Genomic DNA, 55,163 nt, shown 5'->3' with positions numbered 1-55,163 from the left:
CTGGTTCATCCGCTCTGCGGCCAGAGATACCCGGCCTGGGTGAAGGTTTTAATGCCCATTTCCAACAACTGCAACTTAAGTTCTGGCGATGGCAAACTTGCATCGCTAATTTTCCGCTGTGCTGCGAAGCGCGCCGGTAAATGAGCGTAACTGAATAGAGAAATACGATCTGGGTTGAGCGCTACCACTTTATCTAGCGAGCGCTGAAAGCTTTCTGGATGCTGATGCGGCAAACCATAAATAAGATCTAGGTTAATCGATTCGAAGCCATATTCACGCGATTTCTGCACTAAGGTTTCGATCATCGCGTCTTCTTGCACACGGTTGATGGCAATTTGTACTTTGCTATCGAAATCCTGCACACCATAACTTACGCGGTTAAAACCAAGTGCTCGCAAATGCTTAAGTTTGGCCAAAGAACAGCTGCGCGGATCGATTTCGATGCTGATTTCATGCTTCCCGTTGGCTACTAAACCAAGGTGCTCTTCAAGCATCTGCATTAATCGGCTAAGTTGCACTTCAGTAAGAAACGTAGGGGTACCACCACCTAAATGGAGAGGGCCTAATTCACGCTTCGCCAGTAAGGGTTTGTACAAGCGCATTTCCTGCTCTAAGGCATCTAAATACTGATCTGCTTTGTGCTGATGGCGGGTAATTACCTTATTACAACCGCAATAGAAGCAGAGCTTGTGGCAAAATGGTAAGTGAATATACAGGCTTAATGTATCGCCGCTACCCTCTAGTGCGTTGATTACTCGTGATTCCGCAAACGGCGAGGTAAGTGCCAACGCCGTAGGGTAAGATGTATACCGCGGCCCATTAATGTTGTAACGAGCAATAAGTTCTGGATCCCAACGAATATCGGTCATTTCGAAACCTGCCTCTTTCTCTGATGGCACGAAGTATAGTATTGTTCATTCGCGGTAACATTGATCTGCCACAACGTTCTACTACAACAATGTGCTAAAACTTCTGCATTTAAAGTGTAAGTGCACACGCAACTAAAAAGAGACAACACGATGGAAATGTACGTACCGATTAAAATGATCCACATGCTTGCGGCTTATATCACCGGCATCTTGTTGTTGGTGCGCTTAGGATTAGATGCAAGTGGCAGGCCAACTTGGCGAAATACTCCATTACGTTGGATACCGCATGTTAACGATACAATTTTACTGATTATGGCCGTGAGTTTGTTGGGCCTCATGCGGTTTAATATTTTCGAGCATTCGTGGCTAACCTTAAAAATTGTATTTTTATTCGGTTATATTGCAGCCGGTGTTTTTGCTATTAAGCCGAAGTATTCTACCCGAACTCGCATTGTGGCGGCGGTGTTAGCATTTGCGCAGTTGCTGTTTATTTTCCACTTAGCAATTGCGAAACCTTATTTTTGGTAGGATAAACATATTATTGGTGCGCTAAATATTCCCTTCGAGTAGGCTTTGGTGAATGTTTAGGGCACCTAATGTTATTGGGGTTGTGGAAATCCAATAAATCAGAAATTTTCATTTCTTTTCAGTACCTGCAACTACTCTATTGCGGCCGCTATCTTTTGCCTCGTACATGGCTCGATCGGCTCGCTCAATGAGCTCATCCCAACGCTGATCATTGATATACTCTGCCACGCCAACGCTAATGGTAATTTGTGGTAGCCCGGCTTGGTTCAGCTCAGCAACTGCTTTACGCACCCGCTCAGCTACTTGCATCAGCTCTGGCATGCCCGTTGCTGGTGCGATAACTAAAAACTCTTCACCACCCCAGCGGCCGAACATATCTGTGTCGCGCAGCGCTTCTTTTACTACTACACTTAACTGCTGCAGAATTTGATCGCCAACATTATGCCCATGCTCGTCATTAATCCGTTTAAAGTGGTCGATATCAAACAGTAATATGCCGAAGCGTTTTTTATAGCGCTGAGCTTCTTTTAGTTCGCTGTATAACCGTTCTTCCAATCGGCGGCGGTTCCAAATACCGGTAAGATCATCAAAGCTAGCGAGTTTTTCCAGTTGCTGGTTAACTGCTTCGAGCTTGTCATTGAGGATATTCAATTGCATGGTGTCGGCTACAATCAACAGGTCTCGTGCTACATCACGTGCAGCATAAAGCTGAGCGGGTCGCCATGGGCGGCTTTTGCCGCGCACTTCCTCTTGCCATAATGCAAATGATTTACGTGGGCCTAACATCGTGCCTGTTGCTGTTTCTACTTGGAGTTTTTCAGGCACGCCAGCCCAACTTCGCAGCTCGGCTTGTTCCAAGCGAAATAATAAAAAATATGAGAATACATCAGCGTTATTTTTCAGCGGGATGGCCAGTAAACCAGCAAACAGCGAATGCAATGATAGTAAGCCCGGCACTTCATCTTTAAGATTATGGCTATGCCACGCAAATTCATCACGAGCGTGCTCTTCTAGCCACCGCACAATTTTTTGCAATTCTCTGCTACTTGGGTTTTGCCCCATAGTCGTCATTTTGTCACCGCGAACATAACAAATACCATGGCACTGGAAGAGGTCAAGCCAGCGCTCGGCATGCTCTTTTACCAGCTCATGTGGCGTTTCTGCGGTTTTTGCCGAGATAGCCAACTGTTCCCGCGCTTCTTGCATACGAATTACATAGCGCTCGATATTGCGAGCATGAATTAGCCACAAACGCTCGGCCGCGAACTCAACGATTCTTACTAATAAGCGCCTGCGCCTGCGATCTAATACCTGCGGTTCGGAATGGTGGCATGCTACCAACCCCCATAGCGCCTCCTCCTTAAAAATTGCAATCGAGGTAGACGCGCCAACACCTAAGTTCAGCAAATATTGCGAATGCAGTGGTGATACTGCGCGCAGTAAGCCGGTACTCAAATCGATAGGATTTGTTTCTGCTTCAGCGGCGGACCCATGGATTGCTGTAAGTGGAATGGGCGGTTGCTCGCAATCAGGAATTAGACGAATGGGATTCTTACTATACATGGCACGAGCTTGAGGCGGAATATCACTCGCTGGGAAATGATGGTGTAATAAGCTATTAAAGGGCTTGCGTACCGCTTCGGTAATTACTTTACCATGCCAATCATCATCAAATTGGAAAATCATAACTCGATTATAATCTGCGATGCCTTGCACTAAATCACACAGGTTTTGTAACAACTGCTGTTGGGTTGAGCTACTGCGTAGCAGCTGAAATGCCCTTTGAAATTGCACTTCAAACCAATTGCTTACGTGCGGGTAATTGGGCTCAGCTTCAATAATCCAATAGCTGTTGGTACGCCAAGCTAAATAACTGAGCGTGTTTGTTTCTACCCAAATCGCTTCATTGCGATCCGCATCACTGAGTTCTGCAAATAGAGATTCTGGGAAAAACTCTTGGGGGTTAATCTCCAGCCAATCGCTTTGTTGCATGATTTTTGCAGTTGCAGGGGCTTTCGAATCTTTATGTTGCGCATAAAATGCTGCAGCATTCGCGCTTGCGTAAAGCACCTGGGTCATATTGGGATTGGTAACAATTGTGGCACCAAAGCCCTGAATAGCATGCGGTATATGAATTGGCTCTTGTTCACAAGCGGCAATTAGTGGCTCGATCTGAGTATCACTGTCTGTGTTGTTTGTTTGCGGATATTCATGGTGCGACATTAATTATGTCTCCGTTGTGCTAAGGCGCATTCAATAGCAAAAAATGTACTGCGCGCCGCTTGTACGGCCTCGGCCTGCTGGCTGTGGCTTAGTGGAATCGCTGCAGCACAGCGTTGCCAATTACACCAAGAATCGGGGTTTGTTTGCCAGTAATTAAAATAGGTGGCTATCTTATCAGTATTGATAAATTGATGCGCTAATCGCTTAGTTATTATTCTGCCGCCTTGGCTTGCTCCTTCTATTACATAAAAGGCGCCAAGCTGTTGCGGCACAGTTGTTAACTTAGGAAGTGCGTGGGTAATCGCCAACGCATCTTCCGGGCTGTAACAGGGCTCTAACCAATGCGGTAGTGTGCTGGTGAGCTGCCGTAGATCATAATCCAGAAGTGGGATCCTGCTGCGATACTGATACTCGCTTAATTCTTGATGCACCCCGTACTCAGTAGCTAAGCGGGCTTCAAAATGCTGAAAAAAGCAACGAAAACCAAACAAAATATCCGCATACTCTGTTAACTCTAAATCAGCCGCAAGCAACCTTGCCAGCAAGGTATGTGCTTCAATCTGAGCATGAGCGCTTTGAGTGGCGCTACGCAGCAGTTGATGCGTTGATGTGCTAAACAGTGCTGGCGCTTTTATCTGCTGCATCGGCTCTCGATTTAATGGTTGGTTTAGTGTCCGTTTAAGAATTAACGAACTGTTCTGCTAGTTTAGCTGTGAATGCGTAAATTGATAGCTGAGGATTGGCACCAACACTGGTAGGAAAGATTGAACCATCAAGTACATACAGATTTTCTAGTTGATGATGTTTACCACTCAAATCAACCACACTTTGTTTAGCATCTGGCCCCATTGGGCAGCCACCCATAACATGTGCACTGGCAATTCGTAAATTGTGCGCTTGCCACACCAACCCGCGAGCTTGCGTGCGATAGGTAAGCATGTTGCCTACCTCAAGTGCATTGGTGTGGAGTGGCACAACCAGCTGCGCACCGGCGGCAAACTGAATTTCAGCCATATGTTCAAGCGCCATGGTAGCGGTGTTTAATAGGCGATTATTGATAGGGTAATCGAGTACTGCATCACCATTCTTACGAAGCTTTACAGAGCCTCCCGGGTCGTCGGCAAAAAAACCATCGCGCATTAAAGCGAGGAGTAGATTGCTATTGGCCAAATTGGCTACTCTGCGCCAATTATCCGCGCCAAAGCCACCCATAAGTGCCGAGGTAATACTCGGTTGCATTGGCGGTACTTCTAGTTTGAAACCCATACGTTCGGAATCGGCGCGCACTTCATTAAACTGATCGGAATATACCGATTGTGGGGCGCCATAAAAACCATTAATCGGTTGCTTAAAAGTAGCCAAACTCATAACTACCGGGTGCAAAAATGTGCGTTTACCAAGGTTTTTATGCGGATCCGGCGCGTGCGAGCGTAGTAGCAGCGCGGGGCTATTAATGGCACCACCGGCCACAATTACGCGCGGTGCGGATACGCTAAATTGCCTACCGCTGGCTTGGCTAAGTTGGGCGTCCATAGCGCGGCAATGCACTTTACTTACCCGTTCATCATTATGGGCAAGCCGTTGCACTCTTACGCTGTGAATCAACACAGCACCTTTTTCTAATGCCGCGGGAAGGCTGGTTACCAACATGGATTGTTTGGCATTGATAGGGCAACCGGTGCCACAATAACCTAAGTTCCAACATCCTTTTACATTGCGGGGAATGATATCCCAGCTATAACCGAGCGCTTCGCAACCTTTACGGATAACATCGTTATTAGCGTTTGGAGCCATTGCCCAGCGGCTTACATTTAAGCGCTGCTCTAAGCGTTGAAACCAAGGCGCCATCGTTGTAGAGTTCGCCCAATCGATACCATAGGCACTTTGCCAATGCTGCAATGTTGAATCGGGTGTGCGAAAACTGCTGGTCCAATTTACCGTGGTAGTGCCGCCCACGGTACGCCCTTGCAGAATACCAATGCCGCCGTCTGCACTGGCACGTAGCGCGCCCTCTTGATAGAGCTCGGCGTAGGCTTGTAATTCATCATTGTGAAAATCGCTGGATGTTTTTAGTGAACCTTCTTCTAAGATATACACCTGTAACCCAGCATTGGTGAGTATTTCAGCTGCCGTGGCTCCGCCAGCGCCTGAACCAATAATAATCACATCCGCCTGCGGCAGTGGGGGCAGGGGTTCGGCGCCGTTGAATACTCGCCAGCCTCGCTGCATACCTTCACGGAATAAATCAGGAACGGGCATCAAGAGGTCCTCTTAAAAATGGTGGAGGCCCCAGGTAACCAATCGCCAGCCACGTATCAGGCAAACCGTACCAAGCCATTTGTAGTAGCTGGCATAACCCAGCATATCCGAAGCGAAATAAACTTACTCGGCTATCCCGCCAGCGCGTTAGGAAGGCGCTAATTTGCGCTTCGCTGGCATTTTCCCAGCTTCCCCAGTAGCCAGTGACAGGCCCTTGAGTTGCGCGAATGGTGAGTAAATCAGCGAGATCGAAAATTTGTTTTTGCATGGCGGGGCTACTGGCTGCCAGCATTTTATCTAAGGCGTGCAACGCTTGTTGCAGCAACGCTTTGCGATTGGGTGCATGCGCAAGAGTGCCGGGGTGTGCGCCAACAATTACTGGCAATAGCGCAGAAAATAACAGTATGTCTTGTGCGCGCAAAACAAGCATGCCTTGAAAGCCAGGTTCACGTCGTTTCTGCCACCAGCGGTAACCACTTGCGCCACCCAGTGCCGCAACGGTACCCGCAACGGCAAGGCCAATAGCTGCGCCACGCGTAAGCTTTAAAAAGCCTCGGCGGCTCTGATCAATAGGCTCTGCTGGATCGTTACCCGAGTTGGCCATAGCACCTCAGCGAATAAAAAGTTTATAAATGGTATTCAATAACTTACCACCATATGGAGGATACACAAAGCGAGCGCTATTTAATTTGCCTTTGCGCAGTACTGCCCTTGCTTTGCTAAAGGTTAAAAAGCCCTCATGGCCATGATAGTGCCCCATTCCTGAAGCGCCTACGCCACCAAATGGTAAATCATCTTGCGCTACATGAAACACGGTATCATTAATGCAAACACCGCCAGAGTGCGTTGTTTTCAATACCGCATTCTGCTCAGTTTTGTTCGCGCCAAAGTAATACAGCGCCAGCGGCCTATCGCCGCTGCGCACGTAGGTAAGGGCCTCGCTAAACTCTCGATAGGTAACAATGGGTAAAATGGGCCCAAAAATCTCACTTTGTAGCACGTCCATATCTTCGGTGGCATCGGTGATCAGGGTAGGGGGAATGATACGTGTTCCGGTGAATGATTCATTCGCTGGGTTCACCGATATCACGTTTGCACCTTGGCTAATTGCGTTTTGTAGTACACCGTGTAAGCGATCAAACTGTTTGTTATTGATAATCCAGGTGTAATCTGGATTATTCAGCAACGTTGGATACATGCGGGTAAGGTGCACCTTTAGCTCGGCTACTAAGGCATCTTTTGCATGCTCCGGGCAAAGCACATAATCGGGGGCAACGCAGGTTTGCCCGGCGTTCAAGGCCTTACCAAAAGCAATTCGCTCTGCTGCCGTAGCAATATCAATGCTATTGCCATCAGTGCCATGGCCAATAATAGCGGGTGATTTGCCACCGAGTTCTAGTGTTACCGGGGTTAAGTTCTCTGCCGCGGCTCGCATTACGTGCCGGCCAATGCTAGTTCCGCCAGTGAATAATAAATGATCGAATGGAAGTTTGGAAAACTCGGCGGCTACCTCAGCCTCACCAGTAATAATAGCTACTTCACTCGCTGGAAATAGGTTACCAATAAGTTTCGCCAATGCCGCTGCAGTATTCGGGGTAAATTCGCTCATTTTAATCAGCGCGCGATTTCCGGCAGCAAGGGCTGCCACTAAAGGGCCGATGGCTAAATAGAGAGGATAATTCCAGGGTACAATGATACCCACAACACCAAGCGGTTGGTATTCAACCCTTGCTTTGGCAGGTTGAAAGGCTAAACCTACTTTACGCCGGGAAGGCCGCATCCATTTGCGGATACGTTTTTTTGCATACTTGATACCTTCTATCGAGGGTAATAATTCTGCTAACCGTGTTTCATCGGCAGAGCGGCGGCCAAAATCATCATTAATTGCCTGAATCAGCATTTCTTGCTCGGCTAATAATGCGGCCTGCAAGTGCTCTAACCGCTCAATTCGTTGATGTGCCTGCCAAAAAGGAGCGTTCGCAAAATCGTTTTGTTGATCAGAAAACAGCTGCTGCATGGCGGCGATAGTGGCGGTTTCCTGTGCTGATGTAAGCGTTGCTGTGGATACTGGGCTCATTTACGGCCTCCTGCTTTGGCGAATTGCTTTTGCATAAGCTTGGCGTATATTCCGCGCGGCAGCCAGCGTTTCAAACGCCACATGCGGCGTGCTTGGGCATGCGGCAGCACATAAAACCGCCGCTGTGATACCGCAGCTGCTACCTGAGCGGCAATATCATCGGCGTTCAAATCGCTCTTGCTCATTAGCTTATCGAGGGTTTTGTCCATATTGGGTACCGTACTACGCATGCTAGAACCCAAGTTAGTGCGGAAAAACGAAGGGCAAACTACGCTAACGCCAATATTGAATGGCGCAAGTTCATTCTCTAGAGTTTCCGAAAGCGCAACAACAGCGGCCTTGGTGGTGTTGTAGGCCGCCATATTCGGCAAATCGAGTAATCCAGCCATCGATGCTACGTTCACGATATGCCCAGATTTCTGCTGTTTGAGCAGAGGTGTAAATACACGGCAGCCGCGCACAACGCCGAGCAAGTTGATTTGGGTAATCCACTGCCAGTCTTGCATGCTTACATCCTCGATAGCACCAACTTGGGCCACACCCGCGTTATTCACTACTACATCTATGCCATGCCATTCTGTTGCCAGGGTATCAGCCACCTTTTGTAAATCGTTATCTTGGGTAACATCACAATGAAAATAACGAATTTCGCTAGTAAGTGTTTGTAGCTCGGTTATTGCCGCATTGGCCTGCTCTTCTTGCACGATATCGCCAATTGCTACACGCCAGCCTTGTTGCGCATAACAGCGCGCAATAGCCAAACCAAAGCCATTGGCGCCACCGGTAATAAAAATACGTTTCTGTTCGTTATTATTCATAAAGTACCCAATTAGAGTTATACCCCTGCCTCTTATACACCTCTGAGTTAACCCGAAATCCCCGTGTACAAATTGATTCTATTGGCCACATTAACAATAGGCTAATGCGAAGCCAAAGTTTTATTTGCTGAACTTCTTGGTGGTTTCGCTCCAGCCATTGTTTGCAATCACGATATCGCGGTTGATTTGCGCAATGGTAGTGCAGCCAGTAAGTGCTTGGGCAACATCAATTTCGGCTTTAAAAGTGGCCATAAGATTCGTTACACCTTGCTCACCTTGTGCAGCTAGGGCGTAGGCCCAAGCCCGGCCTAACAAGCAGCCATTAGCACCAAGAGCTAACGCTTTTACCACATCTAAACCACTGCGAATACCTCCATCAACTAACACTTCGCAGCGCCCAGCAACAGCATCTACAATAGCTGGCAGCGCATGAATTGTGGCGGGCACTGAATCTAGCTGGCGGCCACCATGATTGGATACCGCGATAGCCGAAAAGCCCATATCTGCGGCAATGCTCGCATCACTCGCGTCGAGAATGCCTTTTAGCATGATTTTTCCTGGCCAATGTTGGCGCACCCACTCTAAATCTTGCCAAGTAACAGAATCATCGAATTGCTGATCTACCCAATGCTTAAATGCGGGTAAGCTTTTTGCGTTCGGAACGGCGGCTTGTAAATTGCCAAATACGAGCGGTTTTCCCTTGATAGCAACGTTTACAAGCCAACGTGGATGGCTAAGTAGATCTCTGGCTCTTGCTAGCCCTGCACGAAAGCCTTGTGCGCCAGCAATGCCGTTGCGTGTATCGCGATAGCGCGCGCCTAAAACTGCAAGATCTACGGTGAACACTAATACTTCGATACCGCAAGTATGCGCCCGCTCCAGAAGCTCTTTCGCGTAGCCTCGATCTTTTAGCATATACAGTTGAAACCACAGTTCGCCTTTACTCGCTGCCGCTACTTCTTCAATACTACATAACGATACGGTAGATTCACAAAATGGAATGCCCGCAGCACTCGCAGCGCGGGCTGCTTGCACTTCCCCACGCCGAGCAAATAACCCGGCTAAACCAACCGGGCCCAACGCAATGGGCATTGCTACCGGTTTACCCAGTAACTGGTGAGCACTGGAACGCTTTGATACATCTTGCAGTACCCGCTGGCGCAACTGCACATTGTTAAACGCGGTGATATTCGCCTGTGCAGTGTGTTCATTGTAAGAACCACCCTCCAGGTAATCGAAGAACTGCTTCGGCAGGCGCTTCTTTGCGAGCTGCCGATAATCATCTGCGTTTGCAGGCACTAGCACGCTATTCTCCTAGCTGAGCGGTGATAGCCTCTCGGAAACTGCGAATACGAGCCGCATTTGCCCCCACATCACTTAGACCAATTCGTGATTTACTGCGTATATCAAGTAGCGTTTCGCTACCTTCGCTGTGAATACGAATTACCACATCGTCTTTAAAGCCAAACCAAGTGGTGGTTGCCGTGGCTTCGATGCGGCCTTCGTTTGCTGCAGCGGCAACAAGCTCCCAGCCAGAGCGATTTACCACAGTTAAAGCGGCTTCGAAAACGGTTTGCGGAGGGTGTGAAAACCGCAAAGTTTGAATATCAGGGTAGGCAGCCAATTGTTGCGCCGCAGTTTCAGGGCCAGCGTACTCTACCGGATTGCGGGCATCTGCGCGCAAAGGCGCTACTGCTACGAACTCTGGTGGATTTGTAGTATCGGTAGAAATATCATGGATACGCGGTACGCTTTGCGCGGTTTGCATTTGCTCATAAGGTAAGTAGAAGGCTACAAAACCAAAAATAAGCGATACCGCTAGCACGATACGGTGTTTATTCGCGGAGGGCCGCAGTACGATGAGCGCAATGATTACCAATACGATTGCTGCGATACCAATGTATGCTGCCCAACGCATGAATAAAAATGCCGTACTGAGTTCAAGAATTTCCACACGATACAGCGGCCCAGCAATAAATAATGTAAATAGCGCAGCAAAACCGCTTACACTGGCTATCCAACAAAGTAACTTTTTCATGGTGCTGTCCTTTTATCCGGTATGTTGTGATGTGGTATATGATGATAGTTAATGGTTTAGGGAAAGATTTCAATGGAAATTCTATTTACGTATGAAATTTGGTTAAGGCTCAGCGCGTTTTTGGGTTTATTGGCGATCTTTCTATCGTGGGAAGGTTTAGCTCCGAAACGCTCACGAGAGCGTTCGCGGGGAAGCCGCTGGCTGAGTAATAGCGGTATTATTATTATCGATTCCATTGCCTTGCGATTAGTATTTCCTACCGCAGCTATAGGCGCAGCGTTATGGGCGAGTGAAACACAATTCGGCGTGCTGCATTACCTTGGCGCAGCCTTCGGCATGCCACTTTGGTTGCAAATAGTTGTTGCTGTTTTGATTCTCGATTTCGCTATTTGGTTACAGCACCTTATCTTTCACCATGTGCCCATTTTATGGCGTTTACATCGTATGCACCACACCGATGTGGATGTAGATGTAACTACCGCAGTGCGCTTCCACCCGATTGAGATGCTTCTTTCCATGGCCATAAAAATCGGCGTGGTACTCTTGATTGGAGCCCCGGCTGCAGCGGTTCTGATATTTGAAGTGCTGCTAAATGGTACCGCAATGTTTAATCACAGCAACATTCGCATATCGAGAAAAGCCGATCAGATTCTGCGTTTGTTCGTGGTTACACCGGATATGCATCGGGTACACCACTCTTGGCACAAACACGAAACCAATAGTAACTTTGGCTTTAACCTACCTTGGTGGGATCGCCTCTTTGGCACCTACCGCCATCAACCTCAAGAAGGCCATCAGAACATGGTTACGGGCTTACATGAGTTTCGTGAAGCAGCAACGAATCGATTAACATCTTTACTGATACAACCCTTTATTAATGCCAACACGAGTAATCCAAAGCAGGATAAGCAGGCGAATTTACCTAGAGAGCAAGATTCTGCGAGCGAAGAGTAAGGTAAAAATAGCGGAAAGCCGCTCGTCGTGATTCCGTGATTCGTTAATATTAGCCGCGAAGAATTTACTGCAGTGTAGGGATAGGTTTAATAATGAAGGCATTCACATCTGTTATTGTGTTAACTGTCAGCATGATTTTAATTGGCTGTACAACAGCTCCTAGTAGTTCACCATCTGAATTAGTTGGCTATAAAGAACGTGGGCAGGCATCGTTCTACGCGATGAAGTATCAGTTTCGCCAAACAGCAAATGGTGAACGTTTTAATCAATACGCAAAAACGGCAGCTCACAAAACGCTTCCCTTTAATACTCGAGTGAGGGTAACGAATCTAAGTAATGGTAAAAGCGTTGTTGTTAGAATTAACGATCGCGGTCCGTTTATTGAAGGGCGCATTATTGATCTATCCCGATCTGCATTCAGCGCTATTGGCGATATAGATTCGGGCCTTGTAAATGTTGAAATAGAAGTAATTTAATTATCCCGCATTACGAGTTCACTGTTTTGTTTATTTAAAATAGGATAATGTTATACAACTACCATTAGTTTGCTAAAACAAGGCGAGTTTAATCACTCGATGAGCCAGCTTTTCGCTTTACTAAATGCGTTATCGCGGCTAAGCAATAGCGTTCATTCCTACCTATATAAAGCAGCTTTTAAAAGCCTAGAACATCTTCAATTTGATCACGTGTAAGCACATGGTAACTCGGTTTAGCTCGGGCATAGATTTCACGCGCTGTTGCTAAGCCCTCAGGTGTAGCGGCTAGCGCGGCATACACAGAGCGAATGTAAGCTAATCTGCCCATGCTCATCAGCATTTGCTCAACACGCGGCATAGCGGGTTCATATTGATGCTGTATAGCGATTACCAACCATGTTGAAAGCACCGAATTATTACCCGTGCTGGTTAAGTTAAACTCCTCATCTAAGCGCGCGAGCTGAGCTTGGCTTACATCACTAGGTAAGTTGGTTAAGAAATATAAGCGCTCATGGATGCTCCAACCGCTCATATCAATTGCTTCACCAGCAAACCAACGCTGCTGGTCTGCAAGTACTTGCTCAAATACATCTACTTGCGGCCGTGGTGCGGTATCAGGAAGCCCTGGAGCATATAACCATTGCATTATTTCTTCACGAGAAACGAGCCCAGGATTCGGTTGAATGAGTTGGCGCTCAAGGTACTCTTGGAATTGTTCAGTGGTAATACTTCGGAAGGCAAAATCAGCAAAGTATTGGCGCACAAATGCATCGAATGTTTCCCGGCCAAAGCGATCTTCCAAGAAGAATAAGAATTGCTGTGCTTTGGTGTAGGGAATAGCCGTAAAGCTGGTATCGGGATCGCGTTGCGCGAGCTCGATATGCAATACTTGCTGACGCTCACTTAACTGGGGGATTGCCGCATCAAGGGATTGTGCATCTAGCATCCGCTCCATTAACGCGCGCTCTTCACCAAATACCGCTTCCATAATGCGATTCTCAACGTACGAGGTAAACCCCTCGTTCAACCACAAATCTCGCCAAGTAGCATTAGTAACTAAGTTACCAGACCAAGAGTGGGCTAGTTCATGAGCAATTAAACTCACTAAGCTTTGATCACCTGCAATTACGGTTGGGGTTAAAAATGCCAGCTGTGGGTTTTCCATGCCACCAAATGGAAAGCTTGGCGGCAACACGAGCTGATCGTAGCGATCCCATGCGAAAGGACCAAATAATTCCTCGGTAACTGCCATCATATCTGTGGTGTAAGCGAATTCATTTACCGCAGACGCCAAAACTGACGGCTCAGCATAGATCGCCATGCGCTCATTCAGCGCATGAAAATCAAGGTCACCCACGGCAATGGCCATGAGGTAAGATGGTATTTTTTGTCGGCTCTCGAACCGATACACCCCAGTTCGCTCGGGGTTAGGTGGGTTGTTCGCGCCCATTAAGCCGAGTAATTCAGGTGGTGTGGTGAGCTCGCCAGTAAAGGTAAAACGTTGTAGCGGAGTATCTTGTATGGGAATCCACGTACGGGCGTAATGGGGTTGTGATTGGCTATATAAAAACGGATAAACACCACCTGCAGTTCCCTGCGGGGCAACCCAATCAAGCCCGGTAGCCTCGGGAGATGAGGCGTAATGAACGCGCACTTTTTCGGCACCATCGGGTAAGCGGATAACGAGCGGGGTTCCTAAAATAGGATCGCGATTACCGAGCTCATACTCAGTATTACTCCATTCACCACTGGTATAGGCTTCCGCCCGTGCGATGCTGAGCATTTCGGTATCTAATACAAGCGTATCCGCGTTTTCATCATGATACTCAAGATCGAACTCTACATAGCCAGAAAGCACATTGGCATCGAAATCCACGCGCAAATTTAAATGTAAGTTTGGCGTGCTTACTTGATTACTATTGGCGAAGCTATGTGCATCAATGGTAGGTGTTTCAACCCGCCAATGGTTATTTTCGCGGGCTCCTGAGCGGGCTATATCTTCACTAGCTGCCTCTAAGCTATCAGTAGGGCTTGAATCGCTTGCAGGCGAGCAAGCTGCTAGAGCAACCATGAAGGTTGCCGCAACAATTAGGTTCATCCAGCGGTTACGAGTAAGCACGGCCGCGTTAAAGCTTAATAATGCGCCAACACTTAGCGTTAGAGCTGTGGCTTTTTTCATAATGAATTCCTTGGTGCAAAGGCTCGGAGCGGCGTGATTAGGCTGCAGTATACAGCGCTTAACCCCAACGTTACATGTATCTATCATAATGCTTTTTTTGCACAATATCACAGCGATTCACCCGGGAATTGCTGGAAACAAGACGCATTAAGGTGAAATGGTTGATTAACTCGGTGTTTTGATACACGCATTGAAGTTACAGTGTGCGTACACTGGAGCCGTTCAATTAATCCTTAAGGAGTACGCAATGAAATTACTATCTTCTATCGCCATTGTATTGGCGTCATTTCTTTTACTTGCAACTGGTAACGCTAGCGAAAATACTGAGCTTGCGGAACGTAAGCAAGAGTTCACCGAAGCTGCTTTTAAGCAAGCACAAGCTGAAAATAAAGCAATTCTTATTGATGTATGGGCTGAGTGGTGCCCCACTTGTCGTCGCCAACAAGATCGCTTAAATGATTACTTTGTGGAAAATCCTGACAGTGAAATCGTAGTGTTTGTGGTGGATTATGATAGCCAAAAAGAGTGGGTAAGCTATTTTAAAGCCCCTCGCCAATCCACGTTAATTCTCTATCATGGTGAAGAGCAAATTTGGTTTAGTGTTGCTCAAACCAATAAAACCCCTATTTTTGCCGCTCTTGAGCTTGGTGATAGTAAAGTGAGTGGTGAGTAATTTATGGAGTTTTCAGCACTACCCTTAGCGTTCGCTGCGGGTATTCTGAGTTTGCTTTCGCCTTGTGTATTGCCCATGGTGCCAGCGGTAACCGCATCTGCTATGCGAGCATCGAAAGCCGGCTTATGGTTTCTGGCCGGTGGTATCGCCTTTACATTTGCACTCGGTGGCACAGTTCTTACTTATTTATTTATGAGTATGGGCTTACAACCCGATGTAATGCGTTCATTTGCCGCGGTTCTGATGTTAATCATCGGTATTGTGTTGGTGGTGCCATGGTTAAGTGATCAATTCAGCAATAAGCTTTCCGCGCTAGTAAGCCGATTACCAGGAACCAATGTACAAAGCGATGGTGTGGCCATGCAGTTTTTGGTGGGCGGATCTTTAGGCTTAGTGTGGCTACCATGCGTGGGGCCAACACTCGGTGCTGCAATTGCGCTGGCGTCTACTGGCCAAGATATGGGTATGTCATTCTTAGTTATGGTGATGTTTGGCTTAGGCACTGCACTGCCTTTAATTGGTATTGGCTATGCAGCAGGTTTGCAGCTCAACAAACTAAAAGCATCAGGCAAGATCGGTAAACTTATTCTTGGTTACTCCTTACTTGTGATCGCTTTAATGATTTTTACCGGTATTGATAAAGTATTAGAAATCTGGGCAATTGAGTTTTTGCCTGATTGGGTAACCCGCATATAGATAAGGATTAGATAATGAGTGAATATAAAATACACAGCATTGATTCAGCACCAGATGGCAGCAAACCTTTATTAGAAGGCTCGCAAAAGGCGTTCGGCATGATTCCGAACTTACATGGTGTAATGGCAGAGGCGCCCACCGTGTTGGAGGCTTACCAAAAGTTACATCAGCTCTTTACTGAAACCAGTTTAAGTAGCGATGAGCAAAATGTGGTGTGGCTCACGATTAATGTTGAGCACGAATGCCATTATTGTGTGCCAGCTCACACTGGAATTGCGAAAAGCATGCAGGTAAGTGAGCAAGTGATTACGGCTTTACGTGATCAAACACCACTAGAAGATAAAAAGCTAGAAGCTTTACGCACCTTCACATTGGCCGCTGTTCGTAAACGTGGGGCAGTAAACGAAAGCGATTTAGAAGCGTTTTATGATGCCGGATTTACTCAGCAGCAGGTTCTTGAGGTGCTACTCGGCGTTTCGCAAAAAGTGCTTAGCAATTATGTTAACCACATTGCAAAAACGCCGGTAGACGAAGCATTCAAGCAGTTTATCTAAATCGGCGAACCCGGCGGCATTGCAACTGGCTGGAATTGCTCTGGCCACTCGCCCTGTTCTAATGCTTGTGCAATCATACGCGCGAGATGGTTACGAAAATGCGCTGAGCGTTGCAGCTCTGCTTGTCGCCCCCGGCGATTTGAGCTTTGCTGCAAATCACTGCGTAATTCTAGTAATGCAGCGGCAAGTTGGCTGCGCACTTCCGGTGCGGTGCGGCTATCGAACATGGTATTCACTAACTGGTAAGTGGCCACGTACAGCACCCGCTGGCTGATGGGGTGATGCAGGGCATTGGTAACACTGGTTTGTTGCAGCAGCGCTTTACTTAACTGGTAAGGTGTTGGATGCTCGCCGCCATGGCGCTGCGCTTGCCAGTTTAGGCGATTCAACCGCACAGGGTTCAGCAGCATGGTTAAGGTACTGTTGGCACTGGCTTCGGCCATCGTTACTGGGTCTGCAAAGAAACCGTTGCGCGAGGTAAAATCTTCACGGCTAGCTTGCGAACCATAGGCTTTCGGCACTAATAGCGGTTCGATATGTTCCGGTAGTGCTAGAAAATCAGTATCAAGGGTGGCCAGTAACGCATTCAAAGCTCGCTTTTGCTCGGCGGCAGCGAGCGGTTGCTGCTCTACATTATCTTCCCCGTTTAAGGCATAGCGATAATGAACACCGGCAATGCTTTTTACCGCTGCTTCGGTTTGATAGCGGTGGAGCAGATACATTGGCACTAACACTTGCTCGAGTTCATCGAGTGGCCGGCCTTCGGCAAGATTCCCTAAACCAAAGTTCGCTAATACGGCGGCGCGTACATCAATTAAACGAAGTAACTCATCGGTGGCGTTCTCGCCGTTATTCCATAAATGGGCAGTAGGGTGGCCACCATGAATGGCACGCGCATCATTATCAGAAATAAAATGCATATCCTGCGCGTAGCTTTGGGCAATAAGCTGTTGTAACCCAGCTTGTTCCTCTTCGCGAGAGTTAAATTCTGCATAGCCGTAGGCCACTGTGAACATATCCCATGGGCCTAAACCAATACTGTAAGCATCATTCAAGCTAATTTCGCCATCTTCCGTAACTTTTATGAGCGGGTGGGGATAATCCATTACTGAAGCCCGATTCTGTGAATTTGCGGCGAAGTTGTGGGCAATACCAATCGTATGGCCAATTTCATGTGCGGAAAGCTGGCGGATACGGTTGAGAGCCATGGTTTCAATTTCATCCATGAGGTGCTCGCTATCTTTATCGGCAGCGAATGGCGCAAGTAAGCCTTGCGCGATCAACATATCTTGGCGTACGCGCAAAGAACCTAAACTCACATGGCCTTTTAATATTTCACCGGTGCGCGGATCCGCTACTGAGTAGCCATAAGACCAGCCTCGGGTTGCTCGATGCACCCACTGAATGATGTTGTAACGCACATCCATTGGATCTGCATTAGCGGGTAGTTCTTTTACGATGAACGCATCTTTAAAGCCAATCGCTTCAAAGCCTTCATTCCACCACCGGGCGCCATCAAGTAACGCTGTGCGAACCGGCTCTGGTGCGCCAGGATCTAGGTAATACACGATAGGTTCTACCGGTTCACTTACAGCTGCAGTTGGGTTTTTTTTCTCGAGCCGATGGCGACTAATAAAGCGGTGATCCATACTTTCTCGAAGTGGCGCTGCGTAATCTTGGAAACCACGCGCGTAATAGCCGCTGTTTGGGTGGAATGCGCGGGTTTGATAGCCATCATCAGGTAACTGAATAAAGGAATGATGCAAGTGCACCGTAATCGCTGTGGGCTCTGGAGTAACTGAACGCACATAACGGCCCGCGCCAGTGCCGGTAAAGGTAACTTTGGCTTCTAATTCGGTATTTTTGGGGAATGCTCGCATCCGATCGGGCCACAAAACTGAGCGGCTAGCATTTACCGAGAAGTTTCCTTCATTGATACGTTGCAACCGATCTTGGATACCATGAATATCGGTGTATAAAAAAGGTGTGTAATCAATAAGCACATGATTGTTGTTCGCTGCTACTATATCGAACCCCCACAAAACTGATTCTGCAAAGGCTTCCTGCACACTATCGCGCTCAGCGGTATTATCGGTAATCGCCCGATACATAGTGTTCTTTTCGGTGAGTAACACACGCTTTCCGTGCACAGAAAACTGCGCTAAGCGGGTGTTGCCAAGTTGGCCACGATCGAGGCCAATATCATTTGAGCCAATACCGCGAGGTAAGCTACTCTGGAAAATAAACTCTGGGCTTTGGCGAGGCACTTGCAGGTACACTTTGTCGGCTGTGGCATCATAGTAGAAACTAAAAAAGCCATCGTGGCGTTGCATCTCTTGGGTAAACTCAGGAATATCTTTTGCAGTAGCATTACCGGCTGTAAAAAAAAGAGCGATACAGGCTAGGAGAGCAAGATAAAAATGTTTAAACATGATGTGCATCCGATTTTGTTTTGAATTTGTTATTTACAGTGTAGATTTTGTATCACTTCCGGCGTTGGAAAGCGAGAATGTAGATAAAGAGTGTGGCAAAATGAATACCTGCCTCAATGCTATAACTCGTGCATTGTTGCCGATTTCAGTTTGCAAGCCGAAAGGACCATCATGCAAGTTATCGCCCTTAAGCACATCATCTTTATCTTCGTTGGCTTACTGTGCTTAACGCCATTGATTTCATCATCGTTGGCGTTGGTACTTGGATTAGCAATGGCATTGTTAAAGTGGGTGCCGCCCCAAATAAACCCAAGTAAATGGGTGAAAAAGCTACTTGCCATTTCGATTGTTGGTTTAGGCTTTGGTGTGAGCTTCGCGGCTGCAAAATCTGCAGCGCTCACAAGCCTGCCAATGATAGTGGTGTTTATTGTTCTCACTCTGCTACTCGCGATAGGCTTTGCTCGGGTGCTGCAAATGAACCAAAAAACCGCGGCGCTCATCGGTTCGGGTACGGCAATATGCGGTGGCAGTGCCATTGCGGCCGTAGCGCCGGCGATTCAAGCTAGGCCAGATCAAATAGCGGTGGCTTTGGGCTGTGTATTTGTATTGAATGCGGCCGCATTGTTAGTTTTCCCTTGGATCGGCCATTACTTGCAGTTAACTCCAGAGCAGTTTGGTATTTGGGCGGCAATAGCGATTCACGATACATCGTCGGTGGTAGGTGCGGCCGAGGTATTTAACGAAGCCTCGCTAGAAACGGCTACCTCAGTAAAATTACTGCGGGCACTAGCGATTGCTCCTGTAGCAGTGCTAGCCGCATATATATACCAGCGCTCAAGCACTCGAGCACTAATGCAAGCGCAAGCGATAAAGAGTAGTGAAACTTCAACTAATGCAGCAAAAGGCGCTGTGGCCAGCAGTACTGAATTGCCAGCAATTGTAACCGCACAGAAACCGCCGCTGATGCCTGCATTTATCATCCTCTACCTTCTGGCGATAGTGATTGCTAACTTACTTCCGCAGGGTGAGGCTATCTACAGTGAGATATTTGTTTGGGCGAAGCGGTTGCTGGTGGTGTGTTTGTATTTGGTAGGCGCATCGCTTTCACTAAGCACTATTCGGCAAGCGGGCTTTAAACCCATGCTGCTCGCAACCTTGCTGTGGGTGATTGTTTCGGTGGCTTCGTTAGGGTGGATCTTGGCCTAGGCTATGTAACAAGATGGTTAGGTTTATGAGGCAGAGCAAAAGCGCGCAACAGGCGATTTTTAATACAAGGTAAGCCATCATTCACGCTATTTATGCGTTTGCGGTATCTCGCCCGTGAATACTATCATGCCATGCCTGCAGATTTTTTTGCTCCGAGCTGATCCGCACCCCAATCACTTTGGCAAACTGTACGGTAGTATAGGCGTTGATATCAGCGGCGGTGAATCGTTGGCAACAGATGTAATCATTTTCCGCCAGATGCTTATCAAGGAAATCGAAAAAATCGATTACTTTTACATGGCAATCTTGCGCCCATTCCTTAATGCAATTCATGCGGTCGTTAAAGTAGCCACTGCCATGTTGGAAGCTCATGCCGGTGGGCAAGAACAGATAAAAATCAATCCAACGCAGCCATTGTTCAATCTGTGCTTTTTCAACCGCAGTGTCGCCTAATAACGATTGCGTTTCTGGGTGTGCCTCTTCGAAATAGCGGCAAATAGCCATGGTTTCGCTAATGCAGGTTCCATCATCAAGCTCTAGCATGGGTACCTTTTTCATTGGGTTTTTGGCAACAAAATCTGGCTTTAAGTTATCCCCTTTTTGCAGATCGAGTTCCACCCGCTGCACTTTATTGAGTAACCCTTTTTCTGCGAGAAACATCCGCACGCGCCGAGGGTTGGGTGCAATCGCCATTTCGTATAATTTCATTGCCGTTTTCCTTGTTGTTTAGTAGTGCAAATCACCTTAACGAAAACATACTCGCGTTGGCAACATGCGTGTGCTTTTTAAAGTATCACTTAACGCAGCACAAAAGCCCTAAAGCTGCGGCCTTTCAATTTGCTGTTATTAAAGATATGCAATGCCACGCGTTGCTTATCGTTGGCAACGGCCACATAACTCCAGCCAGCCAATACTTTAATTTTGCCGATACTGGTAAATGGCACTTGGTTATCTTTAGTAAGCGCACCCACGATGTCGCCTGGGCGCAGTTTATGTTTTTTCCCGCCCATAATTTGCACGGTAACCATACTGGCGGTAAGGGGTGGTTGGGTAAGTAGCTGCACCGGGGGAAGCGGTTGTAACTTTTCTGGTGCTTTTTCACCATTGCCCACAATTGTTACCGCTAGGCCCTCTGCACCCGCCCGGCCAGTGCGGCCAATTCGGTGGGTGTGAGTATCACTATCATGTGCTACTTCAGCATTGATTACTAAATCGAGTTCGGCAATATCAAGGCCGCGGGCGGCCACATCGGTAGCTACTAAAATACGGGCACTGCCATTATTGAACTGCACCAGCGCTTGATCGCGATCTTTTTGTTCTAAATCACCATGCAAAGCTAAGGCACTGTAGCCTTGCGCAATTAAGCTATCCGCTAATGCTTGGGTAACTCGTTTGGTGTTACAAAACACCACGCAGCGCTCGCTTTGATGATGTTGCACGATACGCTTAACGGCTTCATCTCGTTGTGCGGCACCCAGCTCATAATATACCTGAGTAATTTGTGGCTTTTGCACCTCTGCTTCATCACGCTGCTCTTGCACTTTAATGTGCTGCACATCATGCAATAACTTTGCGGCAAGTTGCTCAATTTGTTCAGGGTAGGTGGCACTTAGTAATAAGGTTTGCCGTTGCGCCGGCAACACCTTAGTAATGCTTTGTAGCTCGGTTTGGAAGCCCATTTCCAGCATGCGATCGGCTTCATCAAGCACAAGAGTGGTTAACTCAGAAAAATCGATACGCTGGTTTTGCAGGTGATCGAGTACCCGGCCTGGGGTGCCTACTAAAATATGGGCGCCATGCTCAAGGGAAATTATTTGTGCTCGTTGCGGCACACCACCACACAAGGTAAGCACTTTGATGTTATGAATGCCGCGGGCAAGTGTACGAATTTCCTCTGCAACTTGATCGGCTAGCTCACGAGTGGGGCATAGCACTAAGCTTTGCACACGGAAACGCTCCACCACCAGTTTTTGCAGTAAACCAAGCGCGAACGCTGCGGTTTTTCCAGAGCCTGTGCGAGCTTGAATAATGCAATCTTGGCCCGCCAAAATAGCTGGCAAAGATTGCTTTTGCACTGGAGTCATTTGCTGAAAATTACGTTCCGATAGGGTTTCTAATAACGCTGGATGCAACGTTAATGATGAGAAATTCGATTCACTAGACATACAAGTTCCTTGGCCGTGGTGCAAACGCCGAGATTAAAGAAAAATGGCCTTTGGACGATAATAATATTAAGCACATTATACGCACATCTCAGCGTTACTGCTTGCATTATCAATATAGGGAATATCATGAATTTATCTACCTTAATCGGTATGCTTGCCGGCATGGCAATCGTATTTTCGGCAATTTTCTTTACCTCCGAAGATGCTTGGAGCTTTGTTAACTTGCCAGGCTTAGCCGTAGTACTCGGCGGTACTTTTGCGGCAACGCTATTGGCGTATCCATTACGTGAAGTAGTGAATGTTTTTAAAGTGCTTTGGATAGTGCTAAAAAACGAAAAGCTATATGCGCAAGATGATCAGCAGGAGCTGGTGAATGTAGCGCGGCAGTTAGTGCAGGGTAACTTAATTAAGGTAGAAGACCAGCTAGAGCAAGTTAAAAACCCGTTTTTGCGCACCGGTTTAGAACTCTTAATTAATAATACGCCGCACCAAGATATGTCGGAATTGCTGGAATGGCGCATTATAAAAATGAAGATTCGAGAAAAGGCTGAAGCGCAAATTTATCGCACTATGGCCATGTTTGCACCGGCATTCGGGATGCTGGGAACTTTGGTAGGCCTCGTGAATATGTTGCAGGGTATGGGGGAAAGCAATATGGCTCAAATTGGCAGTGATATGGCTTTTGCTCTGCTTACAACATTATATGGAGTAGCGCTGGCGAATTTATTCTTCAAGCCCATCGCCATTAAGTTTGAGCGCAGAACGGAACGCCGAGTACAGCTTATGAATATGATTCGCGAAGGAGTGATGCTAATCGCAAAAGGGCGCAACCCGAGTTATATCCGTGAGTATTTATCCACATTCTTTGCCCATGTTGAAGATGAACTCAATATTGGTGGCAAAGGCCCGGGTAACGGCAACGGTAAGAAGAAATTTAAAGAGCAATTGGATACACCCAAAAAGAGCCCATTCGCATGAGATTTGGTAAACCTAGTTCATTAGCGGCGCAAAGCGAAGCGCTGCGGCAAGATCGCGAAGCTGCTGCGGAAACAATCCATAGGCAGAACTTTGCTGGTATTGACGATATACCTTCTCAGGAGGATGAAGAGTGGGTAACAACGTATATGGATATTATTACCTTGTTGCTGATTCTTTTTGTGGTTTTGCTCGCTAATGCTGATTTCAGTGGTTCACCAGCCGAGCGTGAGCAAGTGAACCGCGCCAATGCGCTAATGCGAGTACTAGGTATCGACCCGAATTCGGCAACGGAGCAAGAGCTAACATCGGTGGGTACATCGTTAACCAGTGAATTTTCAGAAGCAGGCTTGAGTGATATGGTTGCCATATCATCAAGCCCGGGTAGCTTGAATATTCGCTTAAATGATCAGATTCTATTTCGTAGGGGTGAGGCAGAGTTTATTGGCGAGAGTGCCGATAAAGTAATGCAGCCTATTATCGAGTTGCTAAATCGTAGCGCTTATAATATTAGTGTTGAAGGGCATACAGATAACGTACCCATTAGCACGGTTCGCTTCCCCAGTAATTGGGAACTATCAGCAGCAAGGGCAACTTATGTAGTGCGCTATTTAATTGCGCAAAACATTGCCGCAAATCGATTGCGCGCCATTGGTTATGCCGATAGTCTGCCAATTGCAGACAACGATAGCGCCGCCGGGCGCGGTGAAAACAGGCGCGTAACTCTAGTGCTAACTGTTCCAGATAAACCGTAAGTGTAAACACCGGTTTTGGAAAACAGTGACCCCGCGAAGCGGCGCCTTATCCGCAGTGCGGTTTGTGATTTACCTGATGATTATTTCAGCGATGCCAAGTAATCATCATAGCTACCGGCGAAATCACGTAAGCCATTCTCTGTGATTTCAATGATACGTGTAGCCAATGATGATACAAACTCTCTATCATGGCTTACAAAAATCAAGGTGCCCACGTACTTTTCCAAAGCCAAGTTCAACGATTCAATCGATTCCATATCAAGGTGGTTGGTAGGCTCATCCATCACCAAAATGTTTGGCCGCTGCAGAATCAGCTTGCCGAACACCATGCGGCCTTTTTCACCACCAGAAAGAATGCTTACCGGCTTGGCGATATCATCTTGTGAGAACAACATACGGCCAAGTACGCCGCGCACAGCTTGCTCATCATCGCTTGGCTTTTTCCATTGCATCATCCAATCGAGCACGGTTATCTTTTGCTTAAATAGATGCGCATGGTCTTGGGCGCAGTAGCCGATATTCGCATTTTCCGACCATTTCACCTTGCCCGATTCAGGTGTGTACTCACCCATAAGGCACTTCAGCAGGGTTGTTTTACCAATACCGTTAGCGCCAAGAATGGCTACTTTTTCGCCCACTTCAATGGTGCTGCTTAAGCCTTTTAATACGTGATTATCCGCAAAGCTTTTATGTACGTCGGTAATTTCTAGCGCTAATCGATATAGCTGCTTTTCTTGTTCGAAGCGAATATACGGGTTCACTCGGCTCGAGGCCTTTACTTCCGAAAGCTGAATTTTTTCAATTTGTTTTGCTCGCGAAGTTGCTTGCTTTGCTTTTGAAGCATTCGCCGAAAAGCGGCTTACAAAGCTTTGAAGCTCAGCAATTTTATCTTTTTTCTTGGCGTTGTCGGAAAGTAATTGTTCGCGCGCTTGGGTAGCGGCAAACATATATTGATCGTAGTTACCCGGGTAAACGCGTAGCTCGCAGTAATCAATATCAGCCATGTGCGAACACACACTATTTAAGAAGTGACGATCATGGGAAATAATAATCATAGTGCTGTTGCGCTGATTCAGTACATCTTCTAACCAACGAATCGTGTTGATATCGAGGTTGTTGGTAGGCTCATCGAGCAACATGATATCTGGATCAGAGAAGAGCACTTGCGTAAGCAATACCCGTAGCTTCAGGCCAGGCGCTATTTCTGCCATTTTGCCCCAATGGGCCTCTTCTGGAATTCCTACTCCTAGCAGCAGTTCACCTGCTCGAGATTCTGCAGTGTAGCCATCGAGTTCGGCGAAGCGAACTTCCAAATCGGCTACGCGCATACCATCTTCATCGCTCATTTCCGGATTGCTATAGATGCGATCGCGTTCTTCTTTTACCTGCCATAATTCTTCATGGCCCATGAGTACAGTATCGATTACCGAGTACTCCTCATAGGCAAACTGATCTTGGCGCAGTTTACCAACGCGCATATTTGGTTCAACCGAAATATTGCCGGCAGATGGCTCTTGCTCGCCACTTAAAATGCGCATAAAGGTTGATTTTCCGCAGCCATTGGCGCCGATTAAACCATAACGGTTACCTTGGCCAAACTTTACAGAAATGTTTTCGAATAGGGGTTTTGCACCAAATTGCATGGTGATATTTGCAGCAGAAATCACGTAACGGGTATCCAAACTAACAAGTGAAGCGAAATGCGGTGCCTTTGTACGCTCTTTAGCCGCTTTTTGCAAGGGGTTTACCCCAACGTGGCTAGTTAAGTAATTGAATTGCAGTGAATACTAATAGATTGTCGACAATATATCTTAATAGCGCCTTGATAGTGTCATAATTAAGCTTTAAAATGCTCTCATCATATAAGGGTGTCGACAATTATGGCCATTCAAAGCCCCATTTGGCGTTCCCCGGTTACTTCTTCAGATCGTGTGTTATTGGAAATTCAACGTGCGATTGTAGAAGGCGATATTCCGGCGGGCAGCAAAATTAGTGAACCAGAGCTGGCGCGCCGATTTAGTGTGAGCCGGGCACCATTACGTGAAGCGCTTGCGCGTTTAGAACGCTGCCATTTGATCGAACGCACACCGAACGCTGGTGCTCGCGTGGTAACCTTATCGCTAGCAGGATTACTTTCATTATATCAGTTGCGCGAAGAGTTAGAAGGCTTAGCCTGCCGTTTAGCTGCTGAGAATATGGATGATGCAGAAGTTGCCAAATTAAGTGCCTTATTAGAGGCGCACCTAGCAAGCCAACGCGTACGTGAAGGCGAAAGTTATTATCAGGAAGAGGGTGATTTGGATTTTCATTACCGCATTATTTTAGGTAGTAAAAACTCATATCTCATCAACATTCTCTGTGACGAGCTATACTTCTTGGTTCGAATGTACCGAGTGCAGCTTGGCATGAACGGCCCGCGGGTTTCGCGGGCATTTGATGAGCACAAAGCGATTATTAACGCGATTGCGAATCGCGATGGCGAACTCGCCGATTTATTGATGCGCCGCCATATTGGCGCTTCACGCAAGAACATCGAACTTAAACTGTTAAATGCTGGGAGTTAACATGACCTCTATTCAAAGTGCTGGCGGCAAGCTTCGCCAAGCAATTGCCAATGAAGCACCACTACAAATCGTAGGTACTATTAATGCCTACACTGCCATGATGGCGGAACGAGCCGGCCACAAGGCGTTATATCTTTCTGGTGCAGGTGTTGCTAACGCTTCGTTTGGCTTACCAGATTTAGGCATGACCTCTTTAAATGATGTGTGTGAAGATATACGCCGTATTACCGCTGCCACTGATCTACCATTATTGGTAGATGCTGATACGGGTTGGGGTGGTGCATTTAATATTGCACGTACCGTGAAAGAAATGACCCGCGCTGGCGCTGCCGGCTTCCATATTGAAGACCAAGTAGCACAAAAACGCTGTGGCCATCGCCCCAATAAAGAAATTGTTTCTCAGGGCGAGATGGTTGATCGCGTAAAAGCGGCGGTTGATGCACGTACCGATGAACAGTTTTTAATTATGGCGCGCACCGATGCATTGCAGCAAGAAGGTGTAGATGCCGCAATTGAGCGTGCACAAGCTTGTGTAGAAGCAGGCGCGGATGCAATTTTCGCAGAAGCAGTGCATACCCTAGAGCAATATCAAGCATTCACCAATGCGTTGAATGTTCCTGTGCTAGCAAATATCACAGAGTTTGGTGCTACACCACTATTTAATAAAGCTGAGCTAGCCCAAGTAGGCGTAGAAATGGTGCTGTACCCGTTAAGCGCATTCCGCGCGATGAACAAAGCAGCATTAACGGTTTATGAAAGTATTCTTGCCAATGGCGACCAGAAAGAAGTGGTAGATATCATGCAAACACGTGCTGAGCTCTATGATTTCTTGAACTACCACTCATTTGAAGAAAAGCTCGATCAGTTATTTAAAAAGTAATGATTTGAGTAGTGCTGCCAAGCAACAGAAATTCAATACAAGTTAAGAGGGAATAATAATGTCTGATAAAAAACTAACCGGTGCTGGTTTACGCGGCCAAGTAGCGGGCGAAACCGCACTATGTACTGTGGGCCAAAGTGGCTCTGGATTAACCTACTATGGTTATGATATTAAAGAATTAGCCGATAACGTAAGCTTTGAAGAAGTAGCTTATTTACTTGCCAATGGCGAACTGCCGAAGCAAGCGCAACTTGATGAATACAAAGCGCGCTTGAAAAAACAACGTGGCCTACCGCAAGCACTGAAAGATGTGCTTGAGCGCATTCCTGCTGATGCTCATCCAATGGATGTAATGCGCACGGGAGCTTCGTTTTTAGGCAATCTTGAGCCAGAAGAAGATTTTAGCCAAGCCGATGCCAAAATTGAACGTTTGCTTGCGGCATTCCCAAGCATTTTGTTGTACTGGTACCGATTCACTCACGATAACGTGCGTATTGAAACACAAACCGATGATGATTCAATTGGTGCCCATTTCTTGCACCTGTTGCATGATAAAGCACCAAATGAACTGCATGCTGCAGTAATGAATACCTCATTAATTCTATATGCAGAGCATGAGTTCAATGCATCTACCTTCACCGCTCGGGTGTGTGCTTCTACACTTTCAGATATCTTCTCTTGTGTTACTGGCGCAATCGGTTCACTGCGCGGCCCATTGCATGGCGGTGCTAATGAAGCGGCCATGGAATTGATTGAGAACATGGCAGATGTTGATGCAGCGGAAGAAACCTTGATGGGTATGCTCGCGCGCAAAGACAAGATTATGGGCTTCGGCCACGCGATATATCGCGAATGTGATCCGCGTAACGATATTATTAAAGCTTGGTCGAAGAAGTTGGCAGACGAGTACGGCGATACCCGTTTGTATGATGTATCCGTGCGTTGTGAAGAAGTGATGTGGCGCGAGAAGAAGTTATTCCCGAATGCGGATTTCTTCCATGCCTCGGCTTACCACTTCATGGGCATTCCAACGAAGTTGTTCACACCAATTTTTGTGATGTCACGAGTTACCGGTTGGACAGCGCATGTGAAAGAGCAGCGCGCAAATAACCGTATTATTCGCCCAAGCGCCGATTACACCGGCCCAGGCCCGCGCCCTGTGCCAGCAATCAGCGAGCGCTAAAACGTGATAACAGGGAGAAACACATGTTTCTCCCTGTTTGTTGTTAGCCCTTCATTCCTTTGCTAATTGTGATGGTTCGTTATGAATACTAAATTCCGGAAAATGTTACCTGGTACCAATCTAGAGTATTTCGATACTCGTGCTGCAGTAGAGGCGATTAAATCAGGTGCTTATGCAAAACTGCCTTATACCTCGCGTATTTTGGCTGAAAACTTAGTGCGCCGTTGCGAGCCTTCGCAATTAAACGCCGCCCTTGAGCAAATTATTGAACGTAAACGTGATCTCGATTTCCCATGGTTTCCAGCGCGCGTGGTGTGCCACGATATTCTTGGCCAAACCGCCTTGGTAGATTTGGCTGGTTTGCGTGATGCGATTGCCGAAAAAGGTGGCGATCCGGCCCAAGTAAACCCAGTGGTGCCTACCCAGCTTATCGTTGACCACTCGCTTGCAGTAGAGCATGCGGGCTTTGATAAAGATGCGTTTGCAAAGAATCGCGAAATTGAAGATCGCCGCAATGATGATCGTTTCCACTTTATTAATTGGACCAAAACCGCGTTTAAAAACGTGGATGTAATCCCGCCTGGCAACGGCATCATGCACCAAATTAACCTTGAGAAAATGTCGCCGGTTGTGCAAGTGCAGAACGGCGTAGCGTTCGCAGACACCTGTGTTGGCACCGATAGCCATACGCCAATGGTAGATGCGTTGGGCGTTATTTCCGTAGGTGTAGGTGGTTTAGAAGCTGAGAGTGTAATGCTTGGCCGTGCCTCGTACATGCGTTTGCCCGATATTATTGGTGTTGAGCTTACCGGTAAATTACAGCCGGGTATTACCAGCACCGATTTGGTTTTGGAAATCACCGAGTTCTTGCGCCGTGAGCGTGTAGTAGGCGCTTACTTAGAGTTTTTTGGTGAAGGCGCTGATAGGCTCACCGTTGGCGATCGCGCAACGATTTCGAACATGACCCCAGAGTATGGTGCAACTGCGGCAATGTTTTACATAGATGGCCAAACCATTGATTACTTAAAACTTACCGGCCGTGAAGATAAACAAATTGCATTGGTAGAAACCTTCGCTAAAGAAACTGGCCTGTGGGCTGATAGTCTGAAAACTGCCGAATATGAGAGGGTGCTTACTTTTGATCTAAGCAAAGTAGCGCGCAATTTAGCGGGCCCTTCTAACCCGCATGCGTTGTTGCCATCATCTGAGTTGGCCAAGCGCGGTATTTCTGGCGTAGTGGAAAACGAAGAAGGCAAAATGCCAGATGGCGCCTGTATTATTGCCGCCATTACTAGCTGTACCAATACCTCGAATCCACGCAATATGATTGCTGCTGGCTTAATTGCGCGAAATGCCAATAAGCTCGGGTTATTGCGCAAGCCATGGGTAAAAACATCATTAGCCCCGGGCTCGAAAACAGTGAAAATGTACCTTGAAGAAGCGAACCTATTACCAGAGTTAGAGCAACTTGGTTTCGGTGTAGTGGGCTTTGCCTGTACTACCTGTAACGGTATGAGTGGTGCGCTTGATCCGGTAATTGAAAAAGAAGTAATTGAACGCGATTTATATGCTACCGCAGTACTTTCGGGTAACCGTAACTTTGATGGCCGTATTCATCCGTATGCGAAACAAGCCTTTTTGGCTTCTCCGCCATTGGTTGTAGCTTACGCGATTGCCGGTACGATACGTTTCGACATCGAAAAAGATACTTTAGGCTACGATGCCGATGGCAATCCAGTAACCTTGAAAGATATTTGGCCAAGCGATGAAGAAATTGACACCATCGTGAAAGCAAGCGTGAAGCCGGAGCAATTCCGCGAAGTTTACGACCCAATGTTCAATATTTCCGTGGATATGGGTGAAACAACGCCGCCATTATACGATTGGCGCCCGCAAAGCACGTACATTCGCCGCCCACCATACTGGGAAGGTGGCCTTGCTAGCATGCCTACGATGAAAGGGATGCGCCCACTAGCCGTGTTAGGCGATAACATTACCACCGATCACCTTTCACCCTCGAACGCCATTATGGCGGATAGTGCAGCGGGTGAATACTTGGCGAAAATGGGCGTGCCCGAGGAAGATTTCAACTCCTACGCAACCCATCGTGGTGATCACTTAACGGCGCAACGCGCCACGTTTGCGAACCCGAAGCTAATTAACGAAATGGCCGTGGTAGATGGCCAAGTTAAGCAAGGCTCGTTGGCGCGAGTTGAGCCGGAAGGCAACGTAGTGCGCATGTGGGAAGCGATTGAAACCTACATGGATCGTAAGCAGCCATTAATCATCGTTGCTGGCGCCGATTATGGCCAGGGCTCTTCACGAGATTGGGCTGCGAAAGGCGTGCGTTTGGCTGGGGTAGAAGTAATTGTAGCTGAAGGTTTTGAACGCATTCATCGCACTAACTTGATTGGTATGGGTGTGTTACCGGTAGAGTTCGAGCCGGGTACCACGCGTAAAACACTGCATATTGATGGCAGCGAGCTATTTGATATTGAAGGTGAGTTAGCGCCAGGTGCGAAACTAACCTTAGTGTTCGAGCGCCCCAGTGGCGAGCGTGTGGAAGTGCCGGTGAAATGCCGCATTGATACCATGGAAGAGCTCACCATTTACCAGGCTGGTGGCGTGTTACAGCGGTTTGCTCAAGATTTCTTAGCAAACGCTTAACGTAACAAGGTGTGCACCCTATGAGCGGTTGGGCTGCTAATGCCCAGCCGCTTATCGCTTTTGCAAGCACATGCGTAGAGGATAGCTAGATGCATAAACCGCAAATTAAGATTCCCGCCACTTATATGCGTGGCGGTACCAGTAAAGGTGTGTTTTTCCGCCTTGCTGATTTACCAACGGCTGCACAGCAACCGGGGCCGGAGCGTGATGCAATGTTACTAAGGGTAATTGGCTCGCCGGATCCATATGGTAAGCATACCGATGGTATGGGTGGTGCTACGTCTAGTACTAGTAAAACTGTGATCTTGTCACCGAGCAGCCAAGCCAATCACGATGTGGATTATTTATTTGGCCAAGTAGCTATTGATAAAGCATTTATCGATTGGAGCGGTAACTGCGGCAACCTAACCTCTGCGGTAGGCTCGTTCGCCGTAAGCAGTGGTTTAGTAGATCGCAACCGGGTGCCTGAAAATGGCACTGCCGTGGTACGGATTTGGCAGGCAAATATCAAGAAAACCATTATTGCCCATGTGCCCATTAGTAATGGTGAAGTGCAAGAAACTGGTGATTTTGAGCTGGATGGGGTTACTTTTCCAGCTGCAGAAGTGCCGATTGAGTTTCTTGATCCTGCCGATGGCGAAGGAGCGATGTTCCCTACCGGTAACTTAATCGATGATTTGCATGTGCCGAACATGGGCACTTTTAAAGCAACCATGATTAACGCCGGCATTCCCACTATTTTTGTGAATGCCGCTGATATCGGGTATCTGGGTACTGAATTGCAAGGTGCCATTAACGAAAACCCAGAAGCATTGGCGTTTTTCGAAAAGTTACGGGCCTATGGCGCATTACAAATGGGCTTAATTAGTGATGTGAGTGAAGCCGAGGCTCGCCAGCATACACCGAAGATCGCGTTTGTAGCTCCGCCGGCAAGTTATGTTTCTTCGAGTGGCAAAAATATTAATGCTGCGGATATCGATCTGAATGTGCGTGCACTTTCTATGGGTAAACTGCACCATGCCATGATGGGCACTGCGGCAGTGGCAATTGGCACTGCTGCGGCGGTACCGGGCACTTTAGTTAACTTAGCCGCTGGTGGCGGTGATCGTACTGCCGTTACCTTTGGCCATCCTTCTGGTACGTTACGGGTAGGCGCAGAAGCAAAGCAAGTAGCAGGCAATTGGCAGGTTACTAAAGCAATCATGAGCCGCAGCGCGCGGGTGTTGATGGAAGGTTGGGTACGAATTCCGCCTATTAATATCTAGGGTATAGAACGCTTTAGTGATGCAGTAAGAAAAGCAAAAAGGAGGTTGCCATATAGCGCCTCCTTTTTTCGTGGCTGTTGCTAACAATGAGTGGCCGATGCTAACAAAAAGAAGCACCGAAGCGCTCCTTTACTTGAACTAGGTTGATATACAGGGCTGCTGTATCCACGCTAGTGGTTAATCATCACCATCGGTGCGCACTGCTTTTAAACGGCGGCCTGCAGCCGATTCATTCACGTTAAGAATGTGATCACCAATACGCTCTAAACGGTTGAGCATATCAATGAAAATAACCCCGGCCCGCGCCGCATACTCGCCTGCTTCTAAACGGGCGTAGTGTGTATCACGATATTGATCGCGCGTGGCATCTACGTGTTGTTCTGCAACCAGCGCTTTATCAAGGTTTGCATTACCTGAGTTCGCGGCAAGGTTCTCTTGCATGATTACAATCGCTTTACCAACGGCTTCCAGCATTTCCGCCATTTCACTTGATGCCACTTCTGGCCAACTTGAGCTTGATTCATCGAAACGCTCAGTAAGTTTAGCGATTTGATAATAGATATCAGCGATACGCTCCATATCATTAATCATGGTTTGCATGAAACGAATACGCTCGGTAAGCGAGTGTTCCAAGTTAGTATGTTCACTGATACGTACTAAATAATCAGAAATTTCCACTTCAATTTGATCTGTGGTTTCTTCATATTTATGAATCTTATCAACCAGCTTGGCTCTATCTGCTTTTGGATCAAACAATAGCTCTTGCACTGAATGATGCATCTTCTCGATGATATCACCCATTTGCTGGGCTTCTTTATGCGCCTGCTCAACAGAGAAGCCTGGTGATGTCATTGGCCCCGCGCTGATATAGCGCAAGTGGAACTCTTCATCTTCGCCACCACGATCCGGCTGAATATATTCCACAAACCGCACCAACATGGGCACAAAGGCAAACAGCAAGAGCACGTTGAGAATATTAAACGATGTATGGAACAGCGATAGCGCTAAGGTACCGTTGGTTCGTGCTTCTGCGGTAGTTCCCATTACGGATACATCAGTTGCGAAGAAGTACTGGATGGCAATATCCATCAAGTGCAGGAATGGGTAGATAAGCACGAGCATCCAAATCACACCAATAATATTGAAGAAGAAGTGGAATCGTGCCGCCCTTTTCGCATGCACATTGCCTACTAATGCGGCAATATTGGCGGTTACGGTGGTACCAATATTTTCACCTAAGATCATGGCGGCAGCGATGGGGAACGGCACCCATCCTTCGAAGAGCATTACCAAGGTAATGGCGGTGGCAGCCGAGGAACTTTGGGTAAGTAAGGTAAGAACCGCACCAACAACTACAAACAATATGAGCGAAAGAAACCCATAATCAGTGTAACTGTCTAAAAAGGCGAAAATCTCTGGATTGGCATTGATATCTGGCACTGAGCCTTTAATAAACTCGAGACCAATAAACAAGATACCAAAGCCAACCATAGTTTCGGCAATATTGCGTAAGCGGCTATTACCGGAAAACAAGAAAGCGAAGAAAATACCAATTACGGCCAGGGCGATGGGGGTAATCTGTGTTTTAAAGCCAAAAATTGCCACCATCCAAGCGGTGATGGTAGTACCAATATTGGCCCCCATAATCACACCGGTGGATTGCACAAAGGTAAGCAAACCAGCGTTTACGAAACTTACTGCCATAACCGTTGTGGTAGTGGAGGATTGGGTAATAGCGGTGGTTGCGAAGCCAGTAACCACACCGGATATTCTGTTCTGGGTCATGCCGCCGAGAATGCCTTTTAAGCGGCTGCCAGCAATTTTTTGTAGCCCTTCACTGAAAATCTTCATTCCAAAAATGAAAATACCCAATGAACCGATTAATTGTAGAAAATCAAAAAATGAGTAGGACATAGGCTCTTATTAGATTCAGAACAGTATTGATTCGTTGAACGGCAAGATCGGTGAATCCCTCAACAAATCGTAAATTTACTGCGCCGAGCTCTGCTCTATTGGTTAATTGAGCCGCCATTATATCCATGAAGTTGCAGTGAGAAAAAGCATAAACTGCACATTCCGCCATATTAACTTCATAAATTTGTAATACTACGAGGAATGTTCAACGATTGGGCTCTTCAGTTAACTACTTTGCTCTGGCATACACCTACTCCAAGAGTGGTAACCAGCATTGTTGGTTGCCACTTCTGCGCTTAATTCCTTTCTGAAAGTAAACTAAAATGCCCATTTAATGGTACAATAAGCACCATTTTTTGCTGGCACGTGAATATTCTACAAACCTTTTACAATTGATGTGGTTTATACGCTTAAATTGGCCTTTTTGGCGCGCGAGCAATATGCGCCGCTTAATACTTGAGTGAAATACTCGGGTAATATATAATTCAGGCATCCTTGATAGAAACTAAGTAGGTTTATCATGAGTGAACAAATCGACCAGGCCATCGCGCGAAAATATGAAGCCGGCTTTATTTCTGATATTGCATCAGACACTTTGCCGCCAGGCCTCAGTGAAGATGTGATTCGGCACATTTCTGCAATGAAAGAAGAGCCCGAGTGGATGCTCGAATGGCGCTTGCGCGCATTTGAACTTTGGAAGAAGATGCCTGAACCAGATTGGGCACATATCGGCTATGATTTAATTGATTACCAATCAATTTCATACTATTCGGCACCGAAAAGTATGAAAGATAAGCCGCAATCGCTTGCTGAAGTAGATCCGGAATTACTGCGCACCTATGAAAAACTAGGTATCCCACTGCATGAGCAAGAGATGCTCGCGGGTGTTGCGGTAGATGCCGTGTTCGATTCGGTATCGGTGGTAACTACCTTCCGCGCGAAGCTGGAAGAAGCGGGCGTAATCTTTTGCCCCATTTCCGAAGCCATTAAAAAATATCCAGAGTTAGTGAAGAAATACCTTGGCACCGTTGTTCCACGGGCCGATAACTTTTTTGCTGCGTTGAATTCAGCTGTGTTTACCGATGGCTCCTTTGTATACATTCCAAAAGGTGTACGTAGCCCAATGGAACTCTCTACCTATTTCCGTATTAACGAGCTGAATACTGGGCAGTTTGAACGTACACTCATTATTGCCGAAGAGGGCAGCTACGTTAGCTACTTGGAAGGTTGTACCGCACCTCAGCGCGATGAAAATCAGCTCCATGCGGCGGTGGTTGAGTTAGTGGCTTTAGATGATGCAGAAATTAAGTACTCAACCGTACAAAACTGGTATCCAGGTGATGAAAACGGTAAAGGCGGTATCTACAACTTCGTAACCAAGCGTGGTATTTGCGAGAAGAATGCCAAGATTTCTTGGACCCAAGTAGAAACGGGTTCAGCGGTTACTTGGAAATACCCAAGCTGTATTCTGAAAGGCGATAATAGTGTTGGCGAATTCTATTCGGTAGCCCTTACCCGCGGCATGCAGCAAGCCGATACTGGCACGAAGATGATTCACTTAGGTAAAAATACCAAATCAACCATTATTTCCAAGGGTATTTCAGCGGGGCGCAGTAGTAACGCGTACCGCGGTTTGGTGCGCATGGGGCCAAATGCTGATGGCGCCCGTAATTTTACCGAGTGTGATTCACTGTTAATTGGCGATCAGTGTGGGGCGCATACCTTTCCGTACATTGAGAGCAGCAACCCTTCCGCCATTGTTGAACATGAAGCAACCACCTCGAAGGTGAGTGATGATCAGCTCTTTTTATGCAAGCAACGCGGAATGGATGCAGAGAAAGCGGTATCGCTTATTGTGAATGGCTTCTGTAAAGAAGTATTCAAAGAGTTACCTATGGAATTTGCGGTTGAGGCCGGTAAGTTATTGGAAATCAGTTTAGAAGGCTCAGTGGGGTAAGTAATGCTATCGATTAAAAACCTGCATGCGAATGTAGAAGACCAGAACATTTTAAAAGGTTTAAATCTTGAAGTTGGGCCGGGCGAAGTTCATGCGATTATGGGCCCAAATGGCGCTGGTAAAAGTACCCTCGGGTATGTGTTATCAGGCCGCGATGGTTATGAAGCTAGCGCTGGTAACATTGATTTTTCCGGTACCAATTTGTTGGATCTGGAAGTTGAAGAGCGCGCTCAAGCCGGATTGTTTTTAGCATTCCAATACCCGGTAGAGATTCCTGGCGTAAGCAACATGGAATTCATGAAAGAATCTGTGAATGTAATGCGCAAAGCGCGTGGCGAAGAATCGTTAAGTGCAGCGGAGTTTTTAAAGAAAGCGAAAGCAGCAGCCAAGCAAGTGAACTTGCCACTGGATTTCTTGAAGCGCGGTGTAAACGAAGGCTTTTCTGGTGGTGAGAAGAAGCGTAACGAAATTATGCAAATGATTTTGTTAGAGCCGAAGCTTTGTATCTTGGATGAATCGGATTCAGGTTTGGATGTTGATGCATTGCAAGTAGTGGCGAATGGCGTAAATAGCCAACGCGATGGCAAGCGCAGCTTTATCATCATTACCCATTATCAGCGTTTGTTGGATTACATTAAGCCGGATTTTGTGCACATTCTTGCCGATGGCAAGGTTGCTAAAAGTGGCGGCCCTGAGCTGGCCAAAGAAGTTGAGAAAACCGGCTATGCCTGGTTAGAAAAGGCTGGGGAGAAAGCAGAATGAGCCAATCGTGGTTAGCGCAAGCAATTGCACGAGCCAGTGCGGTAAATGATTGGCTGCAGCCGCAGCGGAAAGAATCACTGGCGTTATTGGCAACGCAAGAATGGCCTGGGCGCCGCACTGAAGCATGGCGTTACACCTCTTTGCATGCGTTTGATAAGTTAGCGCTCACTTCAGCTTCTGGCCTTGTTAAACAAGATGATGCACCTGCCGTGGCTGGTTTGAATAGCTTGGATATCGTGTTGGTAGATGGCGAATTGCAAACAGCAATCGAAGCCTTGCAACTGCCAAGTGGTGTGCGTGTTAGCAGTTTTAGCAACGCCGATGCGCCAGCAAAAGAAGTAGCCCAAGCCGTTTTCACTAAGGTAAAACCTGCAAAGCATTTGTTTGGTTTGCTGAATGATACGTTGGCGCAGCAAGGGATTATTATTGATATCGCGGCTGGCGCTGAGGTGCAGCAACCTATTCGTATCGTGAATTATGTAACCGCCGGTGTAGAAAGCCATAACCGTATTTTGGTGCGTTTAGGCGCTGGCGCGAAAGCTGTTGTTATTGAGCATGGTGCTACTTTAAGTGGTGCAGATACGGCGGCATTCAATACGGCTTTTGCAGAATACCTTATTGGCGATAAAGCGCAGCTTGAACACTATCGTTTAGCTCTGCATGGCGGTAAGGTGATTCACATTGGCGGTAGCCATTTTCAGTTGCACAACGAAGCGCGCTTAAACTCTACCTTGGTAGGCTATGGTAGCCAGATCTCGCGTATTGATGCGGATATTCACCATGCCGGAGAGCATGCGTTTGCGAAATTTAACAATATTTATTTGTTAGCTCCCAACGAACATTTTGATCTCCATAGTTCGATTGAACACGCGGTGCCAAATGGCACTACTGAGCAAAACGCGCGCGGTATTGTGGGCGATAAAGCCGTGGCTGTGTTCAACGGGCGTATTCATATTCACCGTTATGCGCAGAAAACGTTAGCGGAATTGAACAACCGTAATTTGTTGCTCACCCGTGGTGCGCGCGTGAATACTAAGCCTGAGTTAGAAATTTATGCCGATGACGTGCAGTGTGCTCACGGTGCCACGGTAGCGGAAATAAATGAAGAAGCACTGTATTACTTACGTTCGCGCGGGCTCAGTGCTAGCCAAGCGAAAGTAATGCTTAGTTTTGGTTTTATTCAGGAGCTAATCACGCAAATGCCTAACCACAGCTTAGCGGATTGGTTACTGCCGATTTTGCGTGAGCGCTTTGTGGCGATGGAGGCTGAATGAGCTGGGATGTAGAGGCCATTCGTGCGCAGTTCCCAATTTTACAGCAGCAAGTAAATGGTTCACCGCTGGTATATTTGGATAACGCCGCTACTACGCAAAAACCACAAGCAGTGCTAGATGCAATTTTAGCATTCTATACCGAGTGCAACTCGAATGTGCACCGTGGTGCGCATAAGCTTTCTGATGAAGCTACGCGGCGTTATGAAAAAGCCCGTGATGATGTAGCTGCGTTTATTAATGCAAGTAGCCGAGCGGAAGTAATTTGGACCAGCGGTACTACCGAAAGCATTAACATTATTGCCAAAGGTATGAGCGAGCGGTTGCAAGAAGGTGATGAAGTAATTGTTACTGAGCTTGAACACCATGCCAACCTTATTCCGTGGCAACAAGCCTGTAAAGCGAGCGGTGCAACGTTAAAAATCGCGCCCATTTTTGATGATGGTAGCTTGAATGAGGAAGCATTTACGGCATTACTGAACAGAAACGTGAAAATGGTGGCGATGCCGCACATTTCCAACGCGCTAGGTACGGTAAATGCAGTGCAAAAACTTACTGCTCAGGTACGCGTGAAAGCGCCCGCTGCGCTGGTATTAATTGATGGTGCCCAAGGCGTTGCCCATGGTGGTGTTGATGTACAGGCAGTAGGTGCTGATTTTTACGTATTTTCTGGCCACAAGCTATTCGCACCTACAGGTGTGGGTGTATTATGGGGCCGTAAATCAGTATTAGCAGATTGGCCCGTTTGGTTAACCGGTGGTGAAATGATAGCAAGTGTTACCTATCAGGATGCTACCTGGGGTGAGCTACCTAATCGGTTAGAGGCTGGCACGCCAAATATTGCCGGTGTTATTGGTTTAGGCGCAGCAGTGAATTGGTTAGCCGCACAAGATGTAGTGGCTATGCAAGCGCACGAGAAATTACTGTTAGCGCGCGCGTTAGAATTAGCTGAACAGCTGCCGGCAATGCGGGTAGTAGGCGCAGCGGCAGATAAAGTGGCCATCTTAAGCTTTGTGCTAGAAGGCGCTCACCCTGCCGATATTGGCTTTTTGCTAGATCGCCAAGGCATTGCCATTCGCACGGGCGAACATTGTGCCCAGCCACTGATGCGCCGTTTAAATGTGCCAGGCACAGCGCGGGCTTCATTTTCTATTTACAACACGGAACAAGAAGTTGAACGCTTGTTCGCTGGGCTGAAGAAAGCTCAATCGATGTTGCTGTAAGCTGGAGGCAAATTATGTCTGTTGAAGCGTATATTCCAAGCAAAGATATTATAACGCTCACCGAGAGTGCGGTGCGGCATTTCACCAATAAGTTGGCAAATGAGCCGGGTAAAATTGTGCGTGTAAGCACGAAAGTGAACGGCTGCACTGGCTACGCTTATGTGCTGGATATGGCAGAGGCGCCGGCAAGCGATGATGAAGTGGTGCAGGTAAATAACAACCTAATCGTGGCGATTGCCAGCGATTCGGTGAATTTACTGCGCAACACAGAAATTGATTATGTGCGCGAAGGCATAAATGGTGTGGTGAAGTTTAATAACCCGAACGTAGCTGATATGTGTGGCTGTGGTGAAAGTTTTAGTGTGAATAATTAATGCAAAAAATGATGGCTACCTCGCGTGAGGTGCGTGCTCGGCGCGTGCCGCAAGGCGAGAAACAAATAATACCACAAGGCGAATTCGTTACCCTTACCCAAGAGTTAGGCGGTAATTATACCGTAACTTGGAAAGGTAATATGTACCGCATTGATGGCACTGATGCCGATGCGATTGGCCGCCAAGCACTGGTGCTGGATTTCGAAGATGCCGGTGATGGCAACATTAATCCGGATCAGGTTTGGGAAGCGCTAGAAAGTATCTACGACCCAGAAATTCCCATTAACCTCGTATCTTTGGGGCTGATCTATAAGGTAGATATCCATCAAGATACCGGCATTGTGAATATTGAGATGACGCTCACAGCTCCCGGTTGTGGCATGGGGCCGGTACTCGTTGGCGATGTGGAATTACGCGTAGCGATGGTACCGAATGTGCGTGATGTGCAAGTTGATCTTGTGTTTGACCCAGCCTGGTCTCGCGAAATGATGAGCGAAGAAGCGCAGCTTGAAACCGGCATGTTCTTTTAACTACCGCCATTAAAAAGCTCTTGCCGAATGTATACAACCTTCCGTACAAAACTGAAATCGATAAACTAGGACGCGTTATGAAATTACCAAGCCATGAAGAAATCTTAGAAGATTTAGAGTTTCTCGATGATTGGGAAAATCGTTACGAATACATTATCGATTTAGGCAAAGCGCTTCCTGCGCTTAGCCCGGAACAACGGCTGGATATCTATAAAGTGAAAGGTTGCCAAAGCGATGTGTGGCTAATCAGCAAAAACAACGATGGCAAATTGGAATTTTCGGTAGATAGTGACGCCATGATCGTGAAAGGTTTATTAGGTTTGGTGATGTCGGTATATAACCAGCGTACACCGAGCGAAATTTTAGCCTTTGATATTGATCAGTACTTCCAAACCCTCGATTTAGAGCAGCATATTAGCCCTACCCGCGGTAATGGCTTACGCGCAATTGTGGCAAAAATCAGAGCCCACGCTGAGGCTGCAGCCTAAAAGCAGCCTTTTGCGGCTCATTTCTGGATGTTTCTAGTATGGTTATTACAGTTTGACACCATAACAGCTATTACCTATTAATGGGGTAACCTTATTGATAGAGAGTATGCTGATATGAAAAAAGTTGTTTCTACACTAGCGGCCGCAATTTTTGCAGCTGTTGTTGCCTCGCCAACCCCAGCAGAGGCTTGCACTCGTTTGGTTTATTTAGGCCCAAATGATACCGTGCTTACTGGCCGCAGTATGGATTTCTCAATTGATATTCCCGCCAACCTATGGATTTTCCCACGTGGTATGGAGCGGCATGGCCAAGTAGGGCCAAATTCTATTACTTGGCGCTCAAAATATGGCAGCGTTGCCGCTAGCTCGTGGGATATTGCTACCCCAGATGGTATGAATGAAAAAGGTTTGGTAGCCAACTTGTTATGGTTAGTAGCCTCTGAATATCCAGAATTTGATCAGTACGGCGATGCCCCAGGGCTTACCATTTCAGCGTGGGCACAGTATACGTTAGATAACTTTGCTACCGTGGCCGAGGCAGTTGAGTTTTTTGCCGACGTACCTTTTGCGATTGTTTCTGATTTTATACCCGGCACGGATAAGTTCACCACTGTGCATTTATCACTCTCAGATGCTAGCGGTGATAGCGCCATATTTGAATATATTGGCGGTAAGTTAGAAATCCACCATAGCCGCGATTACCAAGTAATGACCAACGATCCACCTTTTGCGGAACAGCTGGCGATAAAGAGCTATTGGCAAAGTGTACCTGGTAAAGCGTTTTTGCCTGGCACCGGTAAAGCGGCTGATCGTTTTGTGCGAGCTTCGTACTATTTAGATATGATTCCGCAAACGAGCGATCCGCAAATTGCTGCCGCGAGTGTATTTAGCGTAGTGCGCAACGTATCAGTACCCTATGGTATCGGCACGCCAGAAGAGCCACACTTATCGAATACGCGTTGGCGCGTAGTGGCAGATCAGCGTAATTTGGTGTACTACTTCGAGAATGTACTTACGCCAAATACCGTTTGGGTAGATTTCAGCAAAGTGAACTTCAGTGCTGGCGCTGAGGTGAAAAAGCTGGCGTTGGATGAGGGGCAAATCTACGCAGGTGAGGCTAGTGCTAACTTTGTAGCTTCAGCGCCATTCGAGTTTCAGGGCTTGTAGCAGATAAGCGGGCAGCTAGTTGCTACTAGCTGCCTGTTTTGCTGGGGGTAATATGCAGTGCTCATTGCTTTGTGTGTCCGCTCTGGTAACTAAAAACTTTACGAATTACCGCGCTTTTAATAGCTCTTCAACTGCTTTAACTATTACCCCATTGGTAGGTTTTACCGCACTGGCGAAGCTGGTAACTTGCTCGCCATTCGCAGAAATTAGGTACTTATGAAAGTTCCAGCCGGGCGCTTCGCTAGTAGCTTGGGTAAGTGTTTTAAAGATGTTGTTGGCATTGTTACCTGTAACTGATGAGGTGGCCATCATCGGAAAGCTTACCCCGAAATTACGAAAGCAAACATCAGCGGTTGCCGCTTCGTCGGCATGCTCTTGGCGAAAGCTATCTGAAGGAAAGCCAAGAATAACAAGGCCTTGCGATTGATACTCTTGGTAGAGCGCTTCTAAATCTGCAAACTGCCCGGTGTAACCACATTGGCTTGCGGTATTCACCACGAGCACCACTTTATCTTTAGTAAGCTCGCATAAATCATGCTGTTCTGTAGAGTGTAGTGCACGTAAGGAGTGGTTAAACGTATCTAAACAGCCTTGTTCGGTTTGCGAGAACTGCGCCCTATTTGAGGCCGAACGTTCTTGGGCGTGCCCATTGAATGAGGCGAAAGCGGCAAGCACTAGTAGCAACATATATGCTGCAATTTTAGCTGCTGTAGGGGCAGTAAAACCCACCATAGTAAGGTTATTTTGCACGATATTTTTCATGATAAGCCTACGCGTGATTAAGCACGCATTAATAAAGAAATAGTAGCATTTATAGTAGTTCAAAATGGACGATATAGATCACATTTGCCTTGAGGTTATTGGAAAATTTCAGGGTGCTAAAGTATGACCCGAAGTTACTACGTTTATCGGGTTATTTAACAATAACTTAAGTTAATAGCTGAATGTTAATAACTCGTAAAGGTGGAAGTAAGGCCTGATTTGCGTTGTAGTTGTTGTATTACTCGAGTATAACTAGCCACCAAAATTACTGAACCGCCAGTATATAAACGTGCTGTCCAACATTGGGGAAATCTTCCATGGATTCAATACAGATGATGGACAACGGGGAGTTTCCAGAATCAACATGCGAACAAAACTACTTATTGAGTGCGTTACCCGAAATGGTGAAAGTACGGATAAAGCCACATTTAGAAGTAGTGGATTTACCGCTGGGGGAATCGCTATATGAATCTGGCGAAAAAATTAAATATGCTATTTTCCCAACTAACTCAATAATCTCATTGGTTTATGTGATGGAAAACGGTGATTCAGCAGAGATTTCGGTTATCGGTAATGATGGCATGATGGGCAAATCACTCTTTTTGGGTGGTGATAGCACGCCACATCGAGCAGTAGTGCAAAGTGCAGGCGCGGCTTATCGGTTGCCTGCTCAGGTGTTAAAAGAGGAATTTGATCGAAGCAAGGAATTCCGCTCCCTATTTCTGCTCTATACGCAATCGCTCATGACCCAGATGGCGCAAACTGCGGTATGTAATCGCCACCACTCTGTGGATCAACAATTGTGCCGATGGTTGTTGTTATCACTCGATAGAATTCCAACCAACGTACTTACCATGACCCAAGAGCTCATTGCTAATATGTTAGGAGTGCGCAGGGAAGGGGTATCGGTAGCGGCAGGAAAATTACAAAAAGCGGGTATTATTGAATATCATCGAGGCTGTTTAACCATAATCAATCGGCCAGCGCTCGAGAAGCTAAGCTGTGAGTGCTATGAGGTTGTTAAAGTAGAATGCAATCGATTATTGCACTACACACCTAACTACTAACTCAAGCAAAAAAAACGTGTGTTGGGAATGATTCCTCAACACACGTTTTTATTCATAATCGGCAGTAATTAGTTAGGGTAACCAATTACGATATTTACACGGCGATTTTCTTGGCGGTGCGAAGCAGTGATATTGTATGTATCGCGGCGTGTTGCACCGAACCCTTCAACATGCAAACGTGAACGATCAACTTTAAGCGTTCGCACAAGATAATCCGCTACGCTTTGTGCTCGTTCTTGCGATATTCTTTGCGCAGTAGCAGGATTCGCATTGTCGGTATGCCCTTCGAGCGTAACCATCACATCAGGGTTGAGTTGCATATATTTTGCAACGCTTTCTAATTGTAAATGATACTTCGATTGCACAGCTGAACTTTCTACCTCGAATTCAAGTGCCATCGCCAATGTTGTGCGCGCTGGCAGTGTGCTGAGGCCAGCAATATCGGTAGCACAATCAATTACGGTGTTAATTCGGCGATTCGCTTGTTGCCCCTGGGTGGTGCTATTGCTGGCAATCGGCTGGCTTTCACCGAAGCCAACGGCCGTTAAGCGGCTTGCGTTAATGCCATGCTCACCTATTAAGTAATTGCGTAGGCTACTTGCACGCTGCTCAGATAAACGCTGATTATCAGCTGCGGTACCAACGTTATCGGTATGCCCTTGAATGATTGCAGTAGTATCAGGGTACTTTTCTAAGAATGTAGCAAGAACTAAGATTGGCTCTCGGTTTACTCGCTCAATATTTTCATTACCAATCTCAAATTGGATACCCAGTTCGCTGCAGTATTGCTCAGTTGCTACTGCTATTGGACGCGGCGCGGGCTGTTGTACTGGCGGCGGCGGGGTTGCGGCTACTGGCGCATGTTTACGAGTACCAAAGCGGTAAACCACATTCAGTGAATACAGATCTACATGGCCGGTATTGCCCACAGCATCATCAATACGAAAACGTTCCGCTTCTAAGCGTAAGCTCCAAGCATCATTTACTTTATATTGATAGCCAACACCAATTTTGTAATCAATGTCTTTGTTGCGATAATCCGAGTTCAGCACGTTAACCGCGCCTGTGCCGGCGAATTGGGTTTTTGTTGTGCCTTCATGCAAACCCACCCGGGCGATCAGTGAAGAGCGCTCGGTTAATGTAATTGTTCCTACTGCATCCATATTCCAACCACTAAAACTCAAGGAGCCGGTTTTAGTGCCCGCGGGAATGGTAGTTGCGGTGTAATCAAATTCACCAAGATCAAAATACCCCCCTTCAAGAGCGAGGTATGGGTTGAATTGGTAACCTACATAGAGCTTGTAACCGAAATCACTATCGTTATCGCGAAACTCAGTTGTTTCATAACCGGCCCCAAGTAGGTCGGCAATAATTTCTTGCTGGGCGATGTTGGCGAGCGTAAGCCCACCGCCTGCGCCGAAGTACCATCGGTTTTGTTCGGTTGCTAGAGCTGGCATTGTGATGCCAAGTAGAGCAAGAGTAACAATCGCCTGTGTTTTTATAATCGTTTTCATTTTGTTCTCCACTAAAAGCGTGTGCGCTTTATCTATTACTCTGCAGGTACGTTAATCACGGTATTTACAACCGTAACCGAGGCGGTAAGCGACAACGCTCTACCATCTAAAGTAACGATGTTCACGTTGCCAGCGGTTGAAATGCTCACGCCATCTTGCGCGATTATGGTGCCTTTCATGGTGCCACCACCTGCTGCATTAATTGTTGCTGCGCTGCCAACTTGCCAGAAGATGTTCTTTGCTTGAGCGCCATTGATAAGCGTTACACTTTGTGGGAAATCAGCACCGGGGCCGCCTACCGTAAGCGTGGTTGCCATTTGGAAAACCCATACGGCATTTTGATTACCTTGCGCATCTAAGGTTAGGTCGCCACCTTGGATCATGAATGAGCCACTTGGGGCGGTATAAATACCTGGCGTTAAGGTAAGACTGCCAAGATTATCATTACCTGGATCTTGTCCACCTGGCATATTGGCAGGTGAAAGCGCGATGAATGCCGCTTCAGCATCAAGGCGCGCCTGAATCGCGATGGCCTCGGTAGCTGCAGTACCATCTTGCGGGCAAGCAACGGTTGGCGGCGGTGGCGCGGTAAAGATTTTACCGTTCACTTGGCCTTCATTTAACGTTGTAATGGTATATTCACAGCCAGGCTCAGAAACAAAACCAGTTACTAATGTTGATGTAGCCGTAGTGCCTAAATCGCCATTAATAATGGTGAGTAAACCCTGATTGGTTACGCCTGCACTGCCACCGAATGTACCAAATGGTGCAGCACTGCCAAGATCCGCTGGTTGTAAACAGCCATCAACAGGCTCTTCTGATGTAAAGGTCCAAACGAAATCTTCTTCCAGTTGATTGCCAGGAAGCATTAGATCTTTCACGCCATTTTCTCCACCTACGATCGTAGCGCGGTAAATCATGCCTTCCACGAGGTCGCTTTCTGGAATAAAGGTAATGATGGTGCCGGTATCTAAATCAACTTTGATAGATTCAGCGGCTACGGTATTCGTTGGTTCGTTGTTTTCAACAATCAGAAAGGTCATGTTGTTAACGGTTTCTGGATTAAGGCGCAGGCCAGAAGGTATATCGAAGGTTGCATTAATACTGGCGTTCTCACAAACCGCAATTACACCACCATCAATTGGATCGGTAGAGAGGATAGAAATAAACTCTGGCTCAATGGCTGCCATCGTAGTGAATGCCCAGATGTAATCACTAGCACTTGTGCTAGGGGCTTGGTTACCAGCAAGCCGATTACCCGCTAAATCGGTAACGTCACTAGTAACTGTAGCGGTGTATGTTGCGCCTTCAGCAAGGTTTTCTTCTGGTGTAAATACAGCACTGTTAGATCCAGACACATATGACACGGCGCCTGCAGGTGATGCACATGGCAACTCACAGGTAACAATAAAGCTCGTATCATTGATCGTGGTAGCTAACATCTCTTCGCTAAATGCAGCGGAAATAACCGTGTTAGCTGGAACATTTGGAGTAGGGCCTGGATCTGTTGTTAGCGGATTTGTTGCAACCACCCGTGGGCGAGTTGTATCTGGCGTACGGCCAGTTGTGAATTCCCAAATATACGGGTCTTGCATCGTTACGCCGCTTTCGCTGCTAGTAGCATTATAAATGGTGGCCGTATATTCAGTGAGTGGTTCAAGAGTATCAAACTCGGCAATGTTGAAAGTTACGAAGGTATTTTCTTCACTCATTTCAATGGTGCCAGAGGCATTCGTACACGGGCTTGCGCATGTAACCGTAAAATCAGCATCGGTTAAGCTATCTACCGGCTCGTTGAACTCGGCCGTTATAGCTGGGTTTGCGATATCAACATTCGTTGCATTGTTTTCCGGAGTTACCATGATTACGGTTGGTGCAGGAGGCGGTGGGGGTGGAAGCACGTCCTCCTCTTCTTCTTCCTCATCAACAATCGGAGCAGCCCCGGTGGTGAATCGCCAAATGTACGGGCTATCCATGGCGATGCCAGTTTCGCTGCTAGCGGCAGTATGGATGGTAGCGGTATATTCAGTGAGTGGCTCTAGGATGTCAGATTCAGCGATAACAAAAGTAGCCACAGTATTGGCCGAATTCATTTCAATGGTGCCAGAGGGCGCTGTACAGGGGCTTGCGCATGTTACTGTGAAGTTGGCAGCGCTCAAACTGGCTACCGGAACGCTGAATTCAGCGGTTATTGTAGGATCCGTAATAGTAACATCGGTAGCATTGTTCGCCGGCGTTACCATTACTACAGTTGGTGCGAGTGCAACATTGCCATCTGCACCGAGAATAGGATCACGGCCCGCATCATTGCAGGCCATTAATAGTGAACCAGCTATGGCTAATATCAGCCATTTTTGCAGGCTGGAGAAGAAAAGTATTGTAGGGCGCATTTGGATATCCTTGCAGTAAAGTTATACGGGATATATGCAACACCCGTATGCTGTAGAAATCTACATGGAAGCGACTATGCAGGGATGCTTTAAAGGTGTCTGTGCGCTGGCGCGCTTAGCGCATCGGAAACGCGAAATGGCCGCAACTGGCTCGGACCGTATTTCAGCTTAGCGCTAATGAATAGTTATAAAAAGCGTTCTCGAATAACACCGCTTACTGCAGAGAGCGGTACTATAATACTCAGCTCATAAGCTTGTCCGAAATCATCATCGAGTGCAGCGTCATCAAACCAAATATCGTTGCCCACACTTAAATACGATTGCAAAATTGGTGGTAATCGACAATCGAACTGTTTCAATATATGTTGCAATTCACGGATGCGTGCTGAGGGGTTCAGTGGTTCCCATGCTGTGCAATTGAGCGATTGAGTGGGATGATATTGTAAACCTGCTTTTGCTAACATCATCGATTCTGGTGGAGCATATAGCTGCTCACAAAATGAAACCATACAATCTAAGGCATCTCGGCCAAGGTTTTGGTATAGCGAAACATTACCAAAAAAATATCGTAACTGCGGATACATTCGCGCTAAAGTTCCCAGCCCAGCCCACAATGCATAAAACCCCAAGCTACGAGCTTTAGCTTGTGAATTTACCACAGAGCGGCCCAGTTCTATACCATATGGAAGTACTTGTTCGCGCATTGCGTTGCTGTACTCAAATAGCTGGTGGGTTCGTAAAATAGCATAGCCGTGCTCTGTTGATGCCCAACCTAGTTGATATCGATACATGGCTACTAGTTCAAAGCGTTTCGGGTCCCAAACTAACAATTGGTAATAAGCCGCTTCGCCATAATCAAGGTCATCGAGATCGCGAGCCATATTGCGTCCAGCCCCCGATTGGCGAAAAATAATTTCCCGTAACCTACCTATCTCTCGCATGGTTACCGGAATTTCCGTTGCCCGAGCACTGTATACATGCAAACCTCGCACGGTTACTAAAGGCGCTAATGTTGCTAGCTCCTGCCGTATCAGCTCAATTGGCTCTGCTTCTGCAACCGAATTTAACTGTTGCATCGGTATTCTCCCGGTAAATAAATGGTAGTTGGTAACAACGTCGTTTTAACCATGCCATTCGCTCTGTATGTTGATCGGCAATAGCGCTGAGTTCGATCGGCCGCATTGGTATATCAACAAAAAGCCGTGGTTGTTTCTTGGTTGGATTCAACATTTCTCGAACTAATAATAGCATTTCTAGGTTAGCAGCGATTTTAAATGTGGTACGTAAACGCGCCAACCAATAGAACCAACGAGAGTTTTTGTTATCCAGATGCATTACTGTTATCGGCCGCTGTTGCCTGCTAGCTAAAGTAACTGCGAGTTTCGCCCACGGGCCGTCATCGAGAATGCCACTCGTGTTGATTCGTGCAGTTCTACCGGCTGGAAATATTAATAGCGGCGCATTACTAGCGAATGCTTCTTGTAATGCTGGTAGTGCATCTTTAGGTTTTCCAAATACGGGTACTGGTATGAGTAAGGGGGCCAGTTGTTGTATCTCTGTGAGAACTTCATTGGCAATCACCCGTAAATTTGGGTAGCGTTTTTGCAGCACACTAATTAAAAGTAGCCCATCAATCCCGCCGGTAGGATGATTACAAACAAATACCGGCCTGCTATCTGCTGCCGGCCAGCGACAAGCAATAATGTGCGGTACGATATTCAATCGTTGTAAAGCCAAATCACAAAAGCGTTCTGCTGGCTGTTGATTTAAAGCCTGTAATACTGTGTTTACCTTTTTTTCTGCCAGCAACCAGGTTAAAAAGCGACCGCGCCAGCCGGTTAGGCGCTGCGCTAATGGCGGATTATAGCGCTGCAGCAACGACTTAACATTGAACTGAGAGGTAAAAGTTGAAACAACTGGCTCAGTTTCGCCTATGTTTAACTGTATGCGTTTGTTTGCTGTTTCACTATGCTGACTGGGATGGCCATCCCAGTATTGCATGGTAACGGTGCTATCGCTAACATCCACCTGCGTTAAACTAACGGTTGCAACTAAGCGTCGTTGCATGGCAATTCCACTGAAAGCATGCCATGGACGATCTTGCTGGTGTATCTTGCGTAGCGTTTGTAATGACGGCGCCTTTCGCATCTCGCTCCGCCAATAATACTCGCGCATTAGCGGTATGCAGCCCGGCAAAGTACTGGAACTAGATATAGGAGAGGAGGGAGCAAACTGTTGGTGAATTGACTGCCCATTCCAATGCCAAAGTGTAGGTTCCTGTGTGCCGGTAAAAATTACTAGCCGAAATGGTGCATAACAAGTTAAAAGTTCGGGTTGCAGCATGGCATCAACCGACGCCCAATCTTTACTATGTGCTAGGCTTCGCAACAATTTCCCTCTGCTTTGCCTAGTTAGCGAAGTATCCGCCTTCGCGGAAATGTAATCATTGAGCAAACAAAATACTTGGCCTAACGAATTTGCAGCTATCCAGCTGCCTTCACCTTCGGGATCTATTGGCATGATAGCGTCAACATCACCCTCTCGATAGCACTTTGGCCAAATGGCAGGTGCTCTACTTTTTCGCTCATCTCGATTAAATAAGATGTGTATTCGCTGATTGTTATACCACCAGCTTAGAGTGCACATTGTTTTTGATACTCTACTGTTGAGCTATGCACTCCAGCATTTTCGGGCCATTTATAATCCCATTTTTCTAATATAGAATGGATGAGCGCTAAGTGATGAACACAATGGCTAGCAACAAAATCCAATTCACGATGTAAGCTAGTAAATGTTTTGCCTTCAGAAAACTGATACTGGATGGTGCATTCAATATCTGCTCTGTGCAAAGATTGTAGCCAACTACGAATCCCTTCAATCCATTGTATTGCTCTAGCCGGCTGGGTTTCTATATCTTCATCACGCACTCGTGAGCGATAATCGAGTTGCTTGTTCTCGAATGCTAACCTCAACTGCTGATAATGCCCCAATACATGGCGCGTATGCTTACCTACTGAGGGGGTCCCCGGCCAGTTCAGTTCTTGTGAGTAATGTTCAGGTTTTACTAGTTGTACAATAGTGTTCAATACATCCAGTTGCTGTAAATTATGTGTTATCACAGTCATGCTGTGTTTTCCCGTCGTTATTATTGGTTTTTATGGCTGGAAAATTGAATTACTTGTTCCAATGGAATATGCCCTATAGATTCTTCAATCAATTGCTTGATTAATAAGTTATCTGCTTTCGGCTGCAGTTGCGCGGCAGAGGCTTTATTTCCAGTTGGCTTAACTGTTAGATACCCATGTTCAGTGCATAATTCCATTTCACTATAGCAAACTGAACAGGCGAGTAAATCACCCGGCTTATTATCGCGTTGTTGGAGCACAGTTGGGCCGCAGAGCGGACACGTATGCAGTGGAATACCGTTATCGCTATGGCCCATAATATCATTGAGAAGGTTTTGCTCGGCCAGTGCTAAAAATTGTTCACACCAGAATTGATTAAATTGTTTTCCGCACTCTTCGCGCATAATATTTAGAGCCTTTTCTACAGGCATAGGCGAGCGGTAGGAACGTAAACTCGTCATCGCATCAAAAGCATCGCAAATCCCGATGATCGCAGCATCTATTGGAATCATACTGGCATTCAAGCCATATGGATAGCCACCGCCATCGGGTCGTTCATGGTGCAATTCAACTGCTGCCGCTACGATGTGACGAAGCGGATGCCCCGCTAACAGCCGGCCTCCAGCCTCAGGATGCGTTTTTATGATGGCAAATTCATTCTCATCGAGTTTACCACGCTTATTTAAAATTGAATCGGGAATGGCTACTTTCCCAAGATCGTGTAGAAATCCGCCTAGCGTGATTCGGGCGATATCAGCTTCCGGAAGCCCCCCAGCTCTGCACAACAGATTGGCATAGCGCGAAACGCGCCATAAGTGACCGCCAGTGTAAGGATCTTTTGCTTCTACAAACCACGCCATTATCATTAAGCTAGCGAGTAAGTCTTTGTTCACTTGCTCAGGTTGGACAGGCAACGTCCGTTTTTTTTCAAACTTCTGTAACCACTGCAGCATAGCAACCTCTCATTCTTTGATTTGTAATGGTATTGTGTTACAACTTGCATACGCTAACTATCTAACCAAGTTTAGGAAACTCTACAGCTACCTACAATGACCAAAACATCTGCACCATCTACCAAAACACCAGAACCACTAGAACAATTGTTATCTCAGTTGGCGTTTGGCTCTGAATTGCATTTTGAATCAGGTTTTTGTGACAACTGGAACCTGCTTACTAGTAAATCGAGTAAAGCAGCGTTGCACATTGTTACCCAGGGTAGCGTGTGGATGGCAATCCCTGGCCAGCTCCAAGAACAAATTCAGCTGCATGCCGGTGATGCTGTTTTTTTTAGCCATAGTTTCCGTCATTGGCTTAGCGACCAGCCTGTGGATGAACATACCAGTGAGGTAAATGTTGAAGGTTTTTGTATTCCTCAACACCTGCAGCGTGGCCTGGTGTGTTATGACATTGCCGTTAAATCATCATCAACAGCTAATTTATTTCAGGCGATGCCCGATTATATTCATTTACCCGTTAATCAGCAGTGTGGCCCGCTCAACCTGCTTGTACAGTTGATTCAGCAGGAAACGAAGGATCGGCAGCCGGGATATCAAGCTGCAATTAGCCGATTAAGTGATGTGATTGTGCTGCATTTATTGCGCCAAGTATTAACAGACGACAGCATGAACCAAGGCCTTTTAGCGGCATTAAAAGATCCTGCTCTTCGCCGAGTTGTTCTTTCTATTATGGATAAGCCGGGTGCCGATTGGACAGTGGAGAATATGGCAGCTTTAGCATATTTGTCTAAAAGTGCTTTCGCTGAGCGCTGCCATAAAGTGATGGTAATGACGGCAAAGTCACTATTAGACGAAATACGATTACAACGATGCCGTTACCTACTGATCCACAGTGAACTCAGCCTAGAGAGTATTGCAGAGCAAATTGGCTATCACTCAGCTACTGCATTTATTCGGTTTTTTAAGCAACACGAAACATTGTCGCCAGGCGAATTCAGATCGGTTCATAGTTAACTAGCTTTACGCTCTAGTCGTAACCAACGATCCAATGAAATCAGCCCAGGCCCCTTAGCAACTATGAGAAATAACACTCCAGCCCACCATGCTGCAGGGTTCCAAAAATGGCTCCAATCTGGATAAACAGCAAATTGAATAAAAAGCGTCATACCCAATAAACCAAAAGCGGCAAAACGGCTAAATAAACCTAGAATTAAAAGTATAGGTAATACTACTTCAACCACCCCAGCCATCACCGCCATTGTTTCCGCTAACCAAACACCAAAAGAACCTTCTGTATATTCCAATGTATCTGGATTGCATAGTAACAAAGCGCCTGGCCGAATAGGATCAGGGCAGAAAAACTCATATAAAAAAAGTTCATACTTGTTAACATCAAACTGCAAAAAGCCAGTCCATTTTGATAATCCAGAGAGTAAAAAAACCTGAGCAACTAATAATCGAATAGCTAATAGAGCAAAAGGTTCAAACAAACGCTCTAACCACATAGCTAGTTGGTAATAGCGTTCCTGTATAACAGTTACCAAGGTCATAATCTGATTCCTTTTAGGTTAAATTAAGCGCAACAAGCGGTTTTGTAAAAGGCCCGCGAAGCTACCACTAACATCAAAGAGCTTGTCTACTTCCCATGCCTTACTTACTGCGTTCTGCAAAGAGCAAGGTTGTTTTTTCAAAGTTTGTATAAATGTCCATTCAGCATCCGATAATAATCGGTATTGCACAGTATGGTTGGCTTGTCGCCATAGCATCCTTCGTGTTTTCTCGGCAGCAATCGAGGAAAGTTGAACGTTTCCTGAATTGTTGCGTTGTTGTAACCACAAGGTCCAAACATCAAAATGTGTTTCTAATAGTTCAACATGCGCGCACAAGCTCATGGTGAGTAATTGAATATCGATACCTTCACTTGCGAGATGGGCAATATCCTCTCCTGATACGGCTTGTTGATCCTCAGCCAGTAAACAATTAAGCCAACAACGTTCTAACTTAGCTAAGTCGGCCAGCCATGAGCAATGATGCTGATCTATTTGTTTTAGTAACCAATCTGGGAAATCCTGCCCATACCAAGCTAATACAGGGTGAGTAGGCCGATTTTTAAGTACATATTCTTTAGCTAAATGCCGGAATTGGTTAATGGGTATTACTGAACCACTCACTGGGAAATTATCAACTAAAGCTTGTATCGAAGCTTTCATACTGCTGTTGCGGTAAATTTTTAATCGCCTCAGGTCTTCCGGTTTGAATCCCACCCATGGGGTTAAATTAGTTGCAGTTTCACCCTGCAAATAGGCGATAAGTTGCTGATAGAACGATTCATTAACTTGCTGCATCTACGCTATCCAAATGCCGATCTAACACACTTTGAATGCGCTCGCGTTCCTGCAGAAGCACATTTAGTTCAGGAATTTGATCATCCCACTCTAATAAAACTGGCCTCATACCAAAACGCGCTAATGCATAATCTAGTAAGCTTAGTATTTCTTCATTCGGTGCATGATCATGGCTATCAATTAATAAACGATCGCCTTCAATTGGGTCGCTTGAAAAACCAGCTACATGCAGTTCACCTACTAGGTGAGGAGGAATTTGATCTAAGTATTGCCGAGCATTTACGCCACAGTTAATCTGGCTTAAATACAAATTGGTAATATCGAGCAACAAACCACATCCAGTAGTTTTAGCTAGTGTTAGCATGAAATCTGGTTCACTCATCTCATGGCAAAAATTAACGTAATGTGTTGGATTCTCAATTAATAAAGGCCTATCGATTGTTTCTTGATAGCGATGTATGCCTTCAGCTAATTGTTGTAAAATGAATTTGGTTCTTGGAAAAGGTAATAAATCTGCAAAATAAGCTTCCTGAATACCCGACCAAACTGCATGTTCTGAAATAAGTGCTGGCTGAATACGTTCAACTAAATTTTGAACCCATAACAAGTGCTGTTTACTCAGCTGATCAGGGCCCGCAAGGGAAGCTCCAACACCATGGAGACTTAAAGGAAATTTTTCCGCCATCACCTGCAGAGCTTCAAGCCTAGCGCCACCGATACCACAAAAGTTCTCCGTGTGCACCTCAAACCAAATGCCATCTGCCGCTGCGCTCTGTACTTCCGGATAGTGTTGAAGTTTTAGGCTAACACCGGCACCAAGTACAGAGCGTGGCAAACTATTTGCGTTGAAATCGGCCATTAGGGATTGTTGCGGTCCAATTC

Annotated in this window: 49 protein-coding genes and 1 pseudogene; 24 read left to right on the top strand and 26 right to left on the bottom strand. The window is 46.6% G+C overall.

Annotated elements, in window-relative coordinates:
- Nucleotides 1-5: 5 nt before the first annotated feature.
- Entirely contained in the window at nt 6-869 is an 864-nt protein-coding gene (gene hemN, locus ACNA7P_RS06610; protein ID WP_416257832.1) for an oxygen-independent coproporphyrinogen III oxidase, read from the bottom strand.
- A gap of 150 nt (nt 870-1,019) precedes the next feature.
- Here hemN and ACNA7P_RS06605 point away from each other — a divergent pair, with 150 nt between their 5' ends.
- Entirely contained in the window at nt 1,020-1,397 is a 378-nt protein-coding gene (locus tag ACNA7P_RS06605; RefSeq protein WP_416257831.1) for a SirB2 family protein, read from the top strand.
- 108 nt (nt 1,398-1,505) lie between these two features.
- Here ACNA7P_RS06605 and ACNA7P_RS06600 read toward each other — a convergent pair whose 3' ends face one another.
- The 8 genes from ACNA7P_RS06600 to ACNA7P_RS06565 all read right to left on the bottom strand — a co-directional run bounded on the left by ACNA7P_RS06600 (nt 1,506) and on the right by ACNA7P_RS06565 (nt 10,812).
- Nucleotides 1,506-3,620, bottom strand: coding sequence for a diguanylate cyclase (locus ACNA7P_RS06600; protein WP_416257830.1), 2,115 nt, complete (start codon nt 3,618-3,620; stop codon nt 1,506-1,508).
- Nucleotides 3,620-4,264: a biliverdin-producing heme oxygenase gene (locus ACNA7P_RS06595; protein ID WP_416257829.1), complete on the bottom strand. Its 645-nt coding sequence runs from the start codon at nt 4,262-4,264 to the stop codon at nt 3,620-3,622. Before ACNA7P_RS06595 ends, ACNA7P_RS06600 begins: the two co-directional genes overlap by 1 nt.
- 34 nt (nt 4,265-4,298) lie before the next feature.
- Complete coding sequence (locus ACNA7P_RS06590; protein ID WP_416257828.1) at nt 4,299-5,879, bottom strand: GMC family oxidoreductase N-terminal domain-containing protein; 1,581 nt, start codon at nt 5,877-5,879, stop codon at nt 4,299-4,301.
- Nucleotides 5,866-6,483, bottom strand: a complete 618-nt coding sequence (locus ACNA7P_RS06585) for a hypothetical protein (protein ID WP_416257827.1) — start codon at nt 6,481-6,483, stop codon at nt 5,866-5,868. The genes ACNA7P_RS06590 and ACNA7P_RS06585 overlap by 14 nt, the downstream gene beginning before the upstream one ends.
- A gap of 6 nt (nt 6,484-6,489) precedes the next feature.
- Nucleotides 6,490-7,956, bottom strand: coding sequence for a coniferyl aldehyde dehydrogenase (locus tag ACNA7P_RS06580; RefSeq protein ID WP_416257826.1), 1,467 nt, complete (start codon nt 7,954-7,956; stop codon nt 6,490-6,492).
- Nucleotides 7,953-8,774, bottom strand: a complete 822-nt coding sequence (locus ACNA7P_RS06575) for an SDR family oxidoreductase (RefSeq protein ID WP_416257825.1) — start codon at nt 8,772-8,774, stop codon at nt 7,953-7,955. Before ACNA7P_RS06575 ends, ACNA7P_RS06580 begins: the two co-directional genes overlap by 4 nt.
- Nucleotides 8,775-8,894: 120 nt before the next feature.
- Nucleotides 8,895-10,079, bottom strand: a complete 1,185-nt coding sequence (locus ACNA7P_RS06570) for an L-lactate dehydrogenase (RefSeq protein WP_416257824.1) — start codon at nt 10,077-10,079, stop codon at nt 8,895-8,897.
- 1 nt (nt 10,080) lies between these two features.
- On the bottom strand, nt 10,081-10,812 hold the full coding sequence (locus ACNA7P_RS06565) for a DUF1499 domain-containing protein (protein ID WP_416257823.1): 732 nt from the start codon (nt 10,810-10,812) through the stop codon (nt 10,081-10,083).
- A 72-nt stretch (nt 10,813-10,884) separates the two neighbouring features.
- Here ACNA7P_RS06565 and ACNA7P_RS06560 point away from each other — a divergent pair, with 72 nt between their 5' ends.
- Both ACNA7P_RS06560 and ACNA7P_RS06555 read left to right on the top strand, forming a co-directional pair.
- Nucleotides 10,885-11,766, top strand: coding sequence for a sterol desaturase family protein (locus tag ACNA7P_RS06560; RefSeq protein WP_416257822.1), 882 nt, complete (start codon nt 10,885-10,887; stop codon nt 11,764-11,766).
- Between the two features lie 92 nt (nt 11,767-11,858).
- Nucleotides 11,859-12,242: a septal ring lytic transglycosylase RlpA family protein gene (locus tag ACNA7P_RS06555; RefSeq protein ID WP_416257821.1), complete on the top strand. Its 384-nt coding sequence runs from the start codon at nt 11,859-11,861 to the stop codon at nt 12,240-12,242.
- 178 nt (nt 12,243-12,420) lie between these two features.
- On the opposite strand, the gene ACNA7P_RS06550 is transcribed toward ACNA7P_RS06555, so the two are convergent.
- Nucleotides 12,421-14,421: a M1 family metallopeptidase gene (locus tag ACNA7P_RS06550; protein WP_416257819.1), complete on the bottom strand. Its 2,001-nt coding sequence runs from the start codon at nt 14,419-14,421 to the stop codon at nt 12,421-12,423.
- A 247-nt stretch (nt 14,422-14,668) separates the two neighbouring features.
- Between ACNA7P_RS06550 and ACNA7P_RS06545 the strand changes: the two genes are divergently transcribed.
- From ACNA7P_RS06545 to ACNA7P_RS06535, 3 genes are read left to right on the top strand one after another with little or no spacing between them, the layout of a single operon-like run.
- Nucleotides 14,669-15,094: a thioredoxin domain-containing protein gene (locus tag ACNA7P_RS06545; RefSeq protein WP_416257817.1), complete on the top strand. Its 426-nt coding sequence runs from the start codon at nt 14,669-14,671 to the stop codon at nt 15,092-15,094.
- Between the two features lie 3 nt (nt 15,095-15,097).
- A complete protein-coding gene (locus tag ACNA7P_RS06540; RefSeq protein ID WP_416257816.1) occupies nt 15,098-15,790 on the top strand; it encodes a cytochrome c biogenesis CcdA family protein in 693 nt (230 codons plus the stop codon).
- 14 nt (nt 15,791-15,804) lie between these two features.
- The gene (locus ACNA7P_RS06535; RefSeq protein WP_416257815.1) at nt 15,805-16,344 is read left to right on the top strand and encodes a carboxymuconolactone decarboxylase family protein; all 540 of its coding nucleotides are present in this window, start codon (nt 15,805-15,807) and stop codon (nt 16,342-16,344) included.
- Here the strand turns inward: ACNA7P_RS06535 and ACNA7P_RS06530 are convergent.
- Nucleotides 16,341-18,776, bottom strand: coding sequence for a zinc-dependent metalloprotease (locus ACNA7P_RS06530; protein ID WP_416257814.1), 2,436 nt, complete (start codon nt 18,774-18,776; stop codon nt 16,341-16,343). The genes ACNA7P_RS06535 and ACNA7P_RS06530 overlap by 4 nt on opposite strands.
- Nucleotides 18,777-18,947: 171 nt before the next feature.
- On the opposite strand from ACNA7P_RS06530, the gene ACNA7P_RS06525 reads away from it, so the two are divergent.
- Nucleotides 18,948-19,982 (top strand): YeiH family protein, encoded by a 1,035-nt coding sequence (locus ACNA7P_RS06525; RefSeq protein ID WP_416257813.1) that lies wholly within the window; start codon nt 18,948-18,950, stop codon nt 19,980-19,982.
- Between the two features lie 90 nt (nt 19,983-20,072).
- Here the strand turns inward: ACNA7P_RS06525 and ACNA7P_RS06520 are convergent, their stop codons facing one another.
- Both ACNA7P_RS06520 and dbpA read right to left on the bottom strand, forming a co-directional pair.
- Complete coding sequence (locus ACNA7P_RS06520) at nt 20,073-20,690, bottom strand: glutathione S-transferase family protein (protein WP_416257812.1); 618 nt, start codon at nt 20,688-20,690, stop codon at nt 20,073-20,075.
- 89 nt (nt 20,691-20,779) lie between these two features.
- The gene (dbpA, locus tag ACNA7P_RS06515) at nt 20,780-22,147 is read right to left on the bottom strand and encodes an ATP-dependent RNA helicase DbpA (protein WP_416257811.1); all 1,368 of its coding nucleotides are present in this window, start codon (nt 22,145-22,147) and stop codon (nt 20,780-20,782) included.
- A gap of 126 nt (nt 22,148-22,273) precedes the next feature.
- Between dbpA and ACNA7P_RS06510 the strand changes: the two genes are divergently transcribed.
- Together ACNA7P_RS06510 and ACNA7P_RS06505 are read left to right on the top strand one after the other, a co-directional pair.
- Nucleotides 22,274-23,125 (top strand): motility protein A, encoded by an 852-nt coding sequence (locus tag ACNA7P_RS06510; RefSeq protein ID WP_416257810.1) that lies wholly within the window; start codon nt 22,274-22,276, stop codon nt 23,123-23,125.
- Entirely contained in the window at nt 23,122-23,877 is a 756-nt protein-coding gene (locus ACNA7P_RS06505) for an OmpA/MotB family protein (RefSeq protein ID WP_416257809.1), read from the top strand. Before ACNA7P_RS06510 ends, ACNA7P_RS06505 begins: the two co-directional genes overlap by 4 nt.
- A gap of 80 nt (nt 23,878-23,957) precedes the next feature.
- Here the strand turns inward: ACNA7P_RS06505 and ACNA7P_RS06500 are convergent, their stop codons facing one another.
- A complete protein-coding gene (locus ACNA7P_RS06500) occupies nt 23,958-25,544 on the bottom strand; it encodes an ABC-F family ATPase (protein ID WP_416257834.1) in 1,587 nt (528 codons plus the stop codon).
- A gap of 213 nt (nt 25,545-25,757) precedes the next feature.
- Between ACNA7P_RS06500 and ACNA7P_RS06495 the strand changes: the two genes are divergently transcribed.
- From ACNA7P_RS06495 to prpF, 5 genes are all read left to right on the top strand, one after another.
- Entirely contained in the window at nt 25,758-26,441 is a 684-nt protein-coding gene (locus ACNA7P_RS06495; protein WP_416257808.1) for a GntR family transcriptional regulator, read from the top strand.
- 1 nt (nt 26,442) lies between these two features.
- The gene (prpB, locus tag ACNA7P_RS06490; protein ID WP_416257807.1) at nt 26,443-27,321 is read left to right on the top strand and encodes a methylisocitrate lyase; all 879 of its coding nucleotides are present in this window, start codon (nt 26,443-26,445) and stop codon (nt 27,319-27,321) included.
- A gap of 58 nt (nt 27,322-27,379) precedes the next feature.
- A complete protein-coding gene (prpC, locus tag ACNA7P_RS06485) occupies nt 27,380-28,504 on the top strand; it encodes a 2-methylcitrate synthase (protein WP_416257806.1) in 1,125 nt (374 codons plus the stop codon).
- Between the two features lie 81 nt (nt 28,505-28,585).
- Nucleotides 28,586-31,171, top strand: coding sequence for a Fe/S-dependent 2-methylisocitrate dehydratase AcnD (gene acnD, locus ACNA7P_RS06480; protein WP_416257805.1), 2,586 nt, complete (start codon nt 28,586-28,588; stop codon nt 31,169-31,171).
- Nucleotides 31,172-31,260: 89 nt separating this feature from the next.
- Nucleotides 31,261-32,436 carry a 2-methylaconitate cis-trans isomerase PrpF gene (prpF, locus tag ACNA7P_RS06475; protein ID WP_416257804.1) on the top strand — a complete coding sequence of 392 codons (1,176 nt, stop codon included), beginning with the start codon at nt 31,261-31,263 and terminating at the stop codon, nt 32,434-32,436.
- A gap of 177 nt (nt 32,437-32,613) precedes the next feature.
- On the opposite strand, the gene ACNA7P_RS06470 is transcribed toward prpF, so the two are convergent.
- Complete coding sequence (locus ACNA7P_RS06470) at nt 32,614-34,350, bottom strand: Na/Pi cotransporter family protein (RefSeq protein ID WP_416257803.1); 1,737 nt, start codon at nt 34,348-34,350, stop codon at nt 32,614-32,616.
- 520 nt (nt 34,351-34,870) lie between these two features.
- On the opposite strand from ACNA7P_RS06470, the gene sufB reads away from it, so the two are divergent.
- From sufB to ACNA7P_RS06430, 8 genes are all read left to right on the top strand, one after another.
- Nucleotides 34,871-36,307, top strand: a complete 1,437-nt coding sequence (sufB, locus tag ACNA7P_RS06465) for a Fe-S cluster assembly protein SufB (RefSeq protein WP_416257802.1) — start codon at nt 34,871-34,873, stop codon at nt 36,305-36,307.
- Between the two features lie 3 nt (nt 36,308-36,310).
- Entirely contained in the window at nt 36,311-37,069 is a 759-nt protein-coding gene (gene sufC / locus ACNA7P_RS06460) for a Fe-S cluster assembly ATPase SufC (RefSeq protein ID WP_416257801.1), read from the top strand.
- Nucleotides 37,066-38,343, top strand: coding sequence for a Fe-S cluster assembly protein SufD (gene sufD / locus ACNA7P_RS06455; protein ID WP_416257800.1), 1,278 nt, complete (start codon nt 37,066-37,068; stop codon nt 38,341-38,343). The genes sufC and sufD overlap by 4 nt, the downstream gene beginning before the upstream one ends.
- The gene (locus ACNA7P_RS06450) at nt 38,340-39,563 is read left to right on the top strand and encodes an aminotransferase class V-fold PLP-dependent enzyme (RefSeq protein WP_416257799.1); all 1,224 of its coding nucleotides are present in this window, start codon (nt 38,340-38,342) and stop codon (nt 39,561-39,563) included. The genes sufD and ACNA7P_RS06450 overlap by 4 nt, the downstream gene beginning before the upstream one ends.
- A gap of 14 nt (nt 39,564-39,577) precedes the next feature.
- Nucleotides 39,578-39,937, top strand: coding sequence for a HesB/IscA family protein (locus ACNA7P_RS06445; RefSeq protein ID WP_416257798.1), 360 nt, complete (start codon nt 39,578-39,580; stop codon nt 39,935-39,937).
- Nucleotides 39,937-40,467 carry a putative Fe-S cluster assembly protein SufT gene (sufT, locus tag ACNA7P_RS06440; protein ID WP_416257797.1) on the top strand — a complete coding sequence of 177 codons (531 nt, stop codon included), beginning with the start codon at nt 39,937-39,939 and terminating at the stop codon, nt 40,465-40,467. The genes ACNA7P_RS06445 and sufT overlap by 1 nt, the downstream gene beginning before the upstream one ends.
- Nucleotides 40,468-40,544: 77 nt before the next feature.
- The gene (locus tag ACNA7P_RS06435) at nt 40,545-40,955 is read left to right on the top strand and encodes a SufE family protein (RefSeq protein WP_416257796.1); all 411 of its coding nucleotides are present in this window, start codon (nt 40,545-40,547) and stop codon (nt 40,953-40,955) included.
- Between the two features lie 114 nt (nt 40,956-41,069).
- A complete protein-coding gene (locus ACNA7P_RS06430) occupies nt 41,070-42,122 on the top strand; it encodes a linear amide C-N hydrolase (protein ID WP_416257795.1) in 1,053 nt (350 codons plus the stop codon).
- Nucleotides 42,123-42,227: 105 nt separating this feature from the next.
- On the opposite strand, the gene ACNA7P_RS06425 is transcribed toward ACNA7P_RS06430, so the two are convergent.
- Nucleotides 42,228-42,884: a glutathione peroxidase gene (locus ACNA7P_RS06425; protein ID WP_416257794.1), complete on the bottom strand. Its 657-nt coding sequence runs from the start codon at nt 42,882-42,884 to the stop codon at nt 42,228-42,230.
- Between the two features lie 317 nt (nt 42,885-43,201).
- Between ACNA7P_RS06425 and ACNA7P_RS06420 the strand changes: the two genes are divergently transcribed.
- Nucleotides 43,202-43,951 (top strand): Crp/Fnr family transcriptional regulator, encoded by a 750-nt coding sequence (locus ACNA7P_RS06420; protein ID WP_416257793.1) that lies wholly within the window; start codon nt 43,202-43,204, stop codon nt 43,949-43,951.
- Nucleotides 43,952-44,019: 68 nt separating this feature from the next.
- Here ACNA7P_RS06420 and ACNA7P_RS06415 read toward each other — a convergent pair whose 3' ends face one another.
- The 7 genes and pseudogenes from ACNA7P_RS06415 to ACNA7P_RS06385 form a co-directional block, all read right to left on the bottom strand.
- On the bottom strand, nt 44,020-45,465 hold the full coding sequence (locus tag ACNA7P_RS06415; protein ID WP_416257792.1) for an OmpA family protein: 1,446 nt from the start codon (nt 45,463-45,465) through the stop codon (nt 44,020-44,022).
- A 35-nt stretch (nt 45,466-45,500) separates the two neighbouring features.
- Nucleotides 45,501-47,855, bottom strand: a complete 2,355-nt coding sequence (locus ACNA7P_RS06410) for an Ig-like domain-containing protein (protein ID WP_416257791.1) — start codon at nt 47,853-47,855, stop codon at nt 45,501-45,503.
- Between the two features lie 185 nt (nt 47,856-48,040).
- Nucleotides 48,041-48,931, bottom strand: coding sequence for a GNAT family N-acyltransferase (locus ACNA7P_RS06405; protein ID WP_416257790.1), 891 nt, complete (start codon nt 48,929-48,931; stop codon nt 48,041-48,043).
- Nucleotides 48,891-49,922, bottom strand: coding sequence for a hypothetical protein (locus ACNA7P_RS06400; protein WP_416257833.1), 1,032 nt, complete (start codon nt 49,920-49,922; stop codon nt 48,891-48,893). Before ACNA7P_RS06400 ends, ACNA7P_RS06405 begins: the two co-directional genes overlap by 41 nt.
- A gap of 198 nt (nt 49,923-50,120) precedes the next feature.
- Nucleotides 50,121-50,501: pseudogene (locus ACNA7P_RS06395) on the bottom strand (NRDE family protein); the annotation flags it as partial.
- Nucleotides 50,489-50,980: a DinB family protein gene (locus ACNA7P_RS06390; protein ID WP_416257789.1), complete on the bottom strand. Its 492-nt coding sequence runs from the start codon at nt 50,978-50,980 to the stop codon at nt 50,489-50,491. The gene ACNA7P_RS06390 and the pseudogene ACNA7P_RS06395, both read right to left, overlap by 13 nt.
- Before the next feature lie 20 nt (nt 50,981-51,000).
- Nucleotides 51,001-51,933: an HD-GYP domain-containing protein gene (locus tag ACNA7P_RS06385; RefSeq protein WP_416257788.1), complete on the bottom strand. Its 933-nt coding sequence runs from the start codon at nt 51,931-51,933 to the stop codon at nt 51,001-51,003.
- A 96-nt stretch (nt 51,934-52,029) separates the two neighbouring features.
- Between ACNA7P_RS06385 and ACNA7P_RS06380 the strand changes: the two genes are divergently transcribed.
- Nucleotides 52,030-52,950, top strand: coding sequence for an AraC family transcriptional regulator (locus tag ACNA7P_RS06380; protein ID WP_416257787.1), 921 nt, complete (start codon nt 52,030-52,032; stop codon nt 52,948-52,950).
- On the opposite strand, the gene ACNA7P_RS06375 is transcribed toward ACNA7P_RS06380, so the two are convergent.
- The 3 genes from ACNA7P_RS06375 to ACNA7P_RS06365 all read right to left on the bottom strand — a co-directional run.
- Entirely contained in the window at nt 52,947-53,486 is a 540-nt protein-coding gene (locus ACNA7P_RS06375) for a DoxX family protein (protein WP_416257786.1), read from the bottom strand. The two genes, ACNA7P_RS06380 and ACNA7P_RS06375, sit on opposite strands and share 4 nt — an antisense overlap.
- Before the next feature lie 18 nt (nt 53,487-53,504).
- Nucleotides 53,505-54,281 (bottom strand): putative DNA-binding domain-containing protein, encoded by a 777-nt coding sequence (locus ACNA7P_RS06370; RefSeq protein WP_416257785.1) that lies wholly within the window; start codon nt 54,279-54,281, stop codon nt 53,505-53,507.
- Nucleotides 54,268-55,163, bottom strand: an 896-nt coding sequence (locus ACNA7P_RS06365) for a DUF692 domain-containing protein (RefSeq protein ID WP_416257784.1), incomplete at its 5' end; no start/stop codon positions are given. The genes ACNA7P_RS06365 and ACNA7P_RS06370, both read right to left, overlap by 14 nt.

The organism is Aliidiomarina sp., from assembly GCF_047920995.1.
Taxonomy (GTDB): domain Bacteria; phylum Pseudomonadota; class Gammaproteobacteria; order Enterobacterales; family Alteromonadaceae; genus Aliidiomarina.
The sequence above is the reverse complement of the archived record's forward strand: the minus strand, read 5'-3'. Positions and strand labels throughout refer to the sequence as shown.

Excerpts from the sequence above, each read along its gene's own strand:
- hemN (WP_416257832.1), bottom strand. The coding sequence starts at position 869 with ATGACCGATATTCGTTGGGATCCAGAACTTATTGCTCGTTACAACATT.
- ACNA7P_RS06605 (WP_416257831.1), top strand. The coding sequence starts at position 1,020 with ATGGAAATGTACGTACCGATTAAAATGATCCACATGCTTGCGGCTTAT.
- ACNA7P_RS06600 (WP_416257830.1), bottom strand. The coding sequence starts at position 3,620 with ATGTCGCACCATGAATATCCGCAAACAAACAACACAGACAGTGATACT.
- ACNA7P_RS06595 (WP_416257829.1), bottom strand. The coding sequence starts at position 4,264 with ATGCAGCAGATAAAAGCGCCAGCACTGTTTAGCACATCAACGCATCAA.
- ACNA7P_RS06590 (WP_416257828.1), bottom strand. The coding sequence starts at position 5,879 with ATGCCCGTTCCTGATTTATTCCGTGAAGGTATGCAGCGAGGCTGGCGA.
- ACNA7P_RS06585 (WP_416257827.1), bottom strand. The coding sequence starts at position 6,483 with ATGGCCAACTCGGGTAACGATCCAGCAGAGCCTATTGATCAGAGCCGC.
- ACNA7P_RS06580 (WP_416257826.1), bottom strand. The coding sequence starts at position 7,956 with ATGAGCCCAGTATCCACAGCAACGCTTACATCAGCACAGGAAACCGCC.
- ACNA7P_RS06575 (WP_416257825.1), bottom strand. The coding sequence starts at position 8,774 with ATGAATAATAACGAACAGAAACGTATTTTTATTACCGGTGGCGCCAAT.
- ACNA7P_RS06565 (WP_416257823.1), bottom strand. The coding sequence starts at position 10,812 with ATGAAAAAGTTACTTTGTTGGATAGCCAGTGTAAGCGGTTTTGCTGCG.
- ACNA7P_RS06560 (WP_416257822.1), top strand. The coding sequence starts at position 10,885 with ATGGAAATTCTATTTACGTATGAAATTTGGTTAAGGCTCAGCGCGTTT.
- ACNA7P_RS06555 (WP_416257821.1), top strand. The coding sequence starts at position 11,859 with ATGAAGGCATTCACATCTGTTATTGTGTTAACTGTCAGCATGATTTTA.
- ACNA7P_RS06550 (WP_416257819.1), bottom strand. The coding sequence starts at position 14,421 with ATGAAAAAAGCCACAGCTCTAACGCTAAGTGTTGGCGCATTATTAAGC.
- ACNA7P_RS06545 (WP_416257817.1), top strand. The coding sequence starts at position 14,669 with ATGAAATTACTATCTTCTATCGCCATTGTATTGGCGTCATTTCTTTTA.
- ACNA7P_RS06540 (WP_416257816.1), top strand. The coding sequence starts at position 15,098 with ATGGAGTTTTCAGCACTACCCTTAGCGTTCGCTGCGGGTATTCTGAGT.
- ACNA7P_RS06535 (WP_416257815.1), top strand. The coding sequence starts at position 15,805 with ATGAGTGAATATAAAATACACAGCATTGATTCAGCACCAGATGGCAGC.
- ACNA7P_RS06530 (WP_416257814.1), bottom strand. The coding sequence starts at position 18,776 with ATGTTTAAACATTTTTATCTTGCTCTCCTAGCCTGTATCGCTCTTTTT.
- ACNA7P_RS06525 (WP_416257813.1), top strand. The coding sequence starts at position 18,948 with ATGCAAGTTATCGCCCTTAAGCACATCATCTTTATCTTCGTTGGCTTA.
- ACNA7P_RS06520 (WP_416257812.1), bottom strand. The coding sequence starts at position 20,690 with ATGAAATTATACGAAATGGCGATTGCACCCAACCCTCGGCGCGTGCGG.
- dbpA (WP_416257811.1), bottom strand. The coding sequence starts at position 22,147 with ATGTCTAGTGAATCGAATTTCTCATCATTAACGTTGCATCCAGCGTTA.
- ACNA7P_RS06510 (WP_416257810.1), top strand. The coding sequence starts at position 22,274 with ATGAATTTATCTACCTTAATCGGTATGCTTGCCGGCATGGCAATCGTA.
- ACNA7P_RS06505 (WP_416257809.1), top strand. The coding sequence starts at position 23,122 with ATGAGATTTGGTAAACCTAGTTCATTAGCGGCGCAAAGCGAAGCGCTG.
- ACNA7P_RS06495 (WP_416257808.1), top strand. The coding sequence starts at position 25,758 with ATGGCCATTCAAAGCCCCATTTGGCGTTCCCCGGTTACTTCTTCAGAT.
- prpB (WP_416257807.1), top strand. The coding sequence starts at position 26,443 with ATGACCTCTATTCAAAGTGCTGGCGGCAAGCTTCGCCAAGCAATTGCC.
- prpC (WP_416257806.1), top strand. The coding sequence starts at position 27,380 with ATGTCTGATAAAAAACTAACCGGTGCTGGTTTACGCGGCCAAGTAGCG.
- acnD (WP_416257805.1), top strand. The coding sequence starts at position 28,586 with ATGAATACTAAATTCCGGAAAATGTTACCTGGTACCAATCTAGAGTAT.
- prpF (WP_416257804.1), top strand. The coding sequence starts at position 31,261 with ATGCATAAACCGCAAATTAAGATTCCCGCCACTTATATGCGTGGCGGT.
- ACNA7P_RS06470 (WP_416257803.1), bottom strand. The coding sequence starts at position 34,350 with ATGTCCTACTCATTTTTTGATTTTCTACAATTAATCGGTTCATTGGGT.
- sufB (WP_416257802.1), top strand. The coding sequence starts at position 34,871 with ATGAGTGAACAAATCGACCAGGCCATCGCGCGAAAATATGAAGCCGGC.
- sufC (WP_416257801.1), top strand. The coding sequence starts at position 36,311 with ATGCTATCGATTAAAAACCTGCATGCGAATGTAGAAGACCAGAACATT.
- sufD (WP_416257800.1), top strand. The coding sequence starts at position 37,066 with ATGAGCCAATCGTGGTTAGCGCAAGCAATTGCACGAGCCAGTGCGGTA.
- ACNA7P_RS06450 (WP_416257799.1), top strand. The coding sequence starts at position 38,340 with ATGAGCTGGGATGTAGAGGCCATTCGTGCGCAGTTCCCAATTTTACAG.
- ACNA7P_RS06445 (WP_416257798.1), top strand. The coding sequence starts at position 39,578 with ATGTCTGTTGAAGCGTATATTCCAAGCAAAGATATTATAACGCTCACC.
- sufT (WP_416257797.1), top strand. The coding sequence starts at position 39,937 with ATGCAAAAAATGATGGCTACCTCGCGTGAGGTGCGTGCTCGGCGCGTG.
- ACNA7P_RS06435 (WP_416257796.1), top strand. The coding sequence starts at position 40,545 with ATGAAATTACCAAGCCATGAAGAAATCTTAGAAGATTTAGAGTTTCTC.
- ACNA7P_RS06430 (WP_416257795.1), top strand. The coding sequence starts at position 41,070 with ATGAAAAAAGTTGTTTCTACACTAGCGGCCGCAATTTTTGCAGCTGTT.
- ACNA7P_RS06425 (WP_416257794.1), bottom strand. The coding sequence starts at position 42,884 with ATGAAAAATATCGTGCAAAATAACCTTACTATGGTGGGTTTTACTGCC.
- ACNA7P_RS06420 (WP_416257793.1), top strand. The coding sequence starts at position 43,202 with ATGGATTCAATACAGATGATGGACAACGGGGAGTTTCCAGAATCAACA.
- ACNA7P_RS06415 (WP_416257792.1), bottom strand. The coding sequence starts at position 45,465 with ATGAAAACGATTATAAAAACACAGGCGATTGTTACTCTTGCTCTACTT.
- ACNA7P_RS06410 (WP_416257791.1), bottom strand. The coding sequence starts at position 47,855 with ATGCGCCCTACAATACTTTTCTTCTCCAGCCTGCAAAAATGGCTGATA.
- ACNA7P_RS06405 (WP_416257790.1), bottom strand. The coding sequence starts at position 48,931 with ATGCAACAGTTAAATTCGGTTGCAGAAGCAGAGCCAATTGAGCTGATA.
- ACNA7P_RS06400 (WP_416257833.1), bottom strand. The coding sequence starts at position 49,922 with ATGCAACGACGCTTAGTTGCAACCGTTAGTTTAACGCAGGTGGATGTT.
- ACNA7P_RS06390 (WP_416257789.1), bottom strand. The coding sequence starts at position 50,980 with ATGACTGTGATAACACATAATTTACAGCAACTGGATGTATTGAACACT.
- ACNA7P_RS06385 (WP_416257788.1), bottom strand. The coding sequence starts at position 51,933 with ATGCTGCAGTGGTTACAGAAGTTTGAAAAAAAACGGACGTTGCCTGTC.
- ACNA7P_RS06380 (WP_416257787.1), top strand. The coding sequence starts at position 52,030 with ATGACCAAAACATCTGCACCATCTACCAAAACACCAGAACCACTAGAA.
- ACNA7P_RS06375 (WP_416257786.1), bottom strand. The coding sequence starts at position 53,486 with ATGACCTTGGTAACTGTTATACAGGAACGCTATTACCAACTAGCTATG.
- ACNA7P_RS06370 (WP_416257785.1), bottom strand. The coding sequence starts at position 54,281 with ATGCAGCAAGTTAATGAATCGTTCTATCAGCAACTTATCGCCTATTTG.